This is a genomic window from Paenibacillus flagellatus (assembly GCF_003217775.1).
GTDB classification, from domain to species: Bacteria; Bacillota; Bacilli; order Paenibacillales; family NBRC-103111; genus Paenibacillus_AB; species Paenibacillus_AB flagellatus.
Window position 1 is genome coordinate 344096 of the sequence record NZ_QJVJ01000001.1, and the last position, 57671, is coordinate 401766.

Annotated in this window: 56 protein-coding genes (2 of these 56 running past the window's edge); 12 read left to right on the forward strand and 44 right to left on the reverse strand. The window is 50.7% G+C overall.

The window, feature by feature from the left end; genetic code table 11:
• From DLM86_RS01635 to DLM86_RS01655, 5 genes are all read right to left on the reverse strand, one after another.
• Positions 1 to 214, reverse strand: partial view of a hemolysin family protein gene (locus tag DLM86_RS01635; RefSeq protein WP_110838207.1) — the beginning only. It extends 1124 nt beyond the left edge of the window; the window shows 214 of its 1338 coding nt (coding positions 1-214); it begins with the start codon at positions 212 to 214; its stop codon lies beyond the left edge, outside the window.
• A gap of 48 nt (positions 215 to 262) precedes the next feature.
• Positions 263 to 1390: a radical SAM/CxCxxxxC motif protein YfkAB gene (yfkAB, locus tag DLM86_RS01640; protein ID WP_110838208.1), complete on the reverse strand. Its 1128-nt coding sequence runs from the start codon at positions 1388 to 1390 to the stop codon at positions 263 to 265.
• 122 nt (positions 1391 to 1512) lie between these two features.
• Entirely contained in the window at positions 1513 to 2622 is a 1110-nt protein-coding gene (locus DLM86_RS01645; protein ID WP_110838209.1) for an HD-GYP domain-containing protein, read from the reverse strand.
• A gap of 155 nt (positions 2623 to 2777) precedes the next feature.
• On the reverse strand, positions 2778 to 3593 hold the full coding sequence (locus DLM86_RS01650; protein ID WP_110838210.1) for an undecaprenyl-diphosphate phosphatase: 816 nt from the start codon (positions 3591 to 3593) through the stop codon (positions 2778 to 2780).
• Between the two features lie 58 nt (positions 3594 to 3651).
• Positions 3652 to 5088 carry a bifunctional metallophosphatase/5'-nucleotidase gene (locus tag DLM86_RS01655; protein ID WP_110838211.1) on the reverse strand — a complete coding sequence of 479 codons (1437 nt, stop codon included), beginning with the start codon at positions 5086 to 5088 and terminating at the stop codon, positions 3652 to 3654.
• 178 nt (positions 5089 to 5266) lie between these two features.
• Here DLM86_RS01655 and DLM86_RS01660 point away from each other — a divergent pair, with 178 nt between their 5' ends.
• Both DLM86_RS01660 and DLM86_RS01665 read left to right on the forward strand, forming a co-directional pair.
• Positions 5267 to 5686, forward strand: coding sequence for an AMP-dependent synthetase and ligase (locus tag DLM86_RS01660; RefSeq protein ID WP_110838212.1), 420 nt, complete (start codon positions 5267 to 5269; stop codon positions 5684 to 5686).
• Between the two features lie 142 nt (positions 5687 to 5828).
• On the forward strand, positions 5829 to 6578 hold the full coding sequence (locus DLM86_RS01665; protein ID WP_110838213.1) for a molybdenum cofactor biosynthesis protein: 750 nt from the start codon (positions 5829 to 5831) through the stop codon (positions 6576 to 6578).
• A 39-nt stretch (positions 6579 to 6617) separates the two neighbouring features.
• Here the strand turns inward: DLM86_RS01665 and DLM86_RS01670 are convergent, their stop codons facing one another.
• Complete coding sequence (locus DLM86_RS01670; RefSeq protein WP_110838214.1) at positions 6618 to 7724, reverse strand: C40 family peptidase; 1107 nt, start codon at positions 7722 to 7724, stop codon at positions 6618 to 6620.
• A gap of 165 nt (positions 7725 to 7889) precedes the next feature.
• Complete coding sequence (locus DLM86_RS01675) at positions 7890 to 9344, reverse strand: RCC1 domain-containing protein (RefSeq protein ID WP_158289271.1); 1455 nt, start codon at positions 9342 to 9344, stop codon at positions 7890 to 7892.
• A gap of 502 nt (positions 9345 to 9846) precedes the next feature.
• Between DLM86_RS01675 and DLM86_RS31685 the strand changes: the two genes are divergently transcribed.
• Both DLM86_RS31685 and DLM86_RS01680 read left to right on the forward strand, forming a co-directional pair.
• Positions 9847 to 10323 carry a hypothetical protein gene (locus DLM86_RS31685; RefSeq protein WP_146250131.1) on the forward strand — a complete coding sequence of 159 codons (477 nt, stop codon included), beginning with the start codon at positions 9847 to 9849 and terminating at the stop codon, positions 10321 to 10323.
• 450 nt (positions 10324 to 10773) lie between these two features.
• Entirely contained in the window at positions 10774 to 11184 is a 411-nt protein-coding gene (locus DLM86_RS01680) for a hypothetical protein (RefSeq protein ID WP_110838216.1), read from the forward strand.
• A gap of 126 nt (positions 11185 to 11310) precedes the next feature.
• Here the strand turns inward: DLM86_RS01680 and sufB are convergent, their stop codons facing one another.
• The 5 genes from sufB to DLM86_RS01705 form a co-directional block, all read right to left on the reverse strand.
• Complete coding sequence (gene sufB, locus DLM86_RS01685) at positions 11311 to 12708, reverse strand: Fe-S cluster assembly protein SufB (protein WP_110838217.1); 1398 nt, start codon at positions 12706 to 12708, stop codon at positions 11311 to 11313.
• A 25-nt stretch (positions 12709 to 12733) separates the two neighbouring features.
• On the reverse strand, positions 12734 to 13963 hold the full coding sequence (locus DLM86_RS01690) for a cysteine desulfurase (protein WP_110838218.1): 1230 nt from the start codon (positions 13961 to 13963) through the stop codon (positions 12734 to 12736).
• Entirely contained in the window at positions 13960 to 15264 is a 1305-nt protein-coding gene (gene sufD / locus DLM86_RS01695; protein WP_110838219.1) for a Fe-S cluster assembly protein SufD, read from the reverse strand. Before sufD ends, DLM86_RS01690 begins: the two co-directional genes overlap by 4 nt.
• Positions 15265 to 15294: 30 nt before the next feature.
• A complete protein-coding gene (gene sufC, locus DLM86_RS01700) occupies positions 15295 to 16080 on the reverse strand; it encodes a Fe-S cluster assembly ATPase SufC (RefSeq protein WP_110838220.1) in 786 nt (261 codons plus the stop codon).
• A gap of 156 nt (positions 16081 to 16236) precedes the next feature.
• A complete protein-coding gene (locus DLM86_RS01705; protein ID WP_110838221.1) occupies positions 16237 to 16812 on the reverse strand; it encodes a DUF1802 family protein in 576 nt (191 codons plus the stop codon).
• A 148-nt stretch (positions 16813 to 16960) separates the two neighbouring features.
• On the opposite strand from DLM86_RS01705, the gene DLM86_RS01710 reads away from it, so the two are divergent.
• Positions 16961 to 17119: an asparagine synthase gene (locus DLM86_RS01710; RefSeq protein ID WP_110838222.1), complete on the forward strand. Its 159-nt coding sequence runs from the start codon at positions 16961 to 16963 to the stop codon at positions 17117 to 17119.
• A 77-nt stretch (positions 17120 to 17196) separates the two neighbouring features.
• Here DLM86_RS01710 and DLM86_RS01715 read toward each other — a convergent pair whose 3' ends face one another.
• Positions 17197 to 17667, reverse strand: coding sequence for a Dps family protein (locus DLM86_RS01715; protein WP_110838223.1), 471 nt, complete (start codon positions 17665 to 17667; stop codon positions 17197 to 17199).
• Positions 17668 to 17883: 216 nt separating this feature from the next.
• On the opposite strand from DLM86_RS01715, the gene mtnK reads away from it, so the two are divergent.
• Both mtnK and mtnA read left to right on the forward strand, forming a co-directional pair.
• Positions 17884 to 19089: an S-methyl-5-thioribose kinase gene (gene mtnK / locus DLM86_RS01720; protein ID WP_110838224.1), complete on the forward strand. Its 1206-nt coding sequence runs from the start codon at positions 17884 to 17886 to the stop codon at positions 19087 to 19089.
• Between the two features lie 24 nt (positions 19090 to 19113).
• Entirely contained in the window at positions 19114 to 20208 is a 1095-nt protein-coding gene (gene mtnA, locus DLM86_RS01725; protein ID WP_425453930.1) for an S-methyl-5-thioribose-1-phosphate isomerase, read from the forward strand.
• A 193-nt stretch (positions 20209 to 20401) separates the two neighbouring features.
• Here mtnA and DLM86_RS01730 read toward each other — a convergent pair whose 3' ends face one another.
• From DLM86_RS01730 to DLM86_RS01825, 21 genes are all read right to left on the reverse strand, one after another.
• On the reverse strand, positions 20402 to 21493 hold the full coding sequence (locus DLM86_RS01730) for a lipid II:glycine glycyltransferase FemX (RefSeq protein ID WP_110838225.1): 1092 nt from the start codon (positions 21491 to 21493) through the stop codon (positions 20402 to 20404).
• Positions 21490 to 22128: a formyl transferase gene (locus DLM86_RS01735; RefSeq protein WP_110838226.1), complete on the reverse strand. Its 639-nt coding sequence runs from the start codon at positions 22126 to 22128 to the stop codon at positions 21490 to 21492. Before DLM86_RS01735 ends, DLM86_RS01730 begins: the two co-directional genes overlap by 4 nt.
• Before the next feature lie 189 nt (positions 22129 to 22317).
• Positions 22318 to 22929, reverse strand: coding sequence for a sugar transferase (locus tag DLM86_RS01740; RefSeq protein ID WP_281272069.1), 612 nt, complete (start codon positions 22927 to 22929; stop codon positions 22318 to 22320).
• 51 nt (positions 22930 to 22980) lie between these two features.
• On the reverse strand, positions 22981 to 23877 hold the full coding sequence (gene galU / locus DLM86_RS01745) for a UTP--glucose-1-phosphate uridylyltransferase GalU (protein ID WP_110838228.1): 897 nt from the start codon (positions 23875 to 23877) through the stop codon (positions 22981 to 22983).
• On the reverse strand, positions 23867 to 24064 hold the full coding sequence (locus tag DLM86_RS31690; protein WP_146250132.1) for a hypothetical protein: 198 nt from the start codon (positions 24062 to 24064) through the stop codon (positions 23867 to 23869). The genes galU and DLM86_RS31690 overlap by 11 nt, the downstream gene beginning before the upstream one ends.
• Entirely contained in the window at positions 24061 to 25224 is a 1164-nt protein-coding gene (locus DLM86_RS01750; protein WP_110838229.1) for a DegT/DnrJ/EryC1/StrS family aminotransferase, read from the reverse strand. The genes DLM86_RS31690 and DLM86_RS01750 overlap by 4 nt, the downstream gene beginning before the upstream one ends.
• A 27-nt stretch (positions 25225 to 25251) precedes the next feature.
• Positions 25252 to 25923 carry an acetyltransferase gene (locus DLM86_RS01755; protein ID WP_110838230.1) on the reverse strand — a complete coding sequence of 224 codons (672 nt, stop codon included), beginning with the start codon at positions 25921 to 25923 and terminating at the stop codon, positions 25252 to 25254.
• 3 nt (positions 25924 to 25926) lie between these two features.
• Positions 25927 to 26538, reverse strand: a complete 612-nt coding sequence (locus tag DLM86_RS01760) for a sugar transferase (RefSeq protein WP_110838231.1) — start codon at positions 26536 to 26538, stop codon at positions 25927 to 25929.
• A gap of 22 nt (positions 26539 to 26560) precedes the next feature.
• Positions 26561 to 27850 carry a nucleotide sugar dehydrogenase gene (locus DLM86_RS01765; RefSeq protein ID WP_110838232.1) on the reverse strand — a complete coding sequence of 430 codons (1290 nt, stop codon included), beginning with the start codon at positions 27848 to 27850 and terminating at the stop codon, positions 26561 to 26563.
• Between the two features lie 74 nt (positions 27851 to 27924).
• A complete protein-coding gene (locus DLM86_RS01770) occupies positions 27925 to 29187 on the reverse strand; it encodes a glycosyltransferase family 4 protein (RefSeq protein ID WP_110838233.1) in 1263 nt (420 codons plus the stop codon).
• 35 nt (positions 29188 to 29222) lie between these two features.
• On the reverse strand, positions 29223 to 30452 hold the full coding sequence (locus DLM86_RS01775) for a glycosyltransferase (protein WP_110838234.1): 1230 nt from the start codon (positions 30450 to 30452) through the stop codon (positions 29223 to 29225).
• Between the two features lie 18 nt (positions 30453 to 30470).
• A complete protein-coding gene (locus DLM86_RS01780) occupies positions 30471 to 31751 on the reverse strand; it encodes a nucleotide sugar dehydrogenase (RefSeq protein ID WP_110838235.1) in 1281 nt (426 codons plus the stop codon).
• Complete coding sequence (locus DLM86_RS01785; RefSeq protein ID WP_110838236.1) at positions 31748 to 32767, reverse strand: NAD-dependent epimerase; 1020 nt, start codon at positions 32765 to 32767, stop codon at positions 31748 to 31750. The genes DLM86_RS01780 and DLM86_RS01785 overlap by 4 nt, the downstream gene beginning before the upstream one ends.
• Positions 32768 to 32791: 24 nt before the next feature.
• Positions 32792 to 34753, reverse strand: a complete 1962-nt coding sequence (asnB, locus tag DLM86_RS01790; RefSeq protein WP_110838237.1) for an asparagine synthase (glutamine-hydrolyzing) — start codon at positions 34751 to 34753, stop codon at positions 32792 to 32794.
• Between the two features lie 26 nt (positions 34754 to 34779).
• Positions 34780 to 35847: a glycosyltransferase gene (locus tag DLM86_RS01795; RefSeq protein WP_158289272.1), complete on the reverse strand. Its 1068-nt coding sequence runs from the start codon at positions 35845 to 35847 to the stop codon at positions 34780 to 34782.
• Between the two features lie 4 nt (positions 35848 to 35851).
• Positions 35852 to 37153, reverse strand: coding sequence for an O-antigen ligase family protein (locus tag DLM86_RS01800; RefSeq protein WP_158289273.1), 1302 nt, complete (start codon positions 37151 to 37153; stop codon positions 35852 to 35854).
• On the reverse strand, positions 37140 to 38354 hold the full coding sequence (locus tag DLM86_RS01805; RefSeq protein WP_110838240.1) for a glycosyltransferase: 1215 nt from the start codon (positions 38352 to 38354) through the stop codon (positions 37140 to 37142). Before DLM86_RS01805 ends, DLM86_RS01800 begins: the two co-directional genes overlap by 14 nt.
• Complete coding sequence (gene murJ / locus DLM86_RS01810) at positions 38329 to 39858, reverse strand: murein biosynthesis integral membrane protein MurJ (protein WP_158289274.1); 1530 nt, start codon at positions 39856 to 39858, stop codon at positions 38329 to 38331. The genes DLM86_RS01805 and murJ overlap by 26 nt, the downstream gene beginning before the upstream one ends.
• A 29-nt stretch (positions 39859 to 39887) precedes the next feature.
• Positions 39888 to 41729: a polysaccharide biosynthesis protein gene (locus DLM86_RS01815; RefSeq protein ID WP_110838242.1), complete on the reverse strand. Its 1842-nt coding sequence runs from the start codon at positions 41727 to 41729 to the stop codon at positions 39888 to 39890.
• Positions 41730 to 41977: 248 nt separating this feature from the next.
• On the reverse strand, positions 41978 to 42637 hold the full coding sequence (locus DLM86_RS01820; protein WP_110838243.1) for a CpsD/CapB family tyrosine-protein kinase: 660 nt from the start codon (positions 42635 to 42637) through the stop codon (positions 41978 to 41980).
• Positions 42618 to 43361 carry a YveK family protein gene (locus DLM86_RS01825; protein WP_110838244.1) on the reverse strand — a complete coding sequence of 248 codons (744 nt, stop codon included), beginning with the start codon at positions 43359 to 43361 and terminating at the stop codon, positions 42618 to 42620. The genes DLM86_RS01820 and DLM86_RS01825 overlap by 20 nt, the downstream gene beginning before the upstream one ends.
• A gap of 470 nt (positions 43362 to 43831) precedes the next feature.
• On the opposite strand from DLM86_RS01825, the gene DLM86_RS01830 reads away from it, so the two are divergent.
• Positions 43832 to 44206, forward strand: coding sequence for a helix-turn-helix domain-containing protein (locus DLM86_RS01830; RefSeq protein ID WP_110838245.1), 375 nt, complete (start codon positions 43832 to 43834; stop codon positions 44204 to 44206).
• A gap of 70 nt (positions 44207 to 44276) precedes the next feature.
• On the forward strand, positions 44277 to 45644 hold the full coding sequence (locus DLM86_RS01835) for a glycosyl hydrolase family 28-related protein (RefSeq protein ID WP_110838246.1): 1368 nt from the start codon (positions 44277 to 44279) through the stop codon (positions 45642 to 45644).
• A gap of 236 nt (positions 45645 to 45880) precedes the next feature.
• Here DLM86_RS01835 and DLM86_RS01840 read toward each other — a convergent pair whose 3' ends face one another.
• From DLM86_RS01840 to DLM86_RS01850, 3 genes are all read right to left on the reverse strand, one after another.
• Positions 45881 to 46990 carry a glycosyl hydrolase family 28-related protein gene (locus DLM86_RS01840; protein WP_110838247.1) on the reverse strand — a complete coding sequence of 370 codons (1110 nt, stop codon included), beginning with the start codon at positions 46988 to 46990 and terminating at the stop codon, positions 45881 to 45883.
• Between the two features lie 230 nt (positions 46991 to 47220).
• Positions 47221 to 48759: a choice-of-anchor L domain-containing protein gene (locus DLM86_RS01845; protein WP_110838248.1), complete on the reverse strand. Its 1539-nt coding sequence runs from the start codon at positions 48757 to 48759 to the stop codon at positions 47221 to 47223.
• A 169-nt stretch (positions 48760 to 48928) separates the two neighbouring features.
• Positions 48929 to 49228, reverse strand: a complete 300-nt coding sequence (locus tag DLM86_RS01850; RefSeq protein WP_110838249.1) for a YunC family protein — start codon at positions 49226 to 49228, stop codon at positions 48929 to 48931.
• A gap of 183 nt (positions 49229 to 49411) precedes the next feature.
• Between DLM86_RS01850 and DLM86_RS01855 the strand changes: the two genes are divergently transcribed.
• Together DLM86_RS01855 and DLM86_RS01860 are read left to right on the forward strand one after the other, a co-directional pair.
• Positions 49412 to 49930 carry a hypothetical protein gene (locus tag DLM86_RS01855; protein WP_110838250.1) on the forward strand — a complete coding sequence of 173 codons (519 nt, stop codon included), beginning with the start codon at positions 49412 to 49414 and terminating at the stop codon, positions 49928 to 49930.
• 108 nt (positions 49931 to 50038) lie between these two features.
• Positions 50039 to 50329, forward strand: a complete 291-nt coding sequence (locus DLM86_RS01860) for a 50S ribosomal protein L33 (RefSeq protein ID WP_110838251.1) — start codon at positions 50039 to 50041, stop codon at positions 50327 to 50329.
• A gap of 76 nt (positions 50330 to 50405) precedes the next feature.
• On the opposite strand, the gene DLM86_RS01865 is transcribed toward DLM86_RS01860, so the two are convergent.
• From DLM86_RS01865 to DLM86_RS01880, 4 genes are all read right to left on the reverse strand, one after another.
• The gene (locus DLM86_RS01865) at positions 50406 to 50777 is read right to left on the reverse strand and encodes a DUF423 domain-containing protein (RefSeq protein WP_110838252.1); all 372 of its coding nucleotides are present in this window, start codon (positions 50775 to 50777) and stop codon (positions 50406 to 50408) included.
• A 161-nt stretch (positions 50778 to 50938) separates the two neighbouring features.
• A complete protein-coding gene (locus tag DLM86_RS01870) occupies positions 50939 to 51499 on the reverse strand; it encodes a peroxiredoxin (RefSeq protein WP_110838253.1) in 561 nt (186 codons plus the stop codon).
• Positions 51500 to 51565: 66 nt separating this feature from the next.
• Positions 51566 to 51811: a glutaredoxin family protein gene (locus tag DLM86_RS01875; protein ID WP_110838254.1), complete on the reverse strand. Its 246-nt coding sequence runs from the start codon at positions 51809 to 51811 to the stop codon at positions 51566 to 51568.
• Positions 51812 to 51844: 33 nt separating this feature from the next.
• Positions 51845 to 52768 (reverse strand): NAD(P)/FAD-dependent oxidoreductase, encoded by a 924-nt coding sequence (locus tag DLM86_RS01880; RefSeq protein ID WP_110838255.1) that lies wholly within the window; start codon positions 52766 to 52768, stop codon positions 51845 to 51847.
• Between the two features lie 367 nt (positions 52769 to 53135).
• Here DLM86_RS01880 and DLM86_RS32955 point away from each other — a divergent pair, with 367 nt between their 5' ends.
• On the forward strand, positions 53136 to 53261 hold the full coding sequence (locus DLM86_RS32955) for a hypothetical protein (protein WP_281272070.1): 126 nt from the start codon (positions 53136 to 53138) through the stop codon (positions 53259 to 53261).
• A 189-nt stretch (positions 53262 to 53450) separates the two neighbouring features.
• On the opposite strand, the gene DLM86_RS01890 is transcribed toward DLM86_RS32955, so the two are convergent.
• The 3 genes from DLM86_RS01890 to DLM86_RS01900 all read right to left on the reverse strand — a co-directional run.
• A complete protein-coding gene (locus tag DLM86_RS01890) occupies positions 53451 to 55124 on the reverse strand; it encodes a response regulator transcription factor (protein WP_245954333.1) in 1674 nt (557 codons plus the stop codon).
• Positions 55108 to 56904, reverse strand: a complete 1797-nt coding sequence (locus DLM86_RS01895) for a sensor histidine kinase (protein ID WP_110838258.1) — start codon at positions 56902 to 56904, stop codon at positions 55108 to 55110. The genes DLM86_RS01890 and DLM86_RS01895 overlap by 17 nt, the downstream gene beginning before the upstream one ends.
• Before the next feature lie 71 nt (positions 56905 to 56975).
• A protein-coding gene (locus tag DLM86_RS01900; RefSeq protein ID WP_110838259.1) for a carbohydrate ABC transporter permease crosses the window boundary here: on the reverse strand, positions 56976 to 57671 show its 3' portion. The gene runs 189 nt beyond the window's last position; 696 of the gene's 885 nt are visible here — the last part of the coding sequence; the start codon falls outside the window, past its right edge; its stop codon occupies positions 56976 to 56978.

Consider the following 57671-nt stretch of genomic DNA (forward strand, 5'->3'; position numbering starts at 1 on the left):
GCTGCGTCGCCGACAAGTACGCGTCGAGCCGCTTCGTCACCTTGAGGGCGTACTTCGCCCGGCCGTTTCCTTCGTTGACCAGCTGCGTCAGCCGCGACGCCCGTACCTTGACGAGCGCGAATTCCGCCGCCACGAAAAATCCGTTCAACAAGACAAGAAATAGTACGAGAGCCAAATACAGGACGAGCTCGCCCAGATGAAATTCCGTTTCCATTCGTTCACTCCCCGTCCTTAAGCCGGAGATTCCTCCTTTTTTGAGGCTTTACACCGTCGCCCGGCGCGATTTGAAATCGACGTCCCGGTAATAGGCGTCCGCCACGAGCAAATTCGGTCCGCAGCAGGCGGCCTCGTCGCAATGGCAGTTCACGCGCAGGTTGAGCGGATGGTCCAGCCACTTCGCGAAAATGGCGTCGAACGAATCCCGCTCCATGTTGCCTAGCGGCGGCAAGTCGGCAAAGTCGGTGACGTGCACGTCCCCGTTGAACAAATTCACGTTCAGCCGGTTGCGGCCGTCCGGGTCGTTGCGCACCGTCACGTTCGGCTCGCGGCGCAGCCGCCGGACGAGCTCCAAACCGTCCGGGTCGTCTCCGCAAGCGAAAAACGGCAGCGTCCCGAACAGCATCCACAGATCGCGATCCCTCTCGTCCAGCAGCCTCGTGACCGCTCCGCGAATTTGGTCGAGCGACAGCTGCGGCAAGCCGGCCGCGAACGCGCTCGGATACATCGGGTGCACCTCGTGCCGCTTGCAGCCCATTTCGACGATCAGGCGATGAATGTCCGCGATGTGTTCGTGCGTACGGAAGTTGATCATCGATTCGGCCGAGACGAACATGCCGCCCTTGCTCAGAGCGGATGCGTTGTCCATCATCCGTTCGTACATCTTGACCGCCGTCTCCCGGCCGACCGGATGGCCAGCATGCACGAACCCGACGCGGTGAAAATCGTCCGCACCCGTATAATTGAACGAGATGTGCATGACGTCCAGATAGGGCGCCATCATCTCGTACCGGGACAGGTCGAGCGTCACGTTCGAATTGATCTGCGTGCGCACGCCCCGCTCCCTGGCGTATTTCAACAGCGGCACGACGTAGTCCTTGACCGTGCTTTCCCGGTAGGACGGTTCGCCTCCGGTAATGCTGATCGTCTCGAGATGCTCGACCTCGTCGAGCCTCCGCAGCACGTCGGCGAGCGGCACGCGCGCGCCCTCGGTCATCGTGAGCGCATCTCCCACCGCGCAATGCTCGCAGCGCATATTGCATAAATTCGTCACGGTAAATTCCACGCTTGTCAAAACGTGGCGTCCGTACCTTCGCAGCGACCGGATCGGATCCCAAGGATCGTATTCGGGCGACAACGGAGGCAGGGCGACCGCCGGATCGTATCGGTTCATCTGTCCTTCCCCACCTGACTGTTCCTTATCTTTCCCATTTTACCCGATACCACTTCAAAAAGAAAACCCCGGCCCCATAAGGCCGAGGCCTTATGCGATTCCGGGATCGGAGAGCACGCCTGCTACGCGCCCGTTTCCGTCAGCTTGACGTTTCCGACGCCGACGACGATCAGCGCCAAATGCTTGGACATGTCGACCTCGTACGGGACGTCTACCGTCCGTCCGTCAGGCTCTTGGAAGATGCGTACGACCGGCCGCTGCGGGAACTGGCTGTTCACGTCGACGACGACGCCCGTCTGCCCCGTATTGAGCGTGACGGTGACGCCGAGCGGATAGATGGCGACCTTGTCGCGGAACAGCTCCACCTTGTCTTTCTCGTACAACGAATCGGCGCCCGTATACAGAATCTCCATCGCCTCGTGCGGCAGAAGGGCGGAACGGTAGACGCGGTTCGTCGTCATCGCGTCGTACGAGTCGACGAGTCCGATCCACCGGGCGAAATCGTGGATCTCCTCTCCGCGGATGCCTCTCGGATAGCCGCTTCCGTCCATCCGCTCGTGGTGCTGAAGCGCGCAGTGCGCGGACAGCAGCGGGATGTTCGGCTCGTCCTTCAGCATGCGGAAGCCGAACTCGGCATGGCGCTTCATCGCTTCGAACTCCGTTTCGTGAAGCTTGCCGGGTTTTTGCAATATGTCGAGCGGAATTTTCGTCTTCCCGACGTCGTGAAGCAGCGCGCCGAGACCGAGCGTCGTCAGGTCGCTCTGCGAATACCCGGCCGCCAAACCGAGCATCGTCGCGTAAATGCATACGTTCAACGAATGCTGGTACAAATACAAATCGGTCACGCTGATGTCCGTCAGCATAATCATGGCGCTCGGGTTTTCGCACAGGTCGTCGATGATCATCGTCAGCGCTTCCTTGAACGCCTTGCCCATGTAGGGCTGGTTGACCGCCTTGCGCGGCAGCGAGTCCATCATGATCCGCTTGAAATTCGTGCGGATGACGCCCATCGCGAAGCGTCTCGTCTCGTCGCTGATCGGATCGCGGATGACGATATCCTCGGTCAGCCGGTCTTCGATGTACAAATGCGCGACCCCGAACTGGGACAGCCGTTGAATCATGCCTTGCGTCAGCTCGACCCGTTCGCCCAGCAGCACGAGTCCTTCCTCGTTATATACTTTTTTCCCGAGCCGCATGCCGGGACGGCATTGGCTGATCGGCACTAGCCTCATACGACTTCCCACGTTTCCCCATCATTTTCTAATTCGGCGAATATAAATAATGTACTGGATAACGTTCAAAAGAGCAACAAAAAACATCAAAATTCGACAAGCTAACCAAGCTAACCTGACTGCAAAAACCGGCGTTCAACGTCTTATTCGCGACCTTATCCCGGAAAGCCGACCGTATACATGTACAGGAGCACGACCGCCGCGAGTGCGAAACGGTAATACGAAAAATAAGTCAGCTTCAGCTTGCCCACCAGCTTGATGAACGTCACGACGGCGAGAAGCGCCACGACGAACGACACGACGAAGCCGACGGCCAGGAAGCCGATATCGTCCGGCGTCATCGTACCGTAGCTTTTCAGCAGCTCGTAGCCGGTCGCCGCGCACATGACCGGAATCGCGATCAGGAACGTGAAGTCTGCGGCCGCCGCCCGGCTCGCGCCCGCCAGCATCCCGCCGGCGATCGTGGCGCCGGAGCGGGAGAAGCCCGGCCACAGCGACAAGCATTGCGCGATGCCAATGAACAACGACTGGCGGTACGTCAGCTCGTCCATGTCGGTCGCCGTTATTTTCGGCTGCTGCTTCTCGCCGACGATCATGAAGATCCCGCCCGCCACGAGGCCGATGACGACCGTTTCCGGCATGAACAGCATCTTGATCCAATCGCGGAAGACGAACGCAAGGCCGAGCGCCGGAACGATCGCAAGCGCGATATGCAGCAGGTTGATGCGCCGAGGCTTGGCCCGAGCCGCCTCGTCTCTCATCCCGAACAGCCGCAGCACGCGCCGCCAGTAAATGACCGCAACCGCCAAAATCGCGCCGAGCTGGATGACGACCTCGAACGTCTCCGCTTTGTCTCCCGTAAACCCGAGCATATTGCCCGCCAAAATCATATGGCCCGTCGACGACACGGGCAAAAATTCCGTCAAGCCTTCCACGATTCCGATGACGAACGCAACCCATAAGCTGAACATGGCTTCCTCCCGCTAAATTTGATTAAGGATTGAGACGCCCCGTCGGAGCCCCCGTCGGCTACGGCCGCACTTCAATCCATGCCGGATCGGCGCTTTGCCGGATTTCCGCGGCGTCCCGCAGCTGCGACTCCAGCACGTCCCGGATAAATTCGGGCAAATGGTAACGAACCGTCTCCCCTCGGCTCAAGGAGACGTATCCGATGCCGAACGTAAACATGTCGATCGTGCCGACCGCGTATTGGCGATCCGGCTCGAGCGGCTCCCCGTTAATCCGGATCGATCGGATTTTGCGATACGGCTCGTCTTCCGGAACGTACTCCACCCGAACGCCGGACAGGCAAAGCGTCCCGAGCGTCTTGCCGCGAAAGCCGAATCCTTTGATCGGCTTGTCGACGAACTCGTTCAGCAGCGCCTCCTCCAGCGCTTGGCGAAGCTCCGATCCGCGCAGCCGGACGAGGCACGGGTTGATCGGGGACGGGCATATTTCGAGCAGCCGAAGCCGGCTGACGGGCCCCGCCTCCAAGCTTTGCAAAATTTGTCCGGCGTTCACGACGCCGAGCTCCGCCCCCGTCCAGCGGCGAAGACCGGACGCCAGCAAATTGCCCAGCTCCGAGTCGCCTTCCGGCCGTATGCCGAGCGGCCGCTCCAGTTCGGCGACGCTCGGCTCCAGCCGCGCCCGGCTTGCGGCCGCTTCGTCGCGGATCATCGCTTCGATGCGGGAGGACGGCGGGAAATCGTCCGTATTCCAGCACGTTCCCCGCGCAAGCCGCAGCGCCCCCGTCTCCGGCTCGTACCGGAACTCCAGCTCGCCGACGTACCGTCCATGGGCGCCAGCCGCCGCTATGTAGGTATTTCCGATCCGGAGCGGCTGCTCCAGCAAATGGTGCGTATGGCTGCCGATGATGACGTCGATGCCGTCGATTCGCTCCGCCATCGCTTTGTCGTGGGAGAGGCCCAGATGAGACACGACGACCAGTACGTGGACAAGGGGGCGAAGCTGCGCTGCGAGCCGGCTCACCGTCTCATAGGGCTCCAGGACGCGCCAGCCGAGCAAGGTGTAGAAATCGGGGAAGTAGGCGGTGAGGCCGATGACGCCGACACGCAAACCGCCCCGGTCGATGATCCGGTACCGTTCCATCCATTGCGGCGGCTGCCCCGTCGTCTCATCGAGCAAATTGCCGCATACGACGGCGTAGCCGTTTCTGCTCGCGTAAGCGTTCTTCAGCTGGTCGGGAGTAAACGTCAGCCCCTCGTTATTGCCGGGAACGACGAGATCGTATCCGGTTTCGTTCAGGACCGCGATATTCGCCAGTCCGACGCTGCCTTCCGTTTCGGGGCGCATCCGATCCATATGGTCGCCGCAATCGATCGTGATCGTATCGGCCCGATCGTGCCGGCCGCGCAAACGGTCGAGTGCCTCGGCGATTCGGGGCATCCGTTCGAAATGACTGTGGATGTCGTTCGTATGGTATAAGACCAGCTTTCGTTCGTTCATGATGCGCCGCTCGCCTCCTCACACCTATCAACTTTGTATTCATTCGAGCCGGTCCCAAAAAGTTCCTGCCGGCATGTATAAAACCGGACCTGTTGCCCCATATTAGAATTTGGCTGAAGCCGATTTCCATTACATACCAAACCCACACACGAACCAGTCGCAAGGAGGAGAACAACGTATGCATTTCATCAGCCAGCACATCCAACAACAGGCGAATCAAATCGGTCACTTGACGGAGCAGCTGTTGCGGGAAGAACAACGGGTATCCAGCATCGCTTCGGGCATGGTGCGCACGGAGCAATCCAACGCGGCGCAGCTCGAGCAGCTCGCCCAACGCGAGCGCCAATCGGCCAACCAGCTTCAGCAAATGCTCCACCATACGCAGATGGTCTCGCAGCAGTTGAGCCAAATTTCGCAAATGTGCACCCAATTGAACGGCGAAGTGCAGCGTCTCATGTCCCAATTGGGTACGCATACGCAGACGCCACTCTATAACGAAATCGCCCAGCCTTCGTACACCCAGTCGTTCGTTACGCCGGCCGCTCCTTTCGGAACGTACCATCCGCAAGGAACGATTCAAAACGGCGGCATTCAATAACGACGAGCAAAGAAGCTCGGATCGCTCCCGGAAGGGAATCGAAAGCATAGATGAGCCTCCCTCATTCTATGCTTTTTTTTGCCGTCCATGCAAGGAAGTGGTACACTGGACTACAACACGAAAACCCGGGAGGTGCTCTCCTATGCAGCTTGCGATTCGGCTCTTTGCAGGGCTGTGCGACGTGTTCGGCGCTTCGACGGTTACGGTTCAGACGGACGGGAGCCCGCTTACCGGCGGCGGGCTGAAAGCCCGGCTCGCCGAGATCAAGCCGGAGGCCGCCGCCCTCATCCATTCTTCGTTCATCGCGAAAAACCAAGCCTACGCGGGCGATGACGAGCCGCTTTCCGTCGAGGATGAAATCGCCCTGATCCCGCCCGTCTCGGGCGGACAAGGCGAGCTGCCGGAAGCGGCCGGCGTCGACGTCGACGCTTCCTTAGGCTTGCATCGCGTCACGTCTCGTCCGCTGTCGATAGAGGAGACGTGTGCAAAGGTCGCGGACGACGAGCACGGTGCCGCCCTCGTCTTCGTCGGCACGACGCGGCGGACGACGTTCGGAAAGCGGACGACGCTGCTCGAATATGAAGCGTACGTCCCGATGGCGTTGAAGACGCTCGCTCAGATCGAAGACGAGATCGGCTCCCGATGGCCCGGCTCCCGTTGCGCCATCGCGCATCGGATCGGGCCCGTTCCCGTCGGAGAGACGAGCGTCGTTATCGCCGTCTCGACGCCGCACCGGGCCGATTGCTACGAGGCGAGCCGCTATGCGATCGAGCGGTTGAAGCAAATCGTGCCGATCTGGAAAAAAGAAGTATGGGACGACGGCTCCGAATGGAAAGGCCCTCAGAGCGGACCATGGAATCCGCTCGCTTCCAACGACAAAGCTCCGGACTGATCCGGAGCTTTGTCGTTTTATCCTCGTTAAGGTATGGCGTCAAGTCGCGATCCGTCTTGCAGACAAAAACGTCTTTTTCCAGTACGCGTTGTTGATGTTCGAAATTTGCACGCCGTTATCCGGCGCGGGCGAAGAGTGAATCATCAAATTGTTGCCCATGTAGATGCCGACATGCCCGACCGTTTTGTTCGTCTTGAATCGCCCCGGCACATAGAAGAACAGCAGATCGCCTTTTCGCAGCACTTTCCGGCTGACCAATACGCCTTGCCGGGCTTGCGCTCTCGCCGTACGGGGAAGACTGACCCCGTATTTGCCGTATACGTACTGCGTAAACGACGAGCAGTCGAACTTGCCGGTTTTCGAATACGGTCCGGCGCCGAACAAATATTTGATGCCCATATAGCGGCGTGCCGTCGAGATGACGCCGTTCATGTCGATGTTTTTCAGCACCGGTACCGCCTCGCCGGCCGGGTCGAGGACGACGGATGCCGATACCGCTTCGTTGTCGAGCTCCATGCCGACAGAGGCCGGCGTTTCCGTGCCTTTATACGGATCGGCGGGATCGTCCGCGAAGCTGAGCGCATCCGTCTTGCCGTCCGGCTCGGCCGGTGCGGCGATCGCCGTGCGATCGACCGTCTCCTGTGCAGGCTTGAGCGCGATTTCGCCGTCGCGCTGCTCGTACGAAATGTCCTCGCGGAACAGATCGGCCAGCGCCGATACCGGGATGTGCAGCCCGCCGTTCGCCAGCTTGGCCGGTTCCGGCATCGTCACGGCGTCGCTTTCTTTTACGGCTTGATTGCTTGCGCCCGTAAACTCGAATACCGCATCGTTATCGCCCATTCGCAGCTTGCCCGCGCTCGCGTCCCAATCCGTTTGGAAATCGAGCAGCTCGGCGAGCTTTTGCCCCGATATGAACGAGCTGCCGTCGACGGTCACGATCGGGATGCGGCCCTCGTCGGCCGTTAACATACCGGCGCTGCCGTCTCGCTGGGACTGCGTTGTCGGATGCTGCAGTTGCTGCTGCTGTTGCGAGCCCGATTCCCCGGACTGCCGGGTCGTTCCTCCGTCTTGGCGGGTGCAGGCGGTCGTGGCGGCAAGCGCCACCGTCAGAAGCGATAGTGTCAATCGGCGCGGCATATTGTTCATGATGTCGTTTCGCTCTCCTCGCGTCGTAATGGAATATACGGATAGGTTGAGGAGGAGCCGGTCGAATTATGCGATTTGGCCGGGGAGCCTGGGAATGTAAAAAGTGGTTTTGCTTATGGAACGAAAACGCACCGGCGATGGCCGATGCGTTCGTTCGTTGTACGGTTATGGCGATTCGTCTATCAATTCGACGATGGTTTGATGGTCGACCCGAATTTTTATTTTGGTATGCATATAATATTGGGGAAGGCGCAGTTCTGTCGTGTATTTGCCTGCCGAGTCCCGCTCCAATTTGAAGGGGGCCACGATCGGCTCTCGTCCCGGCAATTCTGCTTCCGCCGTAGGCCATTTTTGATATAACAGCTTCCCGTTATTGTCCTTCAGCTGTAGGGTCAATTTGATGACGCGTTCGTCGTCGACAACGTACGACTTTTCGATAGAAGCCGAGGATTCCGTTACGGATGCAAGAGTGCCCCGATCAAGCTTTCGCTTAACAACAGGATCGTTAAAGGACCAGCCGGCTGTAGCATGCCCAAGTTGGCCATATTCGTTGTTCCCCCAAACCCAAACTTGATCTTCCTCATCTACGGCCATTCCATGAAGATCCCCTACCGAAACCTGAATGAAATGTGTTCCTTCCGTTACCCGCATCGGTTGAAACCGATTGATCGCTTTTTTCAGATCGGTTCGATAGCTGACTCCCCAACTCCACACATTCCCCGCTTCGTCGATCGCCGCGCTCATTTGAGACCCTGCCGAAATGGATGTTAGTTTGGGAAGCCCCTTAACCTCGACGGCATGCAAGCTGTAGATCGTATTGCTCCCGACTCCAAGCTGACCGTTTCGGTTCAACCCCCAAGCATACAACGTACCGTTACGATCCAACGCCAAGGCGTGGTCGAAACCGGCCGAAATCGAAACGATGCCGCTTAACGGAACTGGTTTTCCTCCTACATTCTTCGTGACTTTTTGTAGTCGTCCATCGGTCTTCCCTTGATTTCCCCAAGTCCACACCTCGCCTTCCTCGGTTAAAGCGAGCGAAAATCCGAATCCAGCGGAGATCGCCGAAATGCCATCAAGAGGCTTCTTGTTATTCCCTTTTACGGGAATCGGTTTATTTCGGTTGTCGGCGGAGCCGTCTCCGAGCTGGCTATAGCGGTTGCTTCCCCAGGCCCATACGTTTCCGCCTTCGGTTAACGCCAAGGTGTGGTCGTACCCGGCCGATACGCTTCTTATGGTTTCGTTTTTTTCGAAGCGAACCGGAACCGCGGCATAGTATTCCTTCTCATCGCCTTGTCCCAGTTGCCCGGCTTTGTTCTCTCCCCACATCCATACACGCCCATCGTTATCTAAAGCCGCGCTATGAGCGTAACCGGTACTCACGAGCTTAATGTGTTCCAGTGCACCGCCGGCCTGCTTCCCCACTTGGGAAGAATGGAAAAGCCCCGGCCTCCGCCCGAACGACCAAACCGTTCCGTCCTTCTCCAGTTGAATGGAATGCATTACCCCAGCAACGACGTAAGGACTTGTATTATCTTTCTTGACTTCCGCTGCATAGACTATTTGCGAAGAAACAAGCAGCGCTATACAAATAAACAATCCTAAAACACGTTTACACATCTTACTTTCTTTGCCTCCTTCGATTATTTCCATCTACATCATTAGACTTGAAAATAACCAAAAAAGTTTCCATCTGCTGGTAATTTTCAAAAAAATAAACGGTTGACTTTCGAATTTTGTTACTCTTCTCACCGCAGTATCGAATGCTGGCACCGACAAATCACACTTTGGCCTCGCTGTTCAGCATCAAATTAACGGTACGCTCCAAAAATGTTGACGAGCTCCCAGCTTCCTCGAGTTTTCGCTATCCTTCCGCTAGATAGCGGCGTTCACTCGTCTTGTTGGTCTGGTACTCCACGCACTTGGTTGTCCGGCAATCTTCTCCAAAGTCGCTGTAATCTTATCCCAAACATATTATTTTAAGGGAATATTTGTATTAAACGACATTATTCGATGTATATTGGTTCTATTTTATCATGCCATTAAATGGAATATTAGTATAATAAACCTTGTGGAGTTGCTGGCCAGCACCTACGTTCTACCAATCATCGGAGGTGGCAATATGAGATTCAAGAAAATCTCTGTTGTATTAGTTGCTATGACCGTTCTTGCATTTGGAGCTCAAAGTGCCTTGGCTAATACAAATATTTACGAGCAAAACAACACGCAAAATAACAGCCCTTACACACCCGAACTTTTTCAAGCTGGAGGAGTACCAGGTGACACCGAACCGCGCGGATATAACAAACTTGGTACTTTGAGCAGCGTCTCCGATAACGATTACTACCTGCTCGACACAACTCAAATATTCCCTGGTACGAATATAACTGTTACCCTCGTCTCGCCATATAATGGTCCAAAATATGAGATCGCTTTGTTTACTGAAACTGGCGGTGCAGTACAAAAAGAATGGCTAGTAGATGATGAACAAATGACACAGTTTAGATTTACTGTTCAACCCAATACAAGATACATTATTCGTGTGCATACGTATGCTGATACCGTCAGTCCGTATAATTATCAACTTTCTGTTAACTAAGATATTAACGGTGAGGGTGTTCCCAAAAGTTTAACCTTGGAACACCATCAGAAGGCAGGCTGTTTTCGCTTAGCTCCTCGGTTTTAGCGTCCACAGCGGCTTTCTTGAGCAAATTTTAAGTAAGGGAGAGCCACCCGACTCACTAGACACTTTCGGTAATCCTCGGTTGTCTCTATACAGCAAAACCGGGGCTTCGGCTTCTACGCAGAGCTTTTGCCTGGCTTAGTTTTAAGCCGCAAAATCGTTCATGCTGACTTTGCGCGATCACCTGGTTTTTTCGTAAACTACGGCTTCAGCTAACAGTTTTCACAACGCCTGGGGGAGGGCTTGCGATTATAAAATGTGGTTGCCGGTATTGTATTTGCAATGTTATTGAAAATAAATTTATTATTCATTTTTCCTATTTCCGAAATGTCGAACAACAATAATGAATGGGGAGGAATCACAAGAATGAATTTGTTTAAAAAGAGCTCGTTGGTATCCGGACTACTAGCAATAATAATACTTTTAAGCTTTTCAACATCAGCGTTTGCTTATACGAAAGTTTCAGTCACGACTCCTTTCTCCGATGATCAAGCAGATCCTTCCATGTTTAATTATCAGCCTAATATCGAATGGTTCCAAGATGACACAGAGGGCGATTACTTCTCCACTTTCTGGATCAACATCTATGATGAAAACTGGAATTTGGTTTGGACTTCCGGCATTACAACTCAAAATACGTATCAAAAACTGATGTCAATCCCGGTTAATACCGCACTTCCAAGATACACGAAATTGATTGTTACCGTTGGTGTTCAAGATGGCACCGGCGAATGGGATATCGGCGGTTATCCAAAATGGATGTATTTAACTTATTAAAGTAAAAAAGGGGCGGTGAAAACTGCCCCTTTGAATTCTTTTATACTAAAAATAATAATTGAGTTTGCATAATAAAAATGCGTGCCCGGGAAACTCGGACACGCATTTTTAGAACTGCTACAAGCCTTAACCGATCGAACCTTCCATTTCGAACTTGATCAACCGGTTCATTTCGACCGCGTACTCCATCGGCAGCTCCTTCGTGAACGGCTCGATGAAGCCCATGACGATCATTTGCGTCGCTTCCGCTTCCGAAAGACCGCGGCTCATCAAGTAAAAGAGCTGGTCTTCGGACACCTTGGAGACGGTCGCTTCATGCTCGAGCGTAATGTTGTCGTTCATGATTTCGTTGTACGGAATCGTGTCCGACGTCGATTCGTTGTCGAGGATGAGCGTGTCGCACTTGATGTTCGCCTTGGAGCCTTCCGAGTTGCGTCCGAACGAAGCGAGGCCCCGGTACGTCACTTTGCCGCCGTGCTTGCTGATCGACTTGGAGACGATCGTGGACGTCGTGTCCGGCGCCAAATGAATCATTTTCGCCCCGGCGTCCTGATGCTGGCCTTTGCCCGCGACGGCAATGGACAATACCATGCCTTTCGCACCGCGTCCCTTCAAGACGACCGCCGGGTACTTCATCGTCAGCTTGGAGCCGATGTTGCCGTCGACCCATTCCATCGTCGCGTTTTCTTCGGCTACCGCGCGCTTCGTGACGAGGTTGTAAATGTTCGGCGCCCAGTTCTGGATCGTCGTATAGCGAACGCGCGAATTTTTCTTACAGATGATCTCGACGACGGCGCTATGCAGCGAGTTCGTGCTGTAGATCGGTGCCGTGCAGCCTTCGACGTAGTGAACGAAGCTGTCCTCGTCCGCGATAATAAGCGTACGCTCGAATTGGCCCATGTTTTCCGAGTTGATCCGGAAGTACGCCTGCAGCGGAATTTCGCATTTGACGCCCTTCGGCACGTAGATGAAGCTTCCGCCGGACCAGACGGCGCTGTTCAGCGCGGCGAACTTGTTATCGGCGATCGGCACGACCGTACCAAAATATTCCTTGAAAATTTCCGGATGCTCGCGAAGCGCCGTATCCGTATCGGTGAAAATGACGCCCTGCTTCTCTAGATCTTCCTGCATGCTGTGGTACACGACCTCAGACTCGTATTGCGCCGAGACGCCGGCGAGGAACTTTTGCTCCGCCTCCGGAATGCCGAGCTTGTCGAACGTGTTCTTGATTTCTTGCGGCACTTCTTCCCACGTCTTGCCTTGCTTCTCGGACGGCTTGACGTAGTACGTGATGTCGTTGAAATCGAGATCGTCCAAATTGCCGCCCCAACGCGGGAGCGCCATCTTGTTGAACTGCTCGAGCGATTTCAGGCGGAAGTCGAGCATCCATTGCGGCTCGTTTTTCATCCGGGAAATTTCGGCGACGATTTCCGGCGTCAGCCCCTTTTCCGAACGAAAGACCGCCTTATGCTCGTCGCGAAACCCGTATTTATACTCTTCCATTTCCGGCATTTGCTTCGCCATTGGTGTTCCCTCCTCTTGAAAAATGTTATCCGATGCTGTTAAAGAAATCTTCCGTATGCTTCAGCGCTTCGACGAGACGATCGATGTCGTCTTCGGTATTGTACAAGTAAAAGCTGGCCCGCGCCGTTGCATTCACGTTGAACCAGCGCATGAGCGGCTGACAGCAATGATGGCCCGCCCGGATCGCGATGCCCTCTTGGTCGATGACCGTCGCGACGTCGTGCGCGTGCACGTCTTTCAGGTTGAACGTGACAAGTCCGGTACGGTTGTCCCGCGGACCGTACAGCGTCAACCCGTGGATTTGCGACAGCCGTTCATAGGCATACTTCGCCAAATGCGTATCGTGCTCGTGAATGCGGTCCATGCCGATGTCGGTCAAGAAATCGATCGCCGCACCCAGCCCGACGGCGCCCGCAATGATCGGCGTACCGCCCTCGAATTTGTACGGAAGCTCCTTGAATGTCGACTCGTACAAGTCGACACGGTCGATCATCTCGCCGCCGAACTCGATCGGCTCCATATTCTCGAGCAGTTCTTTCTTCCCGTAGAGTGCCCCGATTCCGGTCGGTCCGCACATCTTATGACCGGAAAACGCGTAAAAGTCGCAATCCAATTGCTGCACGTCAACCTTCATGTGCGGCGTGCTCTGCGCGCCGTCCACGAGCATGACCGCCCCGTGTCGATGGGCGATCGCGGCGATGTCCTTTACCGGATTCGTCACGCCGAGCACGTTCGACACATACATGACGGCGACAATCTTCGTCTTGTCCGTAATCGTCTTCTCCGCATCGGCCAAGTCGATCGTTCCGTTCGGCTGCAGCGGAATATATTTCAGCGTAGCGCCGGTCGCTTTCGCGACCTGCTGCCACGGAATGAGATTGCTGTGGTGCTCCATCGGCGTCAGGACGATCTCGTCGCCCTCGCCGCAAACGGAGCGGGCGTAGCCCGACGCGACCAGGTTGATCGCCGTCGTCGTGCCTCGCGTAAAGACGATTTCCTCGCGGTGACGTGCGTTCAGGAAAGCGGCCACCTTATCACGGGCGCCTTCGTAAGCGTCGGTCGCCCGGGAACCAAGCGTATGGACGCCGCGGTGGACGTTCGAATGGTCCCACTCGTAATAATGCTTGATCGCCTCGATGACGGAACGCGGCTTCTGCGAGCTCGCCCCGCTGTCCAGATAGACGAGCGGATGCCCGTTCACTTCCTGCTGCAAAATCGGAAACTGGTCGCGAATTTCGGCTCCGAGGCTGCTCATTGTCCGAGCTTCCCTTCGACGAGCGTTTGAAGCTGCTTCTGCACGTTTTCGAGCGGAATTTCGTTGATGACCGGCGCCAAAAAGCCGTAAACGACCAGCTTATGCGCGTCCGCCTTCGAAATGCCGCGGGACATCAAATAGTACATATGCTCCGGGTTCACCTGGCCGACGCTGGCCGCATGGCCGGCTTTGACGTCGTCCTCGTCGATGAGCAGAATCGGGTTGGCGTCGCCGCGCGCTTTCGGGCTCAGCATGAGGACCCGTTCCGTTTGCTGGCCGTTTGCGCCCGTCGCGCCCTTCTCGATTTTCGTAATGCCGTTGATGATCGCCGTCGCTTCGTCTTTCATGACCGCGCGGGTAATCATGTCGCTCGGCGTGTTTTTGCCGAAATGATTCGCTCTCGTCGTCAAGTTCAGCTTCTGGTCGGCGCGTCCGACGGAGATGACCTTCGCGTCCGAGCTCGAGCCGTTGCCGCGGTGCTGCGTGCTCGTATCCGCCATCGCATTCCCGCTGTTCAGCTCGCCGACGATCCATTCGACGCGCGCGTCGTTGTCCAGAACGGCGCGGCGGTACGTCAGGCCCGTGGAGCCTTTGCCCAAGTTGTTCACTGTCGCGAACTGGACGCGGGAGCCCGGCTTCGCGATCACTTCGACGATGCCGTTATGGACGAATTCTTTGCCGTCGTCAGACAGATAGTTGTCGACATAAACGACCGAGCTGTTCGACTCGGCGACGACCAGCACGTGCGGCGCAAACGTCGCGGACGGATCGTCCGACAAGAAAATCGCCTGCAGCGGCATCTTCACTTCAACGTTGCGGGGAACGTACAGAAACACTCCGCCGTTCCAAAGAGCGGCGTGCAGCGCCGTAAGACGGTTCTCGTCCGCTTTTACCGCAGTCATGAAATGCTTCTGCACCAGCTCGCCGTGTTCGCGAACGGCCGTTTCCAAGTCGGTGAAGATGACGCCCTGCTTCGCCAGCTCCTCGTCGACATGCTTCCAGACGACGCCGGAGTCGCGCTGCACGATCAGATTGACCGGGGCGGCATCTTCGCCGAGCAGCCGTTTGGCCGCTTCCGGCAGCTGCTCGAGCTTTTGCAGCGGAGCCGGCGTTTTATAAGTACCGTAGGAATCGAGATTCCAACGGTCGATTCTCGTTTTTTCCAATTTGGGCAGCTCCAACGAACCGGCCAATTCCAAAGCGTTCAAGCGAAGTTCGGTCATCCACGAGGGTTCGTTCCTGCTCTTGGACAAGTCGGCTACGGAATTGCGGTCGATGGGAAGAACGGTTTGAGAACTCATGTCTATTCCTCCTAGCCGGATAATGGTTAATTAATCTTGGCCGACCGTCTCGTCCACGATGCCAAGCTCTTCTTTGACCCAATCGTAGCCTTCCGCTTCGAGCTTTTCCGCCAATTCCGGACCGCCCGACTTCACGATGCGGCCTTGCATCATGACGTGAACGAAATCCGGCTTGATGTAGTTCAGCAGCCGCTGGTAGTGGGTGATGATCAGGAAGCCCCGTTCCGGGCTGCGCATCGCATTGACGCCGGCTGCGACGATTTTGAGCGCATCGATGTCGAGGCCGGAGTCGATCTCGTCAAGGATGACGATTTTCGGGTCGAGCAGCATCATTTGCAAAATTTCGTTCCGCTTCTTCTCCCCGCCGGAAAACCCTTCGTTCAAATAACGGTGCGCGAATTCCGGGTTCATCTCGAGCTCTTTCATCTTGCCTTCCATTTGACGGATGAACTTGATAAGCGAAATTTCGTTGCCTTCGCCGCGGCGCGCATTGATGGCGCTGCGCAGGAAGTCGGCGTTCGTTACGCCGGGAATTTCGCTCGGATATTGCATCGCGAGGAACAGGCCCGCGCGGGCGCGCTCATCTACGTCCATCTCGAGCAAATCTTCGCCGTCCAACGTGGCGGTGCCCGCCGTCACTTCGTATTTCGGGTGCCCCATCAAAGCGGATGCGAGCGTACTTTTGCCCGTTCCGTTCGGTCCCATGATGGCGTGCACTTCGCCGCCGTTCATTTCGAGATGGATTCCTTTCAAAATTTCTTTGTCCTCGATCGTTGCTTTCAAGCCGTCTATGACGAATTTTGGCGCGTTTGACATGTGCTTCCCTCCGACTGCTCATCTTATATTTTAGAATAATTCTAAACTAGTGAATAGTATAAAGTGATTCTCATTGATTCTCAACAATTAATTTTATTATACTTCACACCCTAAAATCAATAAAGGGCTATCTGGTCTATTTTGAAACTTTTTCGTTTAAAAAGTGAGCAAACGCGCGATCTGCTCGGCTTCCTTTGCGAACGTTTCGTCGTCCAATACCGGCCGTCTAGTCCCCGGAACGAAATCTCCCTCGATCCGGATCCATGATTTACAGCCCGAGTACGTGTCGACGATCGGCACCCGCACCGGCTCGTCCAGCTTGTATACCCGCAGCAGCAGGACGTGCAGCGGTTTTTGCCGCTTCCATTTCAATCGTTCCTCCGCGAATCGGTCCGTCCAAATGTGGTGGTCCCGAATCCGGTCAAGCCGTTCTTGGTCCGTTACTTCGAGGTCCGCGGCAACCTCCGCATAACAGCGGATTTCGGCATGTGCGGCATCCGGGCTCCAACCGGCCAGCGTTTCGTCCAGGCCCTCCTGCTCCTCGTCCTTCAACAACTCCCGCCTCTGGTGCTCGTACGTCGGGTACAGCCAGAACGCCGGGCTCTCCAGCCTGAATTCTCGGGTCTCCTCGACGATTCCGCCCTTGCGCATCAAAACGATTTGCTTGCCCCGCTCGAGCGCGCGGATCGCCGAAGCCCATTCCTTCAGCGCCACCGGCTCCGTATTCGGCATCGTTCGCCCACCTCCGTCGAACCCATTATACGATTGTCAGGGAAAACAAAGCAAACGGGACGCCGCATAAATCGCCCCGAAAAACCGATGCTAGTAAAGCAATCGTGCATGTATTGCCGACAACCGACCGCGAAAGGAGGGGACAAACATGAGAGAAGGATTGGTGCCCACCGTTCTCGGTACGGCCGTTACCGCATCGGGCGTCGCGCTGCGAGGCAAATTCCCGGCCGTCGGCTGGGGCGTCGTCGGCTTCGGGCTCGCCCATATCGTGCTTGGGGCGATCGATTTGGTCGAACACCGGAAGTAGTCCAAGACAAAATAAAAAGGAAGCGGGCGATCCGATACGATAGCCCGCTTCTTCATTATTGTTACGTTATTCATACTTTAATCGAGCGAAGAGTCGAGCATCCACGCCTGTTTCTCCAACTCGGCCTGCATGCCGGTCAGCATATCCGCCGTCGTATGGTCGCCGGCCTCCTCCGACAGCTCGATGCCTTCGCGAAGCTCGCCGATCATCGTACGGAAGTCGGCCGCCAGCGTCCGGACCATATCGTCGGCGCCTTCGTGGCCCGCCGCCTCCTTCACCGATGCGATCGCGAGCATTTCCTTCATTGTCGCGATCGGCGCCCCCTGAACAGCGAGCAGACGTTCGGCAAGCTCATCCAATTGCTCGCCAACCAGCTCGTACAACTCCTGGAATTTTTGATGGAGCGGAATAAAATGCTTGCCCTTTACGAACCAATGATAATTGTGGATTTTGATGTACAGCACGCCTAGATTGGCAATTTGCTTATTGACGGCCTCGATGACCGCTTTAGACGTTGTACCGGGTTTCGTTTTCGTTGTCGTTGTCATGACTGCCAGCCTCCCTTATCGGTTTCGCTACATAGGTTACATACCCGCGGAAAACGGATTTTGAAACGTTTTTCGCTTCCTATTTTGGCTTTCCTCCGGTTCCTTTATGTAGCTCCAACTATTATGCATTATACCTATGTGTAAACTCGGTATTTTCCCGCAGGGCGAAATCGCTTATACTAAGGAAAGAGTTCGACCATTCGACGGAGGTGCGTTATGACGCAGTATCACCCGCTTTCCGAACGGGAAGCCATCGACTTCGCCAGAACGATCCCGGATTTGTTCGCGGCGGGGGCCGAGCTGTCGTGCCGCGAAATCGGCGACGGCAACCTGAATCTCGTCTTCCATATCAGCGATCCCGCGTCCGGGGCGAGCATCATTTTGAAGCAGGCGCTTCCTTACGCTAAAGTGGTAGGCGAATCGTGGCCGCTGTCGCTTGACCGCGCCCGGATCGAAAGCGAAGCGCTGCAGATCGAGGGCTCCTTGTGCCCGGATCTCGTGCCGCGCGTATACAAGTACGTCCCTGAACTCGCTCTGACCGTTATGGAAGATTTGAGCGACCATATCATCATGCGCAAAGGACTGATCGAGCGCCGGACGTATCCCGAATTCGCCGGCCATATCGGCCGCTTCCTCGCCCGAACGCTGTTCTTCACGTCGGATCTCGGCATGAACCAGCAGGAGAAGAAGGAGCGGACGAAGCAGTTCGTCAACCCCGATCTGTGCAAAATTACCGAGGACTTGATCTTCGATCATCCCTATACGAACGCAGATACGAACAGCTTCGACGAAGCGATCCGCGACGAAGCCGAGGCGCTCTGGAGCGATACGGCGCTTCACCTCGAGGTGGCCCGTCTCCGTCACGGCTTCCTGACGAAAGCGCAGGCGCTCCTGCACGGCGACCTGCATACGGGAAGCATTTTCGTCACCGAGAGCTCGACGAAGGTGATCGATCCCGAATTCGCCTACTACGGTCCGATGGGCTTCGATATCGGCGCCGTTCTCGCCAATCTGCTGCTCAACTTTGCCGGGCAGGAAGGGTGGAGCCCCGACGCGAACAGCCGTGCCGCCTATCGCGACTATTTGCTGCGGACGGCCAAAGACGTCTGGACGACGTTCGAGGCGGAATTCCGCGCCCTTTGGAACGCGCACAACGTCGATCGGATATCCGGCACGCGCGGCTTCCAGGATGTTTACGTGGAGCAGCTTTTGCAAGATACGATCGGCTACGCCGGATGCAAGATGGTGCGCCGCGTCGTCGGTCTCGCCCACGTCGCCGACATCGACACGATTCCGGATGCAGGTGCCAAGGAACGCGCGCAGCGCCTCGCGCTTGCGATCGGCAAATCGCTTATCATGCGTAACCGTCAAGCAACCTCCATCGACGAGCTGATCGACATCGCCGAAAAGGCCATTCGCTAATTCAAGCCGGAAGGAGCTACTACCATGGAAAAGATGACAACCGATGCCGCTCGATCCGGCCTTGCCGAAACGCCGCTCCAGTCAGTCGCCTGGGCGGGCGACCGCCTTGACCTGCTCGATCAGCGGCTGCTGCCCGAGCAAATCGTCTTCCTCCCTCTTACAACGGCGGAAGACGTCTGGGAAGCGATTCGCCAGCTGAAGGTGCGCGGCGCTCCCGCCATCGGCATCGCCGCCGCCTACGGCGTCTATCTCGGAGTACGGAATACGGAGGGGGATGCGGAGCAGGTTCGGGCCGAAATCGTCCGGCAGGCCGACTATTTGGCCACGTCGCGCCCGACCGCGGTGAACCTGTTCTGGGCGCTCGACCGGATGAAGGCGAAAGCCGAAGCCCTTCTGGCCGGAGGGCAGACGACTGACGCCGCCGCATTGAAGGCCGCCATGCTTGACGAGGCGAAGCAAATCCAAGCGGAGGACGAGGAAACGTGCCGCCTCATCGGCGAGCACGCGTTGACGCTTTTGCACGACGGCGTCGGCATTCTGACCCATTGCAACGCCGGCGGCCTCGCTACGGCCAAGTACGGCACGGCGCTCGCGCCGATCTACTTGGCGAAGGAACGCGGCTGGGACGTGAAAGTGTTCGCCGACGAAACGCGCCCGGTTCTGCAGGGCTCGCGGCTGACCGCGTTCGAGCTGCAGCAGGCCGGCGTCGACGTCACGCTTATTTGCGATAACATGGCGGGAATGGTGATGTCCAAAGGGTGGGTTCAAGCGGTCATCGTCGGCACGGACCGCGTAGCGGCCAACGGCGACGTCGCCAACAAGATCGGCACGTACGGCGTGGCGGTGCTCGCCAAAGCGCACGGCATCCCGTTTTACGTGGCCTGTCCGCTCTCCACGATCGACTTGAACACGCCGACCGGCGCGGAGATTCCGATCGAAGAGCGCGGCGAAGAGGAAGTGACGCACGGCTTCGGTAAGCGTACGGCACCGGCGGGGGTCAAAGTGTACAACCCGGCGTTCGACGTCACGCCCCACGAATACGTCAGCGCAATCATTACGGAGAAAGGCGTCGTGACGGCGCCTTACGGGGAAAATTTGCGGAAGCTGTTCGCGAAATAAGGTTGGTATGGGAAATCGGGTTCAACCGATTTCCCTTTTTTTGAAGATCACGAAGGGAGATATTGATCGAGGACCGCCATTAATAAATCCGACCCCATTTCATCGCTATATAGGAAATTCCTATTAGTTACAGATAAGGGTTCTTATATGCTTCAAACGGTTAACATGGACGATTTTTCCAAATATGTCCGCTTTACGAAATCGTTGTGGCCGTCATTCTAATATGCTGTTCAAGCAAAGGATGCCGATAAACGGGGAAATATTCATCGCTCATGTTTAAACACTTGGATATATGACCGTATACTTCCGGGAGATGAACCTTTCGGCCTATATAATAGTCAAGAACGGATTCAGAATTGAATGTCCGTTTAAAGCGAAACAGATTATCGTTCCCGGTATAGCCCCCGCCAAGATGCATGTACTGGTAACCTTTGTCTTTAGCCCATTGAATCGCTTCGCTAAGCAATAAGTTTACAGGAGCTAAACGTAAATATTCGCGACTTGCTCCCATTAGATGATAGTGTACATATTTGTTGTAATGCATAAACAACGATGAGGCTACTACTAGATTTCCGGCTTTCACTTCAATTAACTGTACATGTCCTTCTAGTAAACTTACCGTATTTGTGAAGAAATTTTCGCTAAAATAGTAATAACCATTGGCATGTTTGCGGTCCATTGTGGAGTAATACAGCCTAACTAGATGTTCTAATCGTTTCGGGTCAGAGAAATTAGTTGTCAGCCCTTCCTTCTTTGCTTTGCGAATCCGATTCCGGTTATCCGGGCTAAACCGTTGATTAATTTCTTGTTCGGTCCCTTCAAGACTGACATGAATCGTATTGCGCATGAAAACTGGGTTGACCGCCCGGTAATATTCGTAGTTTTTCAAGATGGGATGAAACCGTACAAACTCGGCTATTATTCTGTTTTCTTGACAATATTGTCCAAAGCGCTTTTGAAAATCTGCAAACAATCGTTCCCGTTTTTGCGGTTCCTTGATATTTGAAATAGGCCCCCCATACCCATACGGCGTAGTAATATCGTACCACTCCTCTTGCAGGTCAAGGGTACGAATAATAGGCAAATGATTAATACTTCGAAGAAGATAGGGGTAACAAATTATATTATCTCCATCTTCGTACACCGCCAATGTTGCTTTACCTTCACCATTTTTTTCGTAAATCTTACAATATTCAGCTGTGAAATAAATATCCGCTTCCGGGAGAAGAAGAATATAATGATTCCAACGTTCTTGATTATCCCCGCTAATGACCTCGAATTTCATCGTTTTTCAGACTCCTCGAAATATTCTGGCACGTTGTCGTTTATGCTCAAGTATATCCGCCCATCCGAAGTTTCTATATAAGCAGGTTCATAACCGGGAAATTGAAAAGCGCGTACAATGTTCCACCAACGCTCAGGCTCATTCGGGTCAACCTTCTTTTGTTGGAGAACCCGCTTACGGGTAAATGTTCGAACGTTTAGTTTCTTTTCCTCTATAATCTGCCGCTGAGGTACCCCGGAGCGACGTTCTTCCGCAATATCGCGCAAATACGTTTTGACGAGCTTCAACCCTGTTTCGTTACACCGATTGAATAGTCTATAAACGGTTTCTCGTTTAGAAACGGGAAATCTGCATTCTGCAAGAATATCCCCCGTATCGACTCCTTCATCCATCCAATGCAAGGTTACTCCAAAAGAGCTGGCGCCTTCCATTAGGGCAACCGCATCGCACATCGAGCCGCGTAGTTCGGGAAGAGGTGCACCGTGCAAATTGACAATGCCCAATCTGAACCTCCCCAAGTGTTTCCTTTCAAGGATCTGATGAAATCTAATGGCTAAACCGAGGTCGGCTTCAATCAACGGCAAATCATCTAACGAGAATATAGGTACCCCTAACAATGGAGCAACTTCCTGCATGTCTCTGTCCCCTGTTGCTTCTCTCCATTTAGATTTCCTTTCCCTACTGCAGATTACTCCCAACACTTCAAAATCGGGTTGCTCCAACAGCCATTCCAAACATTCGACCGCAGTTCCGATCGAACCCAGTAATACTATTTTCGTCCTTACTGAAGTATGCTCCGACACCGTATTTTTCACCTTGACCTTTCAATCAGACGTAAGAAGAGAACACCGCTCCACGTCTAAATCCGGCAACTGCCGGTTCGTTACTTCATAGTAGCCTTCCCGCTTCCACACTTTGGTTAGCGATATCAATAATATTTTTATATCTAACAAAATGGAATGATTCTCTGCATATTGCGCATCCAATTCCAATCGTTCATTCCAAGAAAGACCGTTTCTTCCCGAAATTTGAGCGAGGCCCGTTATTCCTGGACGTACAGAAAACCGCCTCTGCTCCCTTTCAGAAAAAAAAGGCAAATACCGCATTAATAACGGCCGAGGACCGACTAGACTCATTTCGCCTTTTAAGACATTTATCAATTGCGGCAATTCGTCCAAACTTGTTTTGCGAATCAGCGCACCAAACGTTGTTAAACGCTCAGCATCGCTTAATAAATTGCCTTCCGAATCGCATGCATTTGTCATAGTGCGAAATTTATATATATAGAAGGGGGTTCTGTTAAAGCCTGGACGCAATTGTTTGAAAACGATCGGGGGGCCCAGCTTGATTCGAATGAGTATAGCAATAACAACTATTAGAGGTAATAACCCGATCAGTAGTAGCAAAGACAGAGTGAGATCAAACATTCTTTTCAAAACTGTCTCCCCCATTGAGTAACGTTCTCAACTAGTTTTATTGAATGAGGATCACTGCCGGCTTGCTATAGCTAGCTGCTTTTCGAGCACTTCACGCATATAAGTCATGACATCTTCAACCAAATCTTCACGTTGCAAAGCAAAATCGATCGATGCTTTCATGAATCCGAGTTTGTCTCCAACATCGTATCGCTTACCCTCAAATCGATATGCTAGCACCTGCTGCCAACTATTTAGTTTCTTTATGGCATCGGTTAGTTGTATCTCACCACCAGCACCAGGTTCCAAAGACTCCAGCACATCGAAAATTTCGGGCCGAAGCACATACCTTCCCATAATCGCCAAATTTGAAGGGGCAGAACGGATGTCGGGTTTTTCGACAAAAGATTCAACCCCTATTACGTTTGGGCCTAATTCTCCCTGTAGCGGCGATACAATGCCGTATTTGGATACATCCTCTTCCGGTACGCTTTGGACGCCAACGACTGAAGATTGGTACCTTCGATGAACATCAAGTAATTGTTTTAAACATGGCGTTTCCGATTGTATAACATCATCGCCAAGAAGGACCGCAAACGGTTCGTTGCCGATAAAGGCTCGGGCACATCCAATTGCATGCCCGAGCCCAAGAGGTTCTTTTTGGCGAATATAGTGAATGTTGCACATTTCCGAAATACTCCGGATTTCCGCAAGCTCAGTCATTTTCCCCTTCTTCAGAAGAACATCTTCCAACTCATAAGACTTGTCAAAATGATCCTCGATAGCTCTTTTTCCACGTCCACTGATGATCATAATATCTTCGATTCCCGATGCAATTGCTTCCTCAACAATGTATTGAATGGTTGGCTTATCGACTATAGGAAGCATTTCTTTAGGCTGAGCTTTCGTTGCGGGTAAGAAACGGGTACCAAGCCCTGCAGCCGGTATTATAGCTTTCTTAACTTTCACTAGTTATTTCCCCTTCTCGGTCAATTACCTCTTGTTCCGCTACATATTTCTGCAATATGACTTTTAATCTTTCTACATACGTAGAAACGGTCTTATCTTCTTCATCACTTTCACTCTGTACGTTGGTTATAAAATCGTTTAGTTCACCGATCAAACCCTTGACGCTAGGACGCTCAAGCAATTTCATAAGTTTACAGCCCTTTTCAAACAACCGTCCAGGGACGAGAACACCCTTTCCAGGTCGTCATCGGACATATTCGTTCCGGAAGGGAGACATATGCCATTGGCGAACAGATCATCCGAAACACTTGTCTGCTCCGAATGAGCGAAATATTCATACCCCCGAAATAGAGGTTGCAAATGCATTGGCTTCCACACTGGGCGCGCCTCGATGTTATCTTGAGCTAACCGATCCACGCAATCTGCCGCGCTTATTCCGCACAGAGTGGGATCAATCGTCATAACGGTTAACCATCGGTTAGAACGCCCATTTGGCGCCTCTGGCATAAATTTTATTCCAGGGTGATCACCGAATCTGGCTTTATACTTTTCGAAAATTTGCCTTCTCGAGGCTACTCGTTCCTCAAGCGTTTGAAGTTGCCCTCTACCTATAGCCGCCAAGACATTGCTCAGCCTATAGTTGTATCCGACCTCGCTGTGCTCGTAATGTCTTGCCGGGTCTCTGGCTTGAGTGGACCAATGGCGGACTTTTTCTAGGGACGCAGTATCATCGGAAACGAGCATGCCGCCCCCAGAAGTTGTAATAATTTTATTTCCATTAAAAGAAAAAACGCCAAAATCTCCAAAAGATCCGCTTGAGCGTCCTTTATAGGAAGCACCTAATGATTCTGCGGCATCTTCTATTAAAGGAATGCCATATGCCTTGCATAATTTTGTAATCGGGTCCATCTCGGCACTTTGCCCATATAAATTGACAACAATGACGGCTTTGGGAAGTCGACCGGTTTTTACTGATTCCGAAAGCGCACGCTCAAGCGCTTGCGGGGACATATTCCATGTTCCAGGTTCGGAATCAATAAAAACCGGCAACGCTTGAAGATAAAGAATCGGATTTGCACTTGCTACGAATGTTAGTGTCGAACAGAAAACTGTATCGCCAGTGCCGACGCCCAATACTTTTAAAGCCATGTGCAAAGCTGCGGTTCCCGAGCTTAATGCTACTGCTCCTTTTGTTCCAACGTATTCAGCCATCTCGCGTTCGAAGGCATCTACGTGTGGACCGAGCGGGGCTACCCAATTCGTAGAAAATGCTTCTTTAACATATTCCACTTCCAAGTCACCTATGTGAGGCGGCGATAAATATACCTTTTTGGGCAAAAGAGACATTTGCTACTCCACTCCCTTATTTAAACTTCAGACTTCGTCGTTTTTTTTGATCAACTTCGCAGGAACTCCAACAGCCGTGCATCTGCCCGGCAAAGAGCGGACCACAACCGCTCCTGCACCCACTATAGTAAAAGGACCAATAGCCGTTCCCGGTAAAACGGTCGAATTCGAGCCGAGATAGGAGCCAAAAAAAAGCTTTACATGTCCCGATATATTCGTCCCTGGCAGCACTGTGGAAAAGTCTTCGATCACACAATCATGTCCGATCGTACAGCCGTAATGTATCAAAACATTGGCTCCGATCCTATTGTTTGGTTCGATGATTGAGTACGCTCCAACCGTTGTCCCTTCGCCAATTTCCGTATCGTCACCAATAATTGCCGTAGGATGAACCAATATGGGAAACGAAATGCTGGGATTAATGCCTAGCACCTTGTTAATAATTCGATCGCGACCAACCGAAGTGCCAATTGCACTAATCGCGTACACGTTGCGGTAATCGGTATCCCCAAGCCCCTCCAATCTTCCTAAGACAGGTAAACCGGACACCTTTTTCCCCTGTAATTCTGGATCGTCGTCAAAGAACCCGAGCAAATCCCAAACATGCTCCACTCGGTTGATATCTTTAATCAATTGAGCAATCCCTTTTCCTAGTCCTCCCGCACCTACAATTACAATTTTTTTCTTCGAATCGCTCACTTTTTAACCGCCCGCTTTTCGAGAGTTTCCCTGAAATTCCGGCATGGTCACGTGCTCCGAGTAATTAACACCTTCAGATCGGAACACCTTCATCACCGTCTTCCCAATAATATAAAGGTCCATTCCAAAAGATCTGTTATCCACATACCATACGTCCAGAGCAAATTTTTCCTCCCAGGAGAGGCTATTCCTTCCATTAATCTGAGCCCACCCTGTTATGCCGGGTCTTACTTCATGTCTACGAGCCTGTTCCTCGCTATAAAGCGAAACGTATTTCATTAACAAAGGTCTTGGGCCTACAAGACTAAGATCGCCTTTTATTACATTAAAAAGTTGCGGAAGCTCGTCGAGGCTATACTTCCGAAGGAAAATACCGAAAGGCAGTAACCGTTGTTCTTCCGGTAATAGCTCACCAGCGCTGTCGTATAGATTCGCCATCGTCCTGAATTTATAGATATTGAACGGTTTTGCATGCAGACCCGGACGAACTTGTTTGAACATAACCGGACTCCCTAATCGAATACGAACCAATAGAGCAACGATGGCCATGATTGGCCAAAGAATAAGAAGGCCCACAAGAGCGACAGTCAGATCGAACCCTCGTTTAAGTTTCATAACCACTCCATCCAATTGTCCGTTAATAAACGGTAGCTGGCTCCCGATTTTTTAGTACATGTAAATTACCAAAATGATAATGAAAAACTTTCGAATTCTCGCCGAATTCAAGACACTTCTTCGTGTCGAGAATAGTTGGTGTCCGCATACCGACTAACCATGTATCATCGATTAATCGAAATTCGTTATGATCGGCTAAGACGATAAGACAGTGGGCGTCTTCCAGTGCTTCTTCCGGAGCATGTAATCGGAAAGGACAATGGTCCGGCTGTACGTGGGGATCATGAGTCTTCACTATGTACCCTTTTTGAATAAGCAAATTTACCACTTCGATGGCCGGACTTTCCCTGATGTCATCCACATTTCCTTTGTATGTTAATCCGAAGACAGCTACCGGATGGCCTTGATAGGGCGGAACCAGCTTTTCAACTTGCTGGACCACGTATTCAGGCATCCTATTATTAATATCTCTTGCCGTCGCCATCAACTTTGACTCATTAGGCGCCTTTTCGATGATAAAGTACGGGTCGACGGCAATGCAGTGACCACCCACGCCCGGTCCCGGCGAATGTAAATTTACTCGTGGGTGTTTATTGGCAAGTTGTATAACTTCCAGCGCGTCCACTCCTACCGAAGCGGAAATTCGAGCAAGCTCGTTAGCCAATGCAATGTTAACATCCCTAAACGTATTTTCCATTAACTTTGCCATTTCGGCCGAAGCACAAGAAGTCAGGGTGATTTCACCTTGAACAAACGGTCGATAGAGCTCAGCCGCTTTTTGAGCCGATTTTATGTTAAACCCGCCGATAATGCGGTTGTTTTCTACCAGTTCCCGGAATATCCTCCCCGGTAAGACGCGTTCGGGACAGTGAGCTAGATAGATTTCTTCCCCGACATGCCAGCCGCTATTGCCTATTAGTTTCCCCACCACCTCCACCGTAGTTCCCGGAGGAATCGTGGATTCGATAATAACAGTGTCCCCTGCCTTTAAGAAAGGAAGAATTGATTTTGTTGCCGCAACGATATAATCAAGATTGGCTGAATGATCCGCATTAACAGGAGTAGGAACAGCAATCATAAACGCATCGGCATTTTCTGGAGACGTAGTTGCACGGAATGAGTGATGGGACCTAACCTCAGCGAATATCTCCAATAAATCCTTTTCTTCGATGTGTGGATTACCGTTATTCAAAGATTGAACGATATATTCGTTTGTATCCACGCCTACAACCTCAAAGCCAGATTTGGCAAACATCAAAGAAGATGGTAGACCTATATACCCCAACCCAATAACACATATTTTTTTAAACATCTCTGACTCTCTCCTCCTACATTATTGATACATAATGTGTAGTCAGGCGTCATTTCGCGAGACGATTTGTATCATCAAAGGCGAAAATAAGCCGTTTCTGTGGAATTCTTTTTCGTTACCTGTAAAAGTTCCCGCTCATATTCGAATGCAAGTGATTTGCGTGAAAAATTATTTTTGACAAAATCATACCCCTTCTCCCCAAGTTGTTTCGCGTGAGCCCTGTCTTTGTAGAGTAGCAACAACTTTTGCCTAAACTCCATGGGCGATTCCGGGTCGAAGAAATAGCCGGAATGGCTCTTTTCGACCAACTCTCGCGCAACGCCATCAATTCCAATTAGAATAGGCTTTGCACATGACATATAGTCAAAAACTTTGTTCGGGTACACTGTTTTAAATGTATCGTTTTTTTGCAAAACTGCGGTGCAAACATCCGAAGCTCGGCAAAAGTCCGGCATTACTGATTTAGGTTGTGGTGCCACAAACAAAATGTTTCGAAGCCCTTTTTCCTGCGCAACCTTTTGCAGCATTTCTTTTTCCATACCGTCTCCGACAAGCAAAAATATAACATCCTGCAAATCTTTACAAGCCTCGGCCGCATGAATCAGTGATATCAGATGGTTCGCCACACCATGTGCTCCAAAGTAAGAAACAACGAATTTGCCGTTTAATCCATACTTCTCGCGCACCCAATTGTCCGTTTCTCCAGGTTGAAACACATCTAAATCTGCGCCGTTCGGTACAAAGATAATCTTTTCATTCGGGACCCCTTTCTCCCGAACCAGCTTATCTTGAAAAGCGGGTGTAAGCACGTTGATTTTTTTGGCGAATCGATATGACCATTTCTCCACAATGTATGCAGCCCGTATAAGAAATTTATTTTTTAAAACTCCTGTATCAATAGCCGATTCTGGCCATAAATCTCGCACTTCGAACACCATCGGAACACGCTTGAACCAACTGATTAGGATGCCCGTAATACCGACAAACAAAGGAGGAGAAGTTACAATTAAAACGTCATGCCTTGGAACTTTCAGCAAACATGCAACGAACGAGGAAACTGTGAATGACATATACGCCCATAATCTTCCGGCAAAGGAACTATTGTATGCTTCCGATACATAAGTCCGATATACTGTTGTTTGCTCCGACTTTTTTTGTTTGGAGATGAACTTGCCCTTGTACTGTCTTTGCTTTTTTCCTGTCGAATAGTTCACGTTCCCTGCCACAACTGTGATTTCGTGACCCTGCTCTTCCCAATACTTCACAAACTGGTTGAATCTCAGCCCACCGGGTTCCCCGTCATCCAAAAAATACTGATGCAACAGCAGAATTTTCACCGTTTTCCCCTTTCCAAACCGTTCGATCGGCCTGATTAGCCTGCCAATCTGCTGCCTTGTTGAAAACTGTTGACGATCTTTTGCGCATTTTTGACGATATTAAAGTGTTCCGATACCCACACGCGTCCAGCAGCCCCGACCAAACGCCGTTTGTTTCGCTCATTAATTAAAAGCTCAAGGCAATCAGCCAACTGGACCTCGTTCTTTTGATCTACTAGAAATCCGGTTCCATCTGCGATCAATTCGCCAATACCACCAGTATTCGTAGAGATAACAGGAATCCCATAACCCATTGCTTCCATCAGCGAAACAGGGATCCCCTCTCGCTCCATGTCATCGGTTATAATACTGGGTAACGCAACGATATCGACTTCTTGGTTTCGATACATCGATATAATTTCATTATGAGGCACCCTACCCTTGAACAAGACTTTTCCCGCCAAGCCGTACTCCTTCACTTGCTGTTGCAAGCTTTCCTGCAAAGGGCCATCGCCCATAAGCAAACATTGAAAATCGTTTACTTTACGTTCATTCAAAATTTTGCAAGCTTCAATAAGATAACGATGTCCTTTCTTTTCTATTAAATTGGCCGGGCATGCGATGACAACCGGCTTCTCTACCTGTAACTCTGAGGGAACCCATGTTTCTTCCGGCATCCAAACTCCCATGTAGATGATCTTAATTTTATCGTTGTATCCGTCTCCGATCAGTTCGATCAGTTCTCTCTTACCATCATCCGCGATACATCTCGTGAAACAGGCTGAAGCCACTTTCTGCTGTAGCATGTTATTTTCCGCGATATCCCAACGATGAAGTGTCATGCCCCAGGGAATACCCGATAATTTTGCAATCACGTATGCTAGAGTTGCAGGTGTTGAACCCCAATGCGCGTGTATAAAACCTATGTTTCGATTACCGCAAATACGGTAAATGAACACTCCTTTTGGAACAACAGACAAATTTTTAATCGCCATTTTTATAGTCCGCGAGTGTACAATAATATCTTTCAACACTTTCCAAACCGCCAAGTTCGTCAAGAGCGAAAACGCAAAGACAAAAAGGATGCCAGGACTGATTAACGGCAGGGGGATAGAATCATCAGTCAATTCTTTTGCCTTTTCGTTGAAAACATCCTTTTCAGGGCTTCTGGGTACAATTAATACCTCGTGTCCGAGCTCTTTCAAAGCCCGGATTTCTTCTATAATGAATGTTTCCCCTTTACCCCAAGGAGTGCTCGCAGTAATGTACATCACTTTCTTATTCAAACCGTTTCCCCCTTGCGATTACAATTTACAGTGCGTAATCGTTTCCGGGCACGCCGCTACTTCCAACGCACTCTTCACGTCAAATACAATTCCTTTTCTGTCCTTCATTAATGAACCGATTTGGTCCCAGCCCATCCGCGTAAAAATCTCATGAGGGACCGCAAGTAAAACGGCATCGGATTTTTCCAGCATCTGGAATTGCATTAAAGAAAGTCCGTACTCGTGCTGAACTTCCTCTTCATCGGCCAGTGGATCGCACAACTGGATTTGCAAGCCGAATTCCCGAAGTTCCTTTACAATATCGACAACTTTGGAGTTTCGAATATCCGGTACATTTTCTTTAAAAGTAACGCCCAGAATCGTAATGATCGAACCTTGAATCGGTATACCCGATAAAATCATCTGTTTGATAAGGGAAGTGGCAATGAACGAGCCCATCGAATCGTTAATACGTCTTCCTGCCAGTATTACCTGAGGGTGGTACCCCACACTCTCGGCTTTGTAGGTTAAATAATAGGGATCGACTCCAATGCAGTGTCCTCCTACCAGCCCAGGAGTAAAAGGCAGGAAATTCCACTTCGTCTCTGCTGCCTTAAGTACCTCAGACGTTTCAATATTCAATCGATCGAAAATAATGGCCAATTCGTTCATAAGTGCAATGTTTAAATCTCTTTGCGTATTTTCGATTACCTTGGCCGCTTCTGCCACTTTAATGGACGGGGCGCGATAAACGCCCGCCTCGACAACGGAGCGGTAAACATCAGCGATTACTTGAAGTGTAGCTTCATCTTGTCCTGATACTACTTTCACTATTTTCTTGAACGTATGATTGCGGTCTCCAGGGTTGATTCTTTCGGGGGAATAGCCTACGAAGAAATCAATTCCCGCTTTTAATCCGGAGGCTTTCTCCAGTGCGGGAATACACACTTCCTCTGTTGTTCCCGGGTAAACGGTAGATTCATATACGATGATCGTACCGGGACGAAGATGGCGACCGACTGTTTCGGAAGCTTTGATCAAAGGGTTTAAGTCCGGTTTTTTTGCTTCATCAATAGGCGTCGGAACGGCGATAACGATAAAATCACATTTCGATAAATATTGCGGGTCGTTCGTATATTCTATTGCAGCGCCTTTCAACTCTTCGACGCTAACTTCCCCCGTATAATCATTTCCCTGCTTCAGGGTATTGATACGCTGCGGATTAATGTCGAATCCTACTATCGGTTGAAGTTCTCCAAACGCAACTGCAACCGGGAGCCCGACATACCCAAGGCCGACTACTCCAATCTTTCTTTTCATTTGCTAGTCACCCCGTAATATTGTGTGTACCATTCGGTAAATTTGCCGATCCCTTCACGAATAGAGGTTTTCGGTTTAAACCCGACATCTCTGATCAAATCGCCGACATCAGCAAAAGTTTCCGGGACATCCCCGGCCTGTAGTGGCAAAAACTCCATTTGTGCTTTTCGCCCTAACTTCTCTTCCAGCACTGCGATAAACTCCATCAACTCCACCGGTTGATTGTTGCCAATATTATAGAGTCGATACGGCGCATAACTTGTTCCAGGATCCGGGCTATCGCTAGACCATAGCGGATTAGGTTCGGGCTTCCTTTTTACAAGTCTTGAAATTCCCTCTACGATATCGTCGATGTAAGTAAAGTCCCTCCGCATTTTCCCGTTGTTAAATACTTGTATTGGTTCTCCACTCAATATCGATTTCGTAAATAAAAACAATGCCATATCGGGTCTGCCCCAGGGGCCATAAACGGTAAAAAAGCGAAGCCCCGTAACTGGCAGGCCGAACAAATGGCTGTAGGTATGCGCCATCAACTCATTCGATTTTTTCGTTGCCGCGTACAGACTTATAGGGTGATCAACGTTATGATGAACCGAGAACGGCATTTTTGAATTCGCTCCGTAAACCGAACTGGAAGAAGCGTAAATCAGGTGGCCACTTTTAAAATGCCTACACGCTTCCAGCACATTGATGAAACCCGTCACATTGGAATCTATGTATGCATAAGGATTTACCAAACTGTAACGAACTCCGGCTTGCGCCGCCAAATTAACTATTGTATCAGGACGATTCTCATCGAATAGTCTCATGATCCCTTCTTTATTCTCAAGATCCTCTTTTACAAATGAAAAATTGGGCTCGGCAAGTAATTGCCCGAGACGTGCTTCTTTTAAATTAACGTCATAGTAATCGTTTATATTATCAATCCCGACAACACGATAACCATCTTGAAGAAGCCGCTTCGACAGGTGAAAACCAATGAAGCCTGCCGCACCGGTAACCAGTATAGTAGTCATGTACTCCACCTCATTTTTTTGAATTTATCCACCTTGTTGTTCCAACCAAGCTTGGAACATCAGAATATCCCATAGATATCCATGCCAGTTTCTCTTGCCCGACTGATGCTCGGCCCATTTTTCTCGGATCGGTGCTACGTGCAGATACCCTTGTTTTTCCATACGCTTTTCGTCAAGCAAATGTTCGGCCCACTCTTTTAACGGCCCTCGCAGCCAAGAATCGATCGGCACGGCAAATCCTCTTTTCGGGCGATCAATTAGGCTACGTGGTACATAGCGGTAAAGGACTTGACGAAGAAGCCATTTTCCTTGTCCTTCCCGTATTTTCATGGACAATGGAAGGCGCCAAGCGAACTCTACAACTCGATGATCCAGCATAGGTATACGCGACTCAAGACTAACACCCATACCAGCCCGATCGACTTTCACCAAAATATCATCCGGCAAGTAGCTTATACTATCGAAGTACATCATTCTCTCGTAATAATCCGAGATTTGTTCCGGGATTTTGGAGTCAAAAATCGTTACCGGCTCCGTGCCCCCAATAACCACTGTTCCGGGATTTTGCCAATGAGAAACGGCCCTTCGGTAAAATCGTGTTGAGTCTCTAATTGCCAACATGTCTGCCAACGTGTACAGCTTATCGCCAAACGTGGTAATCTTCTCTCGCTTCTTCGAAATAGGAGATAGCCAACGGAGAGGGATATCCCACGATTTCCGCGGTATTGCCCGGATAACGGAGGACAATCCTCTTCGCCCTACGGAAGGTACTGTGTTCAGCCTGTTCCACAAGTGGGCCGTTTTCATGTAACGCCCGTAGCCGCCGAATAATTCGTCCCCGCCATCACCCGACAAGGAGACCGTAACATGCCGCTTTGCAAGCTGAGCTACCAAATAAGTAGGAATTTGCGAAGAATCCGAGAACGGTTCGTCATAGAGTAGCGGCAGTAGTGGGATAACCTCCATTGCCTGGCGCGGGGTTACATACATCTCGGTATGATCCGTTCCCAAATGCCGTGCTACAGCCATGGCGTGTTCTGCTTCGTTGAATCCTTCTTCGTAAAAACCTATTGTAAACGTTTTGACCGGCCGTCCACTCTGCGCCTGCATTAGCGCCACAACAGTGGAAGAGTCAACCCCACCCGACAAGAAAGCACCTAACGGAACGTCAGCTACCATTTGTTGGCGAATCGCGCCACCTAGTAAATTTTCTAAGTGGTTAATTGCTTCTTCATCGGTTCCGGTAAATATTGCCCTTTTCCCCATGTCGGCTGCCTGTTCCATCGTCCAATACTGGGTTATCCGATAGTTATGGTTTTTAATATCCAGGCAGAGCATGTGCCCCGGCGGCAGTTTATATATCGATTCGTATATCGAATAGGGAGCAGGAATGTAATTATGTCTTAAATATAGGGCAAGCGCGTTTCGGTTTATTTGGCATGAAAATCCCGTATAGGCCTTTAAAGCCTTCAATTCGGAGCCGAATATGAACGCACCTTGTACGGATCCATAATAGAGCGGTTTCTCCCCCATCCTGTCACGGATCAGATAAAGCTTACGCTCAAGGCGATCATACAAGGCGAATGAAAACATTCCCACAAACCGTTCAACGGCTGCTTGTAGCCCCCACTGCTCTATACAGGCGAGCATGATTTCCGTATCCGATCTGCCCCGAAATTTGACTACGATCTGACTGTTCAGGCTTTCTAGCTCCTGGCGTAAATCATTGAAATTATAAATTTCCCCATTAAACACGATGACATAGCGGCCACTTTGAGACATCATGGGCTGATGGCCTTCCTCAGTGAGATCAACGATTGAAAGCCTTCTATGGCCCAGTACCAACCCAACTTCGGGATCCGTCCATGCTCCTGAAGAATCGGGACCGCGATGCACGATTCGGTCCGACATCCTCTCTATCTCTACAAGGAGATGTTCGTGGGATATACCACAATTCTTTTGGACAAATCCGACAATTCCACACATCCTGCCTGCATCTCCTCCCTTCGGTCTTACATGACCGAGGAATATTGTTGGACAATCTTTTTAACTTCGAAATGATCCTTCAATTTCTGCAAGGAGCCAGGGTCTGGTTTAGAAAACCAGTCTGCTCTCCATTCCAACCGTTCTACGATGCGGCCTGCCATCCCCGTTATCTCCATAATTTCTTTCGTTCCCCCAGGGTGATTAACGACCAGTACGGGGCACTCGACAGCGATCGCTTCCAACAGCACGTTTGGCAGCCCCTCGTAGTAGGAAGGCAAAACGAATAAGTCTGCGTGTTTAAGCCAGCGATACGGATTGTTCTCGAAACCTTTAAAAACAACCCGTTCCCCAACTCCAAGCGATTCACTCAAGCTTCGAAGTTCCTGCTCTAATGGACCTACTCCCAAAATCCAGAGCATTGCGTCCGGCTTTACTTTCAATAACTCGGGCAAAGACTGAATCAATCGATGAAACCCTTTCTCCGGGTTCAACCTGCCAATGGCCAAAACATTCGTTCCAATCTTTCCATTGGTTTGGTAGGGGTTATCCGAAGAATCGGCTTGAAGATGGATCGTATCGAAATCAATTGGATTGTATATTTGCCTCATTTTTTCTTGCGGGATCAAAAAGTGATGTCCTAAGTCCTCCAACATATATCGGGATTGACAAATTATTAAATCCGCTTTTTTATACAATGTCTTATATAAAAAAGGCCATGCGAATGAATATTTACTTCGTTTGATACTTTCAGAAACGATGCTCCCTTCTCGAACGACTAACTTTGCACGAGAAAGGAAAGGTCGCAGCATAACCAAAGCGATATTCAAATAGCCGAGGGTTGAAAAAATAGTATCGGGCCGTAACCTTCTCACTAATTTCAAGAACGGAATAATCATTTGCCTGACCCTCTTGACCCCAAGATCATATATTTGAACATTGTCAGGTACCTGTGACTTGTATGAGCCTTCGAAATGGACTACCGCTAAACTGATCTCGTACTTCGAATTATCAAAGTACTTTGACAGCATCAGCAAAACGCGCTGGGCCCCTCCCCCTTCCAACGAGGGCAGAACGAACAGTATTTTTTTGCGCATATGCTTATGCACACTCCTTCTTGCTGTAACCAGAACCTGCTCCGCTTTGCGATTCCGCATAGGCCATCACGAATAAGAAAACAAGCGCAATCAGAAAAGGACGAAATAGCAGCATATCATCGTTAAAAAAGCCTTCGATGGCAGTGATGAGCAGGAAAGTCATCCCTCGGTAATCCTGCCGTTGCATGAAAAATCTAAACATTCTTAGGAGGCCAAGCGTATAAACGGCCACTCCAATAACTCCATAATCAACCCACTGCTGTAGATAAATGTTGTGAGGGCCCGCGGGACGTGAATCCGAAAACCCGGTCCCATATCCAAGTATTGGAGATTCACTTATAAGCCGCCAATACTCTACAACCAGATCAACCCTGCTGTCTTGCATAACCGCATCGTTGTCGCCGCGAACTAAAGAGAGGACATCCTGCAACCTTGTGCTATCATCTTGGTTAAAGGCAGAGACACCATTTAAAACCGATTGCCCGATAGAGAGCCCCAAAAATACAATCAAGGAAATAACTAGGAATCTCAAGGCGTTTGTCGGTTTCGTCCACGGTTTTTGGCAATATATGATTCTCGCCAAATAGATGGTCATTGATAAAACGAATAATATAAGACCACCCCGAGAATAGGTAACGAAAACTCCTAATCCTGCAGCACAACATAACGAAACATCAAACAGTTTCATACGCGACCAGTTTAAGCTCAATAACAACAACATAATGAGAGTAAACGCCCCGGTATTCGGATTAACGGCAAAACCTGCGGCCCTTCCCTCATTCTTTGTAAAACTGCCTTGCATGACATCAATCATGACGGTAGCAAAATAAATCAGAAATGCGGCAATGAATATAAACCGGACAATAGGAAGCAGGCTGCGAATCCGAGCAAACGCTAAAAAGAAAAGACATAAGAAGGCGTATAGTGCATGATAGACCCCGTTGTTTAAAAGCTCTACAGATACACCAGGGTGCAAGCAATATAGAAGGCCGATTACTGCAAACGAGTAGTAAAAAATAATAGGCTCTTTACAAAACGTAAATAGTCGAATCAATTCCTTCCCGCGATCACGAACGATATCCTTGCACAGGACATAAAAAATAACCAAAGCTGGAAGAGCCATGGCTAAATAAATCGGTGCAAGGGGCAGCATATTTCGATTGGACATATAAAAATCGGTTGAAGTTAAGAAGAACGCACAGGTGATAAAAGCATATGGTATTACAAACATGTTCACAAGATGTGTTCCCCACGTCGGGGATCCATTCAGTACAAGAGAGGCATAAGGTCGATTAGCCGGATTCATATTGGGCCCCCTTACCGGCATAACTCGCGATCCGCCCTTTATCCATCAACTCCAAGTAAAGCGATCTGTATGAATCAGCCATTGCTTGCAGGCCAAATAACGATTCAGCCCTCGTCCTCCCTCTCCATCCCATTGTTTGCCGCAGCCCGACATCTTCAATTAACCGGGACATTGCTTTCGCCAATGCAATGGAATTTTTCGGAGGCACCACAAATCCGTTGTATCCATCAATAACAGCCTCGGCATTTCCTCCGACATTCGTTACAACCATCGGTAAGGATACCGCCATGCCCTCTAGAATTGCATTCGAGAACCCTTCCTCATAGGAACTCAAAACTTGTATATCGGAAGTGTTTAAGATCTCTTCTACATTGTTGCATCCCCCCAAAAATTGGACATTGTTCGAAATCTTAAGTTCACGAGCTAAATCGGTTAAACTGTCAAGCATTCCCCTGTCCCGTCCTATAAGAAGAAATGTAAGCTTCGGATTCGATTTTAATAATTCCGCTGCCGCTTCCAGAAACTCCACATGCCCTTTGCATAATGCCAAATTTGCCACATTCGTAATGACAAGATGATCAGCAGGTATTTTAAGCTCACGCTTCCATACTTCTCGCATTCCGGGGCTAGTAGAAAATTTATTAAGATCCACTCCGTTATATACGAGCGCCAGCTTATCACGTACATATTTCTCTCGTCGAACCGTATCATTTAAAACTTCTTGAGAGTTTACGGTAATGACATCAGTGAGCAAATTAATCGCATTCTCAATTCTCTGCATCATTGGACGGCCGTTTTTGAACAATCCCAAGCTCCGCCTGCTAGTAATCGTAAACCTGATCCCGGCTAGCTTGGCCGCTATGGTACCAAATGTATTCGGCCAAAAAAGATAAGAATGGACGATTTGGGGCCGATCCTTTCTCAAGCTTTTTCTTAAATCCAAGATCAAGCGGATAACCTTCTTTATTTTTACGCCAATGCTGTCGGTAGGATCTGTCTTATAGCCGAAAGGTTTTACCTGTATGCTCATGGCTTCTACTTGTTCGGCCAATACTCCCTTGTCGTTCATACAATAAACGATAGGGTGAAATTCAGATCGATCTAGAGATTTCATTAATTCGATTAAATGCCTTTCCGCCCCTCCGGGGATGAGTGTACCGATGATATAGACAATTTTAAGCTTCTCTCCTGAGCCGTTCACTCCATACCCTCCTAGTTGCCAGAGTCGGATTCAATCCTAACCATTTGTATAGAACTGACGCAGCAGCCGTAAGAAACATGAATGAAATGACGATCCATATGAACTCTGCCAACATTCCGCTTGGAATAAATAACCGTTTAAGGAGGTAGACGAGGCCGAACAGCAATCCATTCGTTGCGAAAACCTTCATTAAAACGATCAAAGTGCGTCTGGTAAGGATACTCCCTATTTTTTTAGTCATGAAGTAATAAAGAAGGACGGTTGTTACACCCGATGTAAGAACGGTGCCGAGCGCAATCCCGTTATGTCCGTAGTGTTTCATAAAAACGAGGCTTGATCCTATATTCGTAAATAAGCCGATTAAAGAAACAAGAACCTGATATTTTGCATCTTGCAATGCATTGTAAATTCTCGCCAAAATCATGCCGCATAAAAACGAAAAGAGACCAAGTGAATATATTCCCCAAACACTAGATGTATAACGGGTGGATACCGATGTAAACTCCCCCCGTTCAAACAACAGTTTCACGATATAAGGCGAAAAATGCACGATATATACGGCTAGCGGTAACAAGATCATCCCGTACAAAGCGAAAATATCGTTTACCTTTTCCTTAAGGGTTTTAATATCGCCTCTGGACACCCATGTTGTAAAGGAACTAAGCATGGTGTTCGAAATCGTGACGATAAAGATTTGTCTTAACATCGAATCCAGTTTCTCGGCATAATTGAGCGAAGAGACTGCTCCTTCGTACAAGTTGCTCGCTAAAATCTGACCAATCATTGGACTGGCCAAACCGAAAGTGGCGCTCAACATTAGGGGGATGGTTAATAACAATGCTCTTTTTACATCGGGATTTTTAAATCGATATCCCTTTGGCAACACTATCCCTGATCTACGCAAAAATACAATTTGTATCATTGCCTCCACAGCTGTTCCAAATAATAGACTGAAACAGAGGGTATACATATCTTTTCCAGGGTCGATTGCTATATATAGAATGGAGGCAACGTAACCAAACATTGTAGAAAAAGTAGGCAAAATAAATTGATGTTTTGCGTTATACAAATTTCTTAACAGTACGACGATACAATTTAGGATCAACACAAAAATAAGAACACTGCTCAATGAGACAAGCAACAAGAAATGCTCACCTTCAAAACCGATCGGGATAGCTTTTAGAAGTTGATAGGAGCATATAGAAAAAGCGATCGCGATAACCGTCACCGACAAAGCGACGAGTAAACTAATACTCTTGTAAATCTTGAGCATTTCAAGCTCGCCATATTTATCTTTCCCCGATATGATAATGGGGATTAGAGCTCCTTGCAACGAACCCATAATGAGACCGGATATCAGCAGCGGGATAAATTGCGCTAATACAAAGACATCGTATTCCGTGTTCGTTCCATAAAAATATGCGATTACAAGATTCTTTCCAAAGCTGACCACGTTCAGAACAAATGTAAGTATCATTAGAGCAACAGTATTATTTTTGATCACTCGCATCATCCGCAGCACCAACTCTCGAATTACACTAAGGATAGATCTTTAACTTTATCCGGTTGCGAATAGGATGGGACGATCGTTTGCAGCATGCTGCGAATTATGTCGGAGTCCTGCCCAACGGTTGCTTCCATACGCTTCATTTGCTGTTCCATTTCGTTCTTGAGCAATGTCATCGGTTTCCCGATAAAAATTCGATCATGCTTTGTAGAGGTAAGTCCTTCCTCTTCCGTAAGCAACTCTTCAAAAAGTTTTTCACCGGGGCGAATTCCCGAATATGCGATCTCGATATCAACATTCGGTTCAAAGCCCGATAAGCGAATTAAATCTTTAGCCAACTCCAAAATTTTAACCGGTTCCCCCATATCAAGTATAAACACTTCACCGCCTTCCAAAAAGGCACCCGCCTGGATGACAAGTTGAACTGCTTCCGGTATCGTCATAAAGTAGCGGATCATGTCAGGATGGGTTACCGTAACGGGTCCGCCTTTTCGTATCTGCTCCTTAAATTTGGGGATAACACTGCCACGGCTTCCAAGCACATTTCCAAATCGTACAGCAGCAAATTTAGTCCGGCTGTATGTATTCAAGGATTGAATGTACATTTCTGCAACCCGCTTTGTAGTACCCATTACGCTTGTAGGATTAACCGCTTTGTCTGTCGAAATTAACACGAAACGTTCCGCTCCGTATCGATCCGCGCAATCCGCGACATTTTTTGTCCCAAACACATTATTTTTAATCGCCTCGGAGGGGTTCTTCTCCATGAGAGGAACATGCTTATGTGCCGCGGCATGAAAGACGATTTGCGGTGAAAAATTGCGGAATACGTCTTCTATTCTAGAACGATCTTGAACATCGGCAATAATCGTTTCCAACGAAAGATCCCGAAATTTTTCCCGCAATTCAGTTTCGATCGTATATATGCTATTTTCTCCATGCCCTAGGAGTAATATCTTTTTCGGCCGAAATGTAGACAGTTGGCGGCATAATTCGGAACCAATCGACCCTCCGGCACCAGTTACGAGAATTATTTTGTCTTCGATATAGTCGGCGATCCCTTGCAAATCGGTCTTGATAGGTTCCCTCCCGAGCAAATCGTCCACTTCAACATCCCTTATTTCATTAATTGTTATTTTTCCGTTTATTAAATCGCCTATTCTGGGTATTATCTTTAATTTGGCCTTAGTTAGCTTACAGGCTTCAATAATGCTCGACACATCTTTTTTCGAGGCAGACGGCAATGCTATTACGATATCTTCTATGGCGTATTGTTCAACGGCCCCAACAATATGATTTCTCCCCCCCACCACAGGTAAGCCCAATACTTGATGATGATGCTTTGCTGGATCATCATCGATAAAAGCAACCGGAGACATTTGGGCCGTTCGATCGAACATTAATTCCTTGGCGATGATCATTCCGCAATCGCCAGCCCCAATAATTAACGTCCGTCTCTGCACCTTGTTACGGGCTAGATACGAATCTCGGTAAACCCTCCAAACAAATCGCACGCCACCCATTAGCAATAGCACAGTCTGGTACATCATCAAAGTCATGGATACCGGGAACATAACGTTTGTGCAGATCGTTGCAATCGTGTAGGAAATGAGACACGCTATAGTGGAAGCCTTGAAAATAGAGACTAGCTCACCTACACTTGCATATTGCCATATCCGATTATAAAGTTTGAAACGAAACATAACTGCCGGGAATACTACCGTAGAGACAAGTAAGAACATAAACCCGTGCGACCATCTGTCCCCAATAACGTCGGTTCCCGTAACAAAGTAGGCTAAGAAAAAACCAAGCCAAACGATGGATATATCGACGCTGACAAGAAGGGCAACTCTTTTCTTGTAGTTCATCATTTCTCCTCCATTATTTCCATTCATGAAATTAAAAGAACCAGTTGGGGGTATCATCCCAAACTGGTTCTTTTAACAGCATGAGAAAAAACGGGGCATCGAACCCCTCCTCACATCACACTCTCGACGACTGGCGTCTAAGGCGTTTGGCGCCCACAGCATGACCGAGTGTCTACAGTGATAAAGGTGCAGTAGACATTACCTCCGAAAAAATCACATTCGGCCCATCTAAACCCCTGCATTAATAACTATTTTCGAGTGACCTTCTTAATTTTCGCATCATTCATGACGACTCCAAGTACCGAGGCATTTATCCGCTGTAGTACTTCTACTGCTTCTTTCGCTTTCGACTGTTTGGTCTGGTTGCATCGGATAACGAATATAGCACCGTCACATTCAGCGGCGAATAACTGGGTATCGACAGATTCCAGAACGGCAGGTGAATCAATAATTACGATATCGAATAACTGTTTTGCCCTTTCGACAATAGACTTAACTTGTAAAGTTCCGTAATCTATAGCACTTCCTGAAACATTGCCGGCTGAGAGCAAAGTCAGCTTATCGAATGACGTTTCCTGCAATGCTTCAGACCATTCAACCTCTCCGACCAACAGGTTTGCCAAACCGATATGGTTTGACCTCCCAAACAAGTTATGCAAGACAGGACGCTGCAAATCCGAATCGATCAAAAGCACGTTTTGAGATTCTCTTGCGAATGCAACAGCTATATTCATAGCAGTTGTTGTTTTACCTTCACCTCGCACAGAGGACGTAATAAGAACGCTTCGAATAGGCTCCTCCTGGCGGGAAAGACGAATCTTTAACTTGAGTGAGCGGTATGCATCCATGACTTGATTGTGCGGTACGGTATTCATTAGTAAAGCAGATTTATTGGTTGAGGCTTGCATAATGGGTTTCACCAACCTTTCGATGATTCTGCGCCCCCGATTTCAGATCATATAGATCTTTCTTTCGAATTCTAGAAATACTAGCAAGCACCGGCATTCCAAGAATCAATTCCGCCTGTTTGTCAGTCTTAATCGTATCATCAAGATACTCGATCAAAAGCACCAAGCCGGCAGATAAGAATAACGACAACGCTATGGCCATCAACATATTCAGTTGAATTTTCGGTTTGATTGGGCTTGGATTATTTCCCGGAATCGTGTCGCTTTCCAGTATCGTTACATTATCAACTTTCATAATCCGTGCGATTTCTGTTTTGAATTCACCCGCCAATGCATGTACGGCACTAACGGCTTTCTCGTAAGACCCATCCTCAATAGTCAACGTTAGCATTTGTGATTCATTGGCCGCCGTTACTTCCGTTTTAGCTATAAGTTGCTCAGTTGTCAGGTTTAATTCGGGGTGGCGTTCGACAACCTTGCTCATAATAGCGGGTGTTTTGATTATCTCTTTGTACGTAGTGACTAGCTTAATATTTGTTGTAATCGCATTTAAGTCCATTTGGGAACCTTCATTGACTACTAATCTGACACTAGCTGCATAAACAGGTTTTAAAACAAAAAATTGAATCGCTGCCGCAAATAAGCTTACGGCTAGTACGAGTGACAAAATCAACCAAATCCGCCTGCGTACTATTGAAAAATAGTCTCTCAATTCCATTTCCATCCTTACAGCCTCCTATTTTACTTGTACTGATACATTTTGTATCAATTCATGCATTAAGATTTCTTTTCTTATGCTTTTTCCCTCGTTTTGTTTCTTCTTCGTTCGCACCCTCAGATTCCATTAATTTTAATTCGAATAATATTTGGTACACTTTTTTCGGTTCGATGTCTAAATACTCCATGATGTCAAAAATATCGAGTTCGATTTTTTTTCGTTTTATCACAGGACCCTCCCCTAACTAGATCTTCGTCTAAAACGAATTTTTTTATCGTATTCACTCAATTTTCGATTCATTTTGTATCATTTTGTCTACAATGTAATATTAGATACGTATTGTATCAAAGTCAAGTCAGATTTTCTTTTTTTATTTTAAATAATAATTAATCGCTTCCGATTTAACCTTGTTTTGTAGGCATTTCAATGGGTATACTTTAACTAATTCCAGATACAGCTTGCTAGGAGGACGGATAATGGTCAGGTGTGGCGAACGAATCGCATATCTAAGGGAAAAAAGGGGACTTACACAAGAAGACTTGGCAAACAAACTAGGCATCTCGCGCGCTTCCCTTTCCCATTATGAAACAAACCGTAGAGAGCCCGACTATGAAACGCTAAACAAGATTGCAAATTTTTTTGATATTTCCTTGGATTATTTGCTTGGTCGAACGGAAAATCCGCATGTGATTCTTGATAACGAGGTTAGGGAATTTGTTGACAGTCTAGAGTTATCCGACGAAAGCATCTTGGATAAATTTTCCCTTACCATAGATGGACGTAAACTGTCCCCGGAAGAATCAAGACGGTTTATCGCGTTTGTCCGGGCGGAACGGTCGATGAAAAAGTAACCTAAGTCGCACCTTGTCATTTCGAAGTTATGTGATACAATGTATACAATATGTATCTAGGGTGGTAATCATGAACTCGAATGACAAAAAAATTAGTCGAAGAAAAGTGATTGCGAAAATGAGCGCGGCTGGCATGGCCCTTTTAGGGGCACCACTTTTAGCGGGGGCCTCCAATCTTCCTACAGCAACACAAGCATCGGCAAGGGGGGGGTTTGACGGTATTGTTAACGTTCTGGATTACGGCGCTAAAGGCGACGGTTCGTCCGACGATACCATCGCGATACAAACCGCCCTCAACTCCGGAGCTGGGAGCGTTCTTATCCCTGTCGGTGACTATAAGATCACTTCCACTATTGTTATCCCCGAGAAAGTAACACTTAGAGGAATAGGACGTTTTTCCAGGATCATCAAGTATTTTGATGGCGATATGATCCGCATGCATGATCAGGCGAAAATTCTTGAAATTGAATTGGATGGCCGAGGAAAATTTTTTGGGGGCCGTGGTGTCATTATCGATAGCGGGAGTAACCAAAAAATATTGGACAGCTCTATCGTCAATACAAGGAGCTATTGTGTGGAATACGTTCATTCAGGCGACGGCAAAATTTCCACAATAGATAAGTGTTTGATGTATACACTCACTCTATTCGAGTTGCCCGCCATTAAATTCCCAGATATGGAGGCGAATGGGGACCGGAAAATAATCTCCGTCGATTGCGGCGGTGGACTTCTAGCAAACTTTGCCGGCTGCTCTACCGTATTGGTCGTAAACTGTAATATGATTGGCGTTATTTTTACCCCAAACTCAAAAAAAGTGTCTTTAATCGGAAATCGTATTGCGGGTGGGACCGTCGGTATTAATGTGGAGATATATGGCATCAACCATACAGTCATCGGAAACATCGTCGCAACCCCGATCATCGTCAAAGCCGATAGCGGCGGTTCCGTGATCATGGGTAACGTAGCAAAGGTTATCGATGAAAGTCATGGTAAAAATAAAATCGATGTTGACACCCCTGGGCTTACCCTTATTAATAATTACGGGGGCACCCATCCCGACAGTTCAGCTATCGTTATGGGTGGAGGTGGTCAAAGCCCTAACGCAGCATCCATTTCATTTGGCGACGGTACTGGCTGGAGACTGAATATCGGGACCCGAATCAACGATCAATTCGTTCCAAAATTCGGTTTTTATGACAAGGGGGGCTTGTACTTCGAGCCGATGAATATTAATCACGTCTCGAACGGTTGCGTATTCACCGACTCAGCTGATCGCAAGCTAAAATTTAAAGACGATCGAGGTCAAGTACATGAATTGTCAGGAACTGCCATAAGATTTCAAGGGAGTAGCACCGCAACCGATCTGTTGTCGTTAAGAAACGATCTGAATTCCCTTTTGGAGAAATTAAAAGCAAGCGGTTTGATGAATAAAAGATAAAGCAACAATGACTCCAAGCATATCCCTATCGGGCCAAGCTGGAGTCATTTTGATTTACTCATGAAAATATTCGTTTAAACTATTGGCTTAATGTATTATCCCGCGGGATAGTAATGCTTGCTGCGAGAACTTTGCGGATAAGTTAGAAGCAACGTGAAATTACGGTACTCTTAGTTTATCGGTCCATTTTGTATCAATCACATTATACAATAGGTATGTGAAATAAAGGGGTTTTATTAGTACAAATTTCTCACAATTCCCCCTACATCTTTATATTTCAACTTATTATCCGCTATATCCACAAATAACGTCCCGTTAACAGCATGATAATCTTTCATTGGTTCAAAATAAAGACAACCTTTGTCAAAAAAACTAAAGAGGGGGGCAAAGGCGCCATTTTTTTTAGTTCCGATATTTAGTTTCCACCCGCTACCATCACCGAACGAAATGGATGCGGCGTTAGGGCTCTTTCCGCCTCCACCCAATACTAAGTAGGAACTGTCCATGTGAGTTGCCCCATAATTATCGTTCACCGTGACACCTGGTTGCTTATTGTCTACTTTATTGCCCCCCCCTGTTTCATCTATTATTACAGCTGAATTACCGACAACGGAGCTTCCCGAGGTACCCGCTTTTATAATGATTGGGGTTGCAGAAATATTGCCTACAATTACATGATTCGTTCCGTAAATCTCAACATTAAGCCCGACAGTTCCTCCTGCAAGTCGATTTGCAACCAAACATACTTTCTTAGATTCCGGTCTAAAAATGACCCCTATGGTATTGCAGTGGGCAACAATCGTAGTAGAACAACCGGCAAAGTCTGCTAATACGCCCCCGCCGCAATCAACAGATATCAGCTTACGATCACCATTATTTTCAGTATCAGGAAATTTAACGGCGGGCAACGTTCGACTTATCGTATACATCAGTACATCTTCAACCGTTGATATAATCCCAGCCCCAGGGTTTGTAAATTCAATACAATATCCCGCAGTATTTATAATTGTACAATCAACAATTTTCTGATTGTGACCTGAAGCAATAATAACCCCTCTTCCAGCATAAGTTGCACCTTTGCCGTCTAGTTCAAGCTCAATCAATTTTGCATCCGTACCCATTTCAATCATATCTCCATTAAAGCCTTTTAAAATTTTGGACAACCTTCCAATGCCACGCATCGTAACATTAGCCGGAACATACAGCTTGGATGTAATTTTGAAATTTCCCATGGGCACAACAATACTTCCCGCACCAGAGTTTAAAGCATTGCGAAATGCGTTTGTGTCATCGATTGAGCCGTCTCCTACTGCTCCATAATCCAAAATGTTTGCTTCCCATGCCATTCTCGGTCACCTCTTCTGCTTGATTTCCTAAACGTTAGTAATAAATATTCGCCTTTTCGTTAAAAACGAACAAAAAAAACGAGGGGTCGTCATCCCCCCGTTAAAATCCATCTTTTCTCCTAGTTTTCTTAACTCAAAGTTACGTATTTTCCGAATGTTTGATGTTTGTCGTAAGCATTTTGGCATGCATCGAAAATCAATGATACACTTATGTACTTTTCATAAAAGGATTATTCATCATCATCAATGATGGTTACGATCGCTTCGTAAGGTGCCACTAGTGCTGCTCGAGTAGACGGATTGTATAGCTTGACTTTGAACGTTTCGGTTCCCTCCGGCACATCATCGTCAATAATTGGAATTTCAATTGTCGGATCAACAGAATCTTCGCTAAAGAAAAGCCTTCCGCTCTTAGCCACATAATCCTGCCCGGCAACAGCCGTCTCGTTACAAGTGCAGTACCAGACATTTGATGGATAATCACCCCAAACGGGTAATCTAACAACTTTATCGGATTCCTTCACGGTATAGGCCGCACTCATCAATCCGATTCTGTACCTGTGGTCCTCGGGTTCATCGATCAATTTAAATAAAATTTCACTTTGACCTTCAATTACCGCTCCTCCGGTCGGATTAACAAGCTTTAGGGTAAAAAGTTCTTCCCTTTCGTCCTCCGTGTCATTGATAACGATAATCTTGACGATTTTTTCCGTCTCACCCTCGGTGAAAGTCAGCGTCTGCGGTTCAAGTCTGAAATCTTTGTCGAGAATCGCTGTTCCGCTAGCATAAACATCGACGCTTACGGTACCTTGGCCGCCGCCCAATCGTTTGACGATAATATCCTGAACCACGCCGTCTTTCTCATCGATTTCGAAGGGGGTTCCAACGCGAGCAAAGCTAATTTTACCCGGACCGGGTTGGACCGACGGAAAGCTGCGCAAACTTCCAAACTTTATAAAGACACTTGAATCCAGCATCCCGTCCCCAACATCCGCAATAGCGATTCGGATTTTATTATTTTCTCCGGCGTTTACGAACGCCGTCAACGTCATAACGCGAGTTAATCCGTCCATCTGCGTATTCAAGTTGGCGCCGTTTTCCCCTTGTTCATTATTGATAAACCACTCCGGGTGACTAGCATTGGTTCCGATCGGGTTACCGCCATTAACGGTATTGATCCCAACAGGCACATTGGTCCCCGGCACGAGTGAAGCAGGCTCCCCATTGATGAAAATCCCAAACACATCGTTGTTTGGCTGATTTACAAGTTCATTGTATGCCTCGGAAGCAAATACGTAATCCAAGCTGACCGTGTTGTATTTCGGGACAAAATTGAATTCAAGCCATTCAACGTCGGTATGTCTAACCCCTGGCCCCGAAATTTTGGCCAAAAACGGATCTATGGAAGTTGAACCTTTCCAAAAATCGGTTGATTTCCCCGTCTGATCGTTCGGCCCGGCTATGTCTTTAACCTTCCCTGTGCTAATTATTAGTCCCTGGTCGAATCCGATTATATCGCTTCCACCGTAAAAATTGCCGCAATTCAAACCGCAATTGCCCTCGAAAAAGCTGGAAGAAACGTTCTCCCCCGCCAGTTTTTGTCCCCAATAAGTGTAGTTATATAGTGGTTCCCACCCATCCTCGGCGTTATAAATCGTAAGACCTGGTTGCGTATCGTCTTGCGCCGCAACTGGAACAGCACCACCCAGCAAACCTACAAGTATCGTACCGAGCAAAATCTTGAGCCCTTTTAATGATGAAAATAACAAATCCCTCACTCCTTTTGTTTTTTTGATCCATTTTGTATCGAATTAAATATATCAAATTTTTGGACATTTGGGAATATATTCAAGTCGTTCTTCTTTGAAATGTATGAAAAAGGATGCGTCCGCATGGGAGCATCCTCGCTTGACCCTATCATCCAATGCACATTGTTCCTCACATCCGAAGCAAAGCATCCCTCCCCTTCATCCCCGGGTGAATGCCGAGCTTCTCCGCTTCGTGCGTCACCGATTCGAGTGGAGCCTCCAGCAGCTGCTCCAGCGTGCGGACGCCGACGGCGCGCCCGGCGATAATGCGCCGCTCCTTCAGTCTATCGTTCAACAGCGCGACATCGAGTGCGCCGCACATAATATACCCGTTGTCGGTCATAATGGCGATCAGCGTCGTTTTCGGCAGTTCCACCGTAATGCCGATGACGGTGCGGCCGTCGATCACGATCGGCTTCGCCTCCATCATACGCGTTCGCCCCCCTTTCGCCGAAGTTAGTACAGCATATGCACCGGGGAGCCGGAGAGTCCGAACATTCGTCAGAAAAGTCGGGCTCGATCCGAACTTTTTAAGGATCCCTGTATGGGCGATCTCCTTTTTTTGCTATACTAGGGACTACCGACTACTGACCTCGCGAATGGGGGTGAAATAATGGACCGGGAGAAGCAAGCGCCCGACAAAAAGAAGCATTTGTTCACCGTCGACATCTTGATCGAGGAGCCGACCAATTCCCTGGCATTGGCCGCCCTGCTCCGGGCGCTCAACCATCCGAACGTATCGGACTTCCGGGTCGTGCAAGGCATCGAATTCGGCAAAACGATCGAGAGGACGGTTCAAGAGAACCCGGGAAAGCCGTTCGCCATCCCGCCGAATAAAGAGGCTCCGGGCGATAAGGCCGGCGGTGCGCAGTCGCCCCAAGAGACCGTCAAGCCGTCCGGAAACGTCGGCGGCGGCAAATCCAGTCTCAGTCTGGAAAACTTGCTGGAGCACCGGGAAAAAGGAACGCTCGTCCGAATCGTCGCCGTCAAAGGCAAAGGGGTCAAGCTTAACATTCCGTGCCGCATTCTCAACTTCGATTCGGAAGCGCAGCAGTTGACGATTTATCACGTCGACGAGAAGAAGGTGTACTCGTTCAAGCTGAACGAGATCGAGGATATCATCACCGGCTGACCGGCGGACGGACCAGACAAGCCGGATTTGCGCGGAATGGATTCCTGTCCAAGCAGCGGAGCAACCGACGAATACAATGTTGGTAGCTTGGCGAAAGGAGGGAATCCTATGCAGTCTACCGTCAATCGGCAGGAAGTTAAAAAGCTGATCGGGAAGAAGATCTATGCGGTGAAGAAGGACGGGGCAGTCGTCACCGGCCTGCTGCGGGGATTGAAAGGAAACGAGTTGATCGTGGAACTGCCGAAAGGCAAGAACGTGAAGACGAAAGCGTTTTTGCCGCTCGTGCTGTTCGATTTGCTGGCGATCGGAACCGGGCCTTACGGCTACGGAGGCTATCCGGGTTACGGCTATCCGGGCTATTACGGCTACGGAGGTTACCCCGGCGGTTTCTTCTGGTAAACGATTGACGATAACAGGCCGGAAAAGCGCGAGTTCGAGCCTTCGCGTTTTTCCGGCCTGTTTGGGCTTTCGTCGGTTATTTTCGGCGCACGGCCGCCGCCAGACAGCCCCAGCCGATCAAAAACGCCACGCCGCCGAACGGCGTAATGATGCCGAGCTTTCCGATATCGGTGACGGCCATCACGTACAGGCTGCCCGAGAACAGAACGATGCCCGCCGCGAGAAACGCCCCCGAGCGCGCCACCCATTTCGATTCTCCCAGCCTGTCCGCCACAAGACCGAGCGCGATCAAACCCAACGCATGCGCGATATGATATTGGACGCCCGTCTCGTAAGCGGACATCATCGAGGCGTCCAGCTTGTCCTTCAAGCCGTGTGCCCCGAACGCCCCGAGCGCGACCGCGAGCAGCATGGCGACGGCTCCCCAGCCGACGTATTTGCGAAACATACGGCACTTCCCCTTTCCGACTAAACCACTCTCCCCTAAGCATACCGAATGTCCGTCCGCAACGCCAGCGAACATTCGGTGAACCGGCATGCGGACGCATACGCGAAAAATCCCCGTCGGCGACGGGGATTTTTGGGGGAAGGGGCGGCGATACGCGTCACTTACAGCGTCTGCTGCCCCGGCTTCCAGTTCGCCGGGCACAAGCCGCCCGCCTGCAGCGCTTGAAGCACGCGCAGCGTCTCGTCGACGCTCCGGCCGACGTTCATGTCGGTGACGACTTGGTAACGGAGCACGCCTTCCGGATCGATGATGAACAGGCCGCGATGCGCAACGCCGGTCGCATCGTCCAGCACGCCGTAAGCGCGGGCCGTCTCCTTCATGCCGTCAGCGGCCAGCGGGTAACGGATCGGGCCGATGCCGTTGCGGTCGCGCGGCGTGTCCATCCACGCGCGGTGCGTATAGACGCTGTCGACGGATACGCCGACGACGTCGCAGTCGAGATCGAGAAATTCGTCATACCGGTCGCTGAAGGCGATAATTTCGGTCGGGCACACGAACGTGAAGTCGTACGGCCAGAAAAACACGATCAGCCATTTTCCTTTGTAATCTTCCAAGCGAACGCGCTCCGCAAGCGTCTCGACGTTTTTGGTCGACGGCAGGTCGAAGCTTGGCGCGGGTTGTCCCATTTTAGCGATGGCGTGTTGTTGTACGGATGCGGTCATAAGGGAGGTTCCTCCTTGAAGTTAGGTATACTAGTCGAAAGCTGGGATCGGATAGGGGTCATGGGGTCATCCGACTGCGGCAACGGCGGCGAGCGCCTTTTTGATGCGGCTCGGGTTCAAGCCGAGAATGTGCATGTCGCCGATAACGGTGACCGGCACCGACATGAGCCCCATCGCTTCGAGCTCGCGCGCATATTCGTCGCTCGTATCGATGTTGCGCTCCTCGTAAGGGATCTCCTGGTCGGTCAAATATTGCTTCAATTGCGCGCAGTAATGGCAGTTCGTGCTCGAGTAGACGATCGCTTTGGACATCAGGTCTCTCTCCTTCATCCCGGTTATTCCGGGTTATTTGTATTGGGGCAGCACTTGCGCCCGCTTATGAATGTATTTGTCGACGGCCATAGCCGCGATTGCTCCGTCCGCCGCGGCGACGACGGCCTGCTTCACCGGCGTCCGGCGAACTTCGCCCGCGCCGAAAACACCCGGAACCGGCGACTGCATCAGCGAGTCTAGCACCATGAACCCTTCCTCGTCGAGCGGCACCTGATCGCGGATCAGCTCGGTGCCCGGCTTGCTCCCGGACAGGAAGACGAAGACGCCGTCAACCTCGACAAGCTGCTCCGTGCCGTCGGCGCGGCGCACCCGGACGCCTTGCACGTTCCGGTCGCCGACGATTTCCACCGGCTTCGTCCGGAGCATCCATTCCGTCTTCGGCAGCTCGGGAACATGGTCGACACCCTGCAGCTCGGCTCGCGGCACGATGAACACGATCCGGTCGGCGAACTTGCCGAGCGCGGCCGCTTCGTCGAGCGCCTCTTCGGAATCGCCGACGACCGCCACCGTCTTGCCTTCGAAGAAAGCGCCGTCGCAGGTGGCGCACGTGCTGACGCCTTTGCCGAGCAGCCGTTCCTCGCCGGCGATCATCCGGTTGCGTCCCTTCGACCCCGTTGCGACAATGATCGCCTTTGCTTCGAACACGCCGTCGGCGGTAAATACCGTTTTGACGTCGTCCTCGACATCGACGGCCGTGATCGTCGTCTGCAGGTATTCCGCCCCGAACGACTTCGCTTGCCGGCGAAACCGCTCCAGCAGCTCTTTGCCGGTAGACTCTCCCTCGACGCCGGGATAGTTCGCGATTTTATGAGTAAGCGCCAAGGCACCGGATTGCGGGGCTTTGTCGATGACGAGCGTCTTTAAATTCCCTCTCGCGGTATAAATGGCCGCGGACGATCCCGCGGGACCGCCGCCGATGATGATGACATCGTACATAGCCTCGCTCCTTATCCATTGGATATTGATTATCTGTTTAGAATTATTATAATTTAATACGAAATAAAGTCAATACTAATTTAGATTTATTTTAATCTGGATCGACCATGTAGATGATGCGGCTCTTGTCTTTTATACAGCCTGCAAGGAAACGGCAGCTGGCGATCTTGGCGGAGATTGTCATTTTTTGATACAAAACGCTTCGTCCTTCTTGGCAAATCGCCTTGTTTGTGATACGATACGTATCAGATATAGCAGAAAAAGACGTGACCCAGGGAGGTTAACCATGCCTAGAAAGAGGATCTTTTCGGACGAGGAACGCAGAAAAAGACATTGCGAGGCCAGCCGGAAATACCGGGAGGCGAATTTGGAAAAAGTAACCGCCTACAACAAGCAGTGGAAGATCGACAACTGGGAATATTACCGCGAGTACAACCGCGAATATTTGCGGCGCTGGCGGCAAAATAAAAAAGCCGGCCGCGTCCAAGTATAGAGAGCGCCGCCGTGCTTTCGGGACCGCTTGTTTTCGGATCGTGTGTTTTCGTGATCTGCCGTGTGCAAGCAGGAATGATACATAAAAAAGAGGCCGCCCCTAAGCGGCCTCTTCCATTATCCCCTGCCGGTTCGTTTCGCCCGCTCCCGTCACGCTCCCGAACGAATCGGCGCGCAAGCTCCGCCCCGCTCACCATACGGCTTTCCCGTGCAGCTCCCGGTACTCCTGCGGCGTCAGACCGGTATGCTTCTTAAACAGTCTCGTGAAGTAGGCCGGCGTGTCGAAGCCCGTCATTTTGCAAATGTCCTGGATCTTGTGCCGGGACGATCGCAGCAGCTCCTTCGCCTTCTCCATGCGCGCCCCGCTGATGAATTCCGACAAGCCGACTCCGGTCAACTGCTTGTACAGTCTCGACAAATAGGACGGATTCATATAAACCTTTTCCGACAGCCGGTTCAGCGACAGCTCCTCGTCCAGATGATCGTGGATGAACCGGTTGATCTTCACGACGAGCTCGTCGGAACGGTCCGACCGGTCCCGCTGCTTCTTCTCGAACAGCAGCTCCGCCGTCCGGCGCAAATTCGCCGCCGCCTCCCGCCAGCCGGCATGGAAGCGCACGTTCATGAGACGGTCCAAATCGTCCGGGGTCCACGGCTCCGGCCGGATGCCGGTCCGGTTGATCGACTTCAGCAGCAGCTGGGCGACGGCGTAATACGCCTCGGTCTGGAACGGATTGAACGGCGTCTCGCGGTCGACGGCCTCCATCACGTCGTCGAACCATTGGACGAACGCCTCGCGCTGCCCGTTCTCGAGCGCCGCCTCCGCCCGGTCGATCCGCTTCAGCAGCCGGTACAGCTTCCGCTCGGTCGCCGTGTCGACCGCCATCCGCTCGTCCGCCGGCGTCTCCCGCCCCTCCGTCAGCAGCGCCTCCCGCCCGAGCCCGAGCCCCCGGCCGAGCAGCCGCTCCAGCTCGAGCCATTGACGCCCCGCCGCCGCCCATTCCACCGGCTCCCGTCCTACGGCCAGCGACACGGTCACCTTCAGATAGCTTTTGCACGACGACTGGATGTTGTCGAGCATGCCGCCGACGAACATGGAGAGCGCACTTCCGCCGTCCCGCTCCTCCCCATCGCCTTGCCCGGCTTCCGTCTCCCCGGGCTGGACGAATACGGCGAATTTGTTGACCGAATACGCGGCGAACGCCAGTCGGCAGCGGGATAAATATTCCTCGGCAATGTTATGCACCCCGTACAGCAGCAGCGCCTTGTCCGTCCCGGACATGTCCGCATGCCAATCGTCGACGCGGCCGAGCACCAGCAGGACGGGGGCATCCGGCGACAAGCCGATGCCGAGCTCCGTGAACCGTTGGGCGCGGATGCGGTCCTTCTCCGGCACGTCGCCCTCGACAAGGTGGAGCAAATATTGCGTCTGCAGCGCGGGGAGCGCCATCCGCATTTGCCGCTTCGCCTTCTCCAGCAGCTTCTCGGCGTCCAGCTCCATCGTGATGGAGCGAACCGCCTTGTAAAACGCGTCGACGATTTTCTCGTCGCCCTCCGTCTTCAGGATAAAGTCGGCGGCCCCATGCCGAACCGCGTTATGCGCATAGGAGAAGTCGCTATATCCCGTCAGGAAAATGATCCGGCAGGCCGGCCACTGCGCGGCGATCCGCTTCTGCAGCTCGAGCCCGGACAGCTCCGGCATTTCGATGTCGGTAATGACGATATCCATCTTCGTGCGGCGAACGATCTCAAGCGCCTCCACGGCGGAATAAGCCTTGTAGAGCGTCAGTTCGACGTCGGCGACGTCCTGGAACAATTCGTATAGACCGTCCACGATTATCGGCTCGTCATCGACCACGATCATGTTCAGCACCCGGTTGCGCCTCCTTTCCTTCCAGCGCTATGGCGATTATTACCTTGAGCCCGCCCAATCCGCCCGGCGTCAAGCCGATGCCCCCCGCTTCCCCGTACTTGATCCGCAGCCGGCGGTGGACGTTGATCATCCCGGTCGTCTCCATCTCGCGATCGGAGGCGAGCAGCCGGGCGTTCAGCCGCTCCAGCTCGGCATCGTCCGGCCTCGCGCCGTTGTCCTCCACCTCGATGAGCAGCCGGTCCGTCTCCAGCACAAGTCCGATGCGCAGCCGTCCGTCGGACAGCTTGTTGCGAAACGCGTGCTGATACACGTTCTCGACGATCGGCTGAACGATCAATCTCGGCACCTTCACGGTATCGGCGATCGGAGGAATGTCCTCGAACGACGCTTGGATCCGGTTGTTGAACCGGATCGATTGGATATCGACGTAATGCTTGGCGTGGGTCAGCTCCTCGCGAAGCGGCACCTCGTCGGACGCATCCCGCGTAATGAAGCGGAAATATTCGCCCAAATGCCGGGAAAGCCTCATGACGTTGTCCGTCTCCTGCAGCTTGGCCATCCGGTATATGATGAACAGGCTGTTGTACAAAAAATGCGGGTTGATCTGGGATTGCAGCTGCCGGTATTCCGCCGCCTGCAGCCGGAAGTTCTTTTCGTACACTTCCCGGATGAGCCGATTGATTTCCGCGACCATCCCGTTGAACTGGACGAACAAATAGCCGAATTCGTCCCGGTTCGGAGACGACACCGTCACCTCCAGGTTGCCCTGCTCGACCCGGCGAAACGCGTACACGAGCTTTTTCATCGGCTGGTGAATCCATTTGAAAATCCAATAGGAGAACGCCGCGACGGCGACGATCGAGAGGCCGCACAGCACCCAAAACCAAACCCGGTACTGCTTGATCGGACCGAGCAGCTCCGACTCCTCCGCATAGGCGATCAGGGTGACGTCCAGCGCCGCGTCCCGCTCGGCGGCGACCATGTACCGCTTGCCGCCGAGCCGCAGCGAAGGCAGGGAGGAACCGGACGGGGCCGGCTCGACGCGGGACAGATGCGACTGCAGCTGCAGGCCCATCGTCTCGTCTTCGCCGCCGGCGACGATCCAGTCCCGCTTCCCGCCCGCCAGCACCGCGCCTCCGCTCCGGCCGAAGCGGAACTGGGACAGCGCCTCCCGCAAGCCGGCATCCGACAGCACGAGGGCGAGGACGAACAACGGCTCCTTCCGTCCGGACAAGATCGCCCCGTCCGGGTAGGAGAAGCCGATATGCAGCTTGCCGCGCCACGAGACGACCGGCGCGTCGGCGCGGCGCGCGGCCTCCTTCATGGCGTCGAGCCGGTCCTGCTCGATCGGCTGCACGGAGCCGTCATTGGCCGCGATCGCCCGCCCGATCGCCGGAATGAACAGGACGACGTCCTCGATGAACGCGTTGTCGCTCTGAAACTGCCGCAGCTGCCGCTGGAGCCGGACGATCGAGGCCGTCTTGTCGATCTCCGTCAATACCGGCGATTTCACCGCCAGATCGATCAAGTCCTCGTTATTGATATAGTCGCGCTGCATCCGGATCGCCCGGTTCAAGTCGGTCGCGATCAAGTTCAAATATTGCTTCGACGTGGTCGACATGGAGCGGGTAATTTCACCGCGGACGGTTTCCGCTCCCATCGCGTTCATGCCGATCGTGACCGCGAATACCGGCAGGATGATCACCAGGAAACAGACGACCAATTTCGGGTACACGGTCAACCGCTGCCACAAGCGAACGTACGATTTCATCGGCGGACACCTTCCGTTTGCGCGAAGGACGCTTTTATCTCCACTGTACCATGCGGCGGCCGGAATGAAACCTATTCTTTTACGCTGCCGAGCGTCATTCCTTTGATGAAGTAGCGCTGCAGAAACGGATAGACGAGCAGAATCGGAAGCGTCCCGACGAAAATTTGCGCCGCCTTCGACGTCCGGTCCGAAATTTCGGCAAGCTCGGTCAAATCCTGGGTCGACCGGAGCATCGAATCCATGTCGATGACGACCGTACGAAGATAGCTTTGCAGCGGATAATGGGCGGGCGAGTTCATCAGGATGAGCCCGTCGAACCACGAGTTCCAATGGCCGACGACCGTGAACAGCGTAATCGTCGCGAGCGACGGCGCGGACAACGGAACGTATATTTGCCACATCGTGCGCCAATGTCCCGCGCCGTCGATGAAGGCGGCCTCCTCCAGCTCCTTCGGCAGCCCCCGGAAAAAGTTGAGCAGCAGCACGACGTTGAAGACGTTGACGGCGCCGGGGAGGACGAGCGCCCAAATCGAATCGATCAGCCCGACGTTTTTGATCGTGATGTACCAAGGGATCAGCCCGCTGCCGATCAGCATCGTCACGACGAAGTACCAGACGTAGTACGTCCGCCACCGGAAGGCGCGCACCTCCTTGGACAGCGGATAGGCCGACACGATCGTCAGCAGCATGCCCAGGGCGGTGCCCAGCACAACCCGTTGGACGGAGACGAGCAAGGACGCCGTAAACTCTTTTTTATGCCAAACGTA

Bases quoted from the DNA above. Each gene is read 5' to 3' on its own strand.
- DLM86_RS01850 (WP_110838249.1), bottom strand. From the start codon at position 49,228: ATGATGGAGGCGAAGCCGATCGTGATCGACGGCCGCACCGTCATCGGC.
- DLM86_RS01820 (WP_110838243.1), bottom strand. From the start codon at position 42,637: ATGCAAGCCTCAACCAATAAATCTGCTTTACTAATGAATACCGTACCG.
- DLM86_RS01855 (WP_110838250.1), top strand. From the start codon at position 49,412: ATGGACCGGGAGAAGCAAGCGCCCGACAAAAAGAAGCATTTGTTCACC.
- DLM86_RS01780 (WP_110838235.1), bottom strand. From the start codon at position 31,751: ATGAAAAGAAAGATTGGAGTAGTCGGCCTTGGGTATGTCGGGCTCCCG.
- DLM86_RS01710 (WP_110838222.1), top strand. From the start codon at position 16,961: ATGAGAGAAGGATTGGTGCCCACCGTTCTCGGTACGGCCGTTACCGCA.
- DLM86_RS01670 (WP_110838214.1), bottom strand. From the start codon at position 7,724: ATGAACAATATGCCGCGCCGATTGACACTATCGCTTCTGACGGTGGCG.
- sufC (WP_110838220.1), bottom strand. From the start codon at position 16,080: ATGTCAAACGCGCCAAAATTCGTCATAGACGGCTTGAAAGCAACGATC.
- DLM86_RS31690 (WP_146250132.1), bottom strand. From the start codon at position 24,064: ATGAAATTGCTTGAGCGTCCTAGCGTCAAGGGTTTGATCGGTGAACTA.
- DLM86_RS01650 (WP_110838210.1), bottom strand. From the start codon at position 3,593: ATGTTCAGCTTATGGGTTGCGTTCGTCATCGGAATCGTGGAAGGCTTG.
- DLM86_RS01860 (WP_110838251.1), top strand. From the start codon at position 50,039: ATGCAGTCTACCGTCAATCGGCAGGAAGTTAAAAAGCTGATCGGGAAG.
- DLM86_RS01800 (WP_158289273.1), bottom strand. From the start codon at position 37,153: ATGAATCCGGCTAATCGACCTTATGCCTCTCTTGTACTGAATGGATCC.
- DLM86_RS01760 (WP_110838231.1), bottom strand. From the start codon at position 26,538: ATGAAACTTAAACGAGGGTTCGATCTGACTGTCGCTCTTGTGGGCCTT.
- sufB (WP_110838217.1), bottom strand. From the start codon at position 12,708: ATGGCGAAGCAAATGCCGGAAATGGAAGAGTATAAATACGGGTTTCGC.
- DLM86_RS01840 (WP_110838247.1), bottom strand. From the start codon at position 46,990: ATGGCATGGGAAGCAAACATTTTGGATTATGGAGCAGTAGGAGACGGC.
- DLM86_RS01680 (WP_110838216.1), top strand. From the start codon at position 10,774: ATGAATTTGTTTAAAAAGAGCTCGTTGGTATCCGGACTACTAGCAATA.
- DLM86_RS01825 (WP_110838244.1), bottom strand. From the start codon at position 43,361: ATGGAAATGGAATTGAGAGACTATTTTTCAATAGTACGCAGGCGGATT.
- DLM86_RS01815 (WP_110838242.1), bottom strand. From the start codon at position 41,729: ATGAACTACAAGAAAAGAGTTGCCCTTCTTGTCAGCGTCGATATATCC.
- DLM86_RS01890 (WP_245954333.1), bottom strand. From the start codon at position 55,124: ATGATCGTGGTCGATGACGAGCCGATAATCGTGGACGGTCTATACGAA.
- DLM86_RS01765 (WP_110838232.1), bottom strand. From the start codon at position 27,850: ATGTTTAAAAAAATATGTGTTATTGGGTTGGGGTATATAGGTCTACCA.
- DLM86_RS01655 (WP_110838211.1), bottom strand. From the start codon at position 5,088: ATGAACGAACGAAAGCTGGTCTTATACCATACGAACGACATCCACAGT.
- DLM86_RS31685 (WP_146250131.1), top strand. From the start codon at position 9,847: ATGAGATTCAAGAAAATCTCTGTTGTATTAGTTGCTATGACCGTTCTT.
- DLM86_RS01715 (WP_110838223.1), bottom strand. From the start codon at position 17,667: ATGACAACGACAACGAAAACGAAACCCGGTACAACGTCTAAAGCGGTC.
- DLM86_RS01705 (WP_110838221.1), bottom strand. From the start codon at position 16,812: ATGCCGAATACGGAGCCGGTGGCGCTGAAGGAATGGGCTTCGGCGATC.
- DLM86_RS01795 (WP_158289272.1), bottom strand. From the start codon at position 35,847: ATGCGCAAAAAAATACTGTTCGTTCTGCCCTCGTTGGAAGGGGGAGGG.
- DLM86_RS01835 (WP_110838246.1), top strand. From the start codon at position 44,277: ATGAACTCGAATGACAAAAAAATTAGTCGAAGAAAAGTGATTGCGAAA.
- DLM86_RS01750 (WP_110838229.1), bottom strand. From the start codon at position 25,224: ATGTCTCTTTTGCCCAAAAAGGTATATTTATCGCCGCCTCACATAGGT.
- DLM86_RS01675 (WP_158289271.1), bottom strand. From the start codon at position 9,344: ATGTGTAAACGTGTTTTAGGATTGTTTATTTGTATAGCGCTGCTTGTT.
- mtnA (WP_425453930.1), top strand. From the start codon at position 19,114: ATGGAAAAGATGACAACCGATGCCGCTCGATCCGGCCTTGCCGAAACG.
- DLM86_RS01660 (WP_110838212.1), top strand. From the start codon at position 5,267: ATGCATTTCATCAGCCAGCACATCCAACAACAGGCGAATCAAATCGGT.
- DLM86_RS01865 (WP_110838252.1), bottom strand. From the start codon at position 50,777: ATGTTTCGCAAATACGTCGGCTGGGGAGCCGTCGCCATGCTGCTCGCG.
- DLM86_RS01880 (WP_110838255.1), bottom strand. From the start codon at position 52,768: ATGTACGATGTCATCATCATCGGCGGCGGTCCCGCGGGATCGTCCGCG.
- DLM86_RS01870 (WP_110838253.1), bottom strand. From the start codon at position 51,499: ATGACCGCATCCGTACAACAACACGCCATCGCTAAAATGGGACAACCC.
- DLM86_RS01830 (WP_110838245.1), top strand. From the start codon at position 43,832: ATGGTCAGGTGTGGCGAACGAATCGCATATCTAAGGGAAAAAAGGGGA.
- DLM86_RS01730 (WP_110838225.1), bottom strand. From the start codon at position 21,493: ATGAAATTCGAGGTCATTAGCGGGGATAATCAAGAACGTTGGAATCAT.
- DLM86_RS01735 (WP_110838226.1), bottom strand. From the start codon at position 22,128: ATGCAGGAAGTTGCTCCATTGTTAGGGGTACCTATATTCTCGTTAGAT.
- DLM86_RS01785 (WP_110838236.1), bottom strand. From the start codon at position 32,767: ATGACTACTATACTGGTTACCGGTGCGGCAGGCTTCATTGGTTTTCAC.
- asnB (WP_110838237.1), bottom strand. From the start codon at position 34,753: ATGTGTGGAATTGTCGGATTTGTCCAAAAGAATTGTGGTATATCCCAC.
- DLM86_RS01875 (WP_110838254.1), bottom strand. From the start codon at position 51,811: ATGTCCAAAGCGATCGTCTACTCGAGCACGAACTGCCATTACTGCGCG.
- DLM86_RS01645 (WP_110838209.1), bottom strand. From the start codon at position 2,622: ATGAGGCTAGTGCCGATCAGCCAATGCCGTCCCGGCATGCGGCTCGGG.
- DLM86_RS01690 (WP_110838218.1), bottom strand. From the start codon at position 13,963: ATGAGCAGCCTCGGAGCCGAAATTCGCGACCAGTTTCCGATTTTGCAG.
- yfkAB (WP_110838208.1), bottom strand. From the start codon at position 1,390: ATGAACCGATACGATCCGGCGGTCGCCCTGCCTCCGTTGTCGCCCGAA.
- DLM86_RS01665 (WP_110838213.1), top strand. From the start codon at position 5,829: ATGCAGCTTGCGATTCGGCTCTTTGCAGGGCTGTGCGACGTGTTCGGC.
- DLM86_RS01895 (WP_110838258.1), bottom strand. From the start codon at position 56,904: ATGAAATCGTACGTTCGCTTGTGGCAGCGGTTGACCGTGTACCCGAAA.
- mtnK (WP_110838224.1), top strand. From the start codon at position 17,884: ATGACGCAGTATCACCCGCTTTCCGAACGGGAAGCCATCGACTTCGCC.
- sufD (WP_110838219.1), bottom strand. From the start codon at position 15,264: ATGAGTTCTCAAACCGTTCTTCCCATCGACCGCAATTCCGTAGCCGAC.